Origin of the sequence: Vannielia litorea, from assembly GCF_018424695.1 — a bacterium.
In the GTDB taxonomy this organism is placed as follows: domain Bacteria; phylum Pseudomonadota; class Alphaproteobacteria; order Rhodobacterales; family Rhodobacteraceae; genus Vannielia; species Vannielia litorea_A.
This window is the reverse complement of sequence record NZ_QTNQ01000032.1, coordinates 1-41721: the sequence shown is the minus strand read 5'-3', so window position 1 is coordinate 41721 and position 41721 is coordinate 1. Positions and strand designations below refer to the sequence as shown.

The window sequence follows — 41721 nt, the reverse complement described above, 5'->3', positions numbered from 1 at the left end:
AGATGTGTATAAGAGACAGGTGTCGGAGTACCGCTTGGAAACACGCTCAGTTCATAGAAGGTCGGTAAGTTTGTCCCGAAACCTAGACCATGATCGGCGCGATTTTTTATCTAAGCCGTACTGAAGCACTTTGGCACAGTGATCTATCAGTTCTTCGATCTCATCCTTGCTTAGTTGAGACCTATCTTTCCTTTTAAGCGCAAAGAAGCGCTTGTCTCTTGGGTCGTTGTTCATCCCAATTCCAAGTCTGGCTGACTACCAAGAAATAATCCCGTCGCTTTGTGGCATCTTTAGCGCGGCCATATATCGACCGGCGCGCCTGGATACTCAACGACTGCATCGGTCCTCTTACCCAACTAAGCTCGCGATCGGCCGAACCCACGCGCCCTTTCTCAGGCGAGGCCGCTTTGCCTGAGGCGGCGCGCATAGGCCTCGGCCTCGGGCAGCCCCGCTTCCAGCGCGAAGACCCAGGCCTGGGTGAGGTAGAAGCTGGCGCCCGGCCCGCCTGCTTCTGCCGCTTCGGCATAAAGCCGGGCGAGTGCTGCGCCGTCGTGGGCCGCGTGGGCGGCCAGCAGGCGGGCTTCCAGCGTCACCTGCCCAGCCGGGTGGCGACCCATTGGTGAAACCGGTGCGTCGGCCCGTCCATCGCCGGAGAAAACCGCCCGCCATCGAAGCCCGGCCCGACGCGCCCGCGCTGCATGCCCTCGACCACGAAGACATCTTCCTCGAAGACCTCGCGCCACTGGGCGGTGTTCTTTGCCCGCAGGCCCGCGTCGGTTTCGGGCGTGGCGTAATAAAGGTGGATGTGTTCGCGGGTGGTGGCGAGGCCGGTGGGCTCGAGCACGATGGCAAAGGCGTGGTCGCGCTGGGCGCCCATTAGCACGTTGGGGTAGACGGCGATATATTCCGCCCCCTCCTGCCAGCTTTCGGGCCAGTCGGGAAAATCGGGGAAGGTCTCCCCATTCGCGCCGCGGATCTGCCGGTAGAGCGTGCTGCCCTGGCCGGAGAAGCCCGCGGCCTCGATGTTGTAGTGGTCTTCCAGCCGGGAGTAGCTGTTGAGCCCGGGGTGGACCCAGGGAAGGTGATAGCTTTCGCAGAAATTCTCGACCGCGAGCTTCCAGTTGCAGGCGACCTCCAGCGTGAAGCGGCTGCCCTCTCCACCGTGATGAAGCGGGGCCTCGACATCGGCCCAGCGGGAGAGAAGCTCGGCGTGCACCTCCTCGAAGGGCCGGGCGGTGCCGGAGACGTCGACGAAAACCACATCACGCCAGATATGGCTGGCCACCTCCACCAGCCCGAGATCGTCATTCACGATGCCCTCGGCGCGGTTCATCCCCGGCCCGCCCACGTGGGGCGTGGCCACAAGCCGCCCGTCGTGGGCGTAGCACCAGGAGTGATAGGGGCAGCGGATGGCGCCTTCCACCTTGCGGGGCGCATCGACGAGGATCATCCCGCGATGGCGGCAGGTGTTGCGGAAGACGCGCAGCACCCCGTCGCGCCCGCGCAGCATCAGGAGGGGCAGGCCGAGGAAATCCACCGGCCCGGCATCGCCCGGCTCGGGAACATCGGCCCCCACGCCGATCCCGGCCCAGCCGCCCCAGAGCAGGGCGTCACGCTCGGCGGCGTGGGTCTCTTCGCAGGTGTAATGCGCGTTGGGCAGCCCTTGTGCGGCCTCGATGGGGCGGAGGACGGCGGAGAGATCATCTGGCATGGTGGCGCGGCTCCCTTTTGCCCCGAAAGGCTAGGGGTGGGCAGGCGGCGGCGGCTTGCCTCAGGGCGACACGAGGTGGCGCTTTTGGCCCTAGTTGACCGCCCCGAGGTAGCGGATGCTTGCCCAGCCGGTCGTGCCGTCGGGCAGTTGTACCTGGGTCCAGTTCCCCTCGCGCGCGCCCTGCCAGAGCAGCATTTGCCCGGCATGGAGCCGCCGGATGATGCCGAAGCGCGTGCCCGGCCCGCGCCGCATGTTGAGGTATCCGTCGCTGGTGGCCAGCACCACGAAGGAATAGGGGCGCTGGGCGAAGTATTGCGGGGCGATGTAGCGGGCGTGGACCCAGCCGCGCATCCCGTCAGGCAGGATCACCTGCCGCCAGTTGCCCTGCGCGCCCGTGATCTGAAGGGCGGTGCCTGCGGTGAGGCGCAGGAGGATCGCATGGCCGCTGCCCGGGCCCCGCCGGAGGTTGAGGTAGCCGTCGTCGGTATCCTGGACATAGACGGCCTGGGCCGTGGCCGCCGAGGGGGGCAGGGCCGTGAGCAGGGTGGCGGCGGCGAGGCAGAGCGCGAGGAAAAGGCGGCGGGTCATCGGGAAATCTCCGGGTTGCAATGGCCCAGCATCGCCGCTTGAGCCTGCCCCGGTCAATCGCGGCGGGCGAGAATTTCGGCCCCGCCGGTGCGTAGCCAGAGCGGCCCTGCGCCGGAGACAATGCGCACCCCGCCGATCTGGGCGTCGATCCCGCCGTCCTCCACCAGGCTCGCCCCGCCGCGGGCCAGCGCCGCGCCATAGGCGGTCAGCCGGGCGGAGAAGCCGAAGCGGGCGCGCCCCTCTTCGCGGATTTCGACCACCGGCTGATCCTCGGGCCGGGCGGCGAAGCTGCGCAGGATTGTCAGCAGGTCTAGGTCGCCCACCATGTCGATCATCGCGTCTTCCCACCAGGCCAGCGCATGGGAGATGAGGTGCGCGCCGAGGCGCCATTCCTCGGAAAGCTGGGCCAGCACCCGCTCTTCCCGTGCGCCGAGGCCGGTCGCGGCGTGGGGGAAGCGCGCAAAATGGGCGTCGAGCGCGGCGCGCAGGGGCACTGGAAGGGCCGGGTCGCGGCGCAGCGCCAGAAGTGGCTCGGGCGTGGGGGCCTGAAGCGCGCGCCAGAGCGCCGGGTAGAGCGCGGCCTCGGCGCGGGTGAGCGGGCGGGCCTTCGGAGCTTCGGCAAAGTCACCCGGCTGGTGGTTGCCGATGCTCTTCAGAGGCCCCGGCAGGTGCAGTTGATGGAGGGCGAGGCTGTCGGCTTTGCCCCGATGCGTTGCGAGCGCGATTGCGAAGGCGAGGGCGAACTGCTCCTGAAGCGTCTCCCCGGCCCAGAGCGCGATACCTTCGGCGCTGTCCACGGCCATGGCAAGCGCGGCCATGTCATCTGCGGCGCGGGCGGCGAACTCGGCGTCTCCGGTTCGCGTCGCCTCGGCCCGGCCCCGGCGGATCGCCACCTCCAGCGGGTCGTCGCCCCGCGGGATGGCGCCGATGTCGAAGCAGTCGTAGAGCGCGATCACCCGGCCCGCATCGCCCGAGGCGCGCAGGTGCTGGCGCAGCGCGCCGCCAGCGGAGAGGCCGGGGATGAGGTGGAGCGTGCTCACTTCGGCACGTCGTCCACGCCCGAGCCGCCCCAGGGGTGGCAGCGCAGGATGCGGCGGAGGGCGAGCCAGCCGCCCTTGAGGCCGCCGTGCTTTTCGAGCGCTTCCAGCGCGTAGGCCGAGCAGGTGGGATGATAGCGGCAGTTGTGCCCGACCCAGGGCGAGAAGATCAGCCGATAGGCGCGGACGGGGAGGGCGAACAGGCGCGCGAGAAGCGTCATGGCCCGGCCGCCGGGCAGCTCATCGGTCCTTGCGGCCCTCTTCGCAGCTGCGATGAAAGGCCGAAGGGCCTTGAAGAGCTGCCCCCGGCGGCGCGCTCGTCCGCCCTTCGAGGCGTCCTCGCGCTAGCCATGCAGCTTTGCCAGCGCCGCGCGCAGCTCGTCCTGCATCAGGGCGAAGTCGCGCGCCGCCGTTTCCCCGGCCCGCCCGATCAGCACGTAATCCCATCCCGGGCGTCCGGCCTCGGGCAACACGGCGCGGGCGATCTCGCGCAGGCGGCGCTTGGCGCGGTTGCGGGCCACCGCGTTGCCGACCTTTTTGGAGCAGGTGAAGCCCACGCGCACAGGCCCGCCTTCGGCGCGACGGCGGCCCTGCACCACGAAGCCGGGCGTGTGCTGCCGCCGCGCGCGGGCGCACGCCAGAAAATCGGCCCGTTTCTTCAGGATCTCCGGACAAGCGAAAACCGCCGCAGGGCTCTCGCCCCCGGCGGTTTCATCAACCTTTGCCTCTACGCCGGGCATCTCTGCCCCGCGGCGCCTCAGGCGCTCAGGCTCTTCCGGCCGCGGGCGCGGCGGGCGTTGAGGATCTTGCGGCCGGCCTTGGTGGCCATGCGCGCGCGGAACCCGTGACGCCGCTTGCGGACGAGGTTGGAAGGCTGGAAAGTGCGTTTCATGGCGCTTACTCCGGTTCGGGTCAGGCCAGCCCAACGGATTCGGGCGGCTCGATGTGTTAGAAGCCCGCTCAATAGGGGGCTGCCGGTGGTCTGTCAATTCGCCCCGGCGGGATTTTTGCAACATTTCCGGCGCGGCGCGCGGCGTCCTGTAACAAACCCGCGCCCGGCGGGGCCGATCCTGCCCGATGTGCTCACCTCGCATCAACCGGGCGTGATCTGCCGCGCCCCGCATAGGGCAAGCGCCCATCTTCTGCCATGACTGACGGGCGATCAAAGGGATGACGGGATGGCAGACATGACCGAAACGGGGGCGAAGAGCCCGTGGCTCAAACGCTTGCCGCTGCTGGCCATTCTCGCCGTTGCACTCGCCGGGGCCTTCTTCCTGCGTGATTACCTGAGCTTCGAGACGCTGGCCGAGAACCGCGAGGCGCTGATTGCCTTTCGCGACGCGAATTACCTGCTCACCGTGCTCGCCTTCATCGCGATCTACGTGGTGATTGTGGCCTTTTCGCTGCCCGGGGCCACGGTGGCGACGCTGACCGGCGGCTTCCTTTTTGCCACCTTCCCCGGCGCGCTCTTCAACGTCACCGCTGCCACGCTGGGTGCGATCTGCATCTTCCAGGCGGCGCGCTGGGGCTTGGGTGACAGGCTTTCGGAGAAGCTCGAAGGTGCGGGCGGGACGGTGCAGAAGATCAAGGCCGGGATCGACGCCAACCAGTGGGAGATGCTCTTTCTGATCCGGCTCGTGCCCGCCGTGCCCTTCTTCGTGGCCAACCTCGTGCCCGCCTTCGTCGGTGTGCCGCTTTACCGCTTCGCCGTGACCACCTTCCTTGGCATCATCCCCGGCGCGGTGGTTTACACCTCGGTTGGGGCGGGGCTTGGCGAGGTGTTTGCCCGGGGCGAGACGCCGAACCTTGGCATCATCTTCGAGACGCACATCCTGCTGCCCATCCTCGGCCTTTGCGCGCTGGCGGCCCTCCCCATCGTTCTGAAAGCCCTGCGCGGCAAGAAAGGCCTCTGACATGACGGCGATCAAGGCAGATATCTGCATCATCGGGGCAGGCTCCGGCGGGCTTTCGGTGGCCTCCGGCGCGGCCCAGATGGGGGCGAAGACGGTGCTCGTCGAGGGCCACAAGATGGGCGGCGACTGCCTGAACTACGGCTGCGTGCCCTCCAAGGCGCTGCTTTCGGCGGCGCATCACGCCCATGCAATGACGACCGGCGCGCCCTTCGGGATTGGCCCGGTGGAGCCGAAGGTGGATTACGCCAGGGCCAAGGACCACGTGGCCGAGGTGATTGCCGGGATCGAGCCGCATGACAGCCAGGAGCGTTTCGAGGGGTTGGGCGTGCAGGTGATCCGTGAGTGGGGCAGCTTTATCTCGCCGACCGAGCTGCGCGCCGGGGCGCATTCTATCACCGCCCGTCGCTTCGTCATCGCCACTGGCTCCCGCCCCTTCGTGCCGCCGATCGACGGACTGGACGGGGTTGATTATTACACCAACGAAACCATTTTCGAGCTGCGTGAAAAGCCCGAGCATCTCATCGTCATCGGCGGTGGTCCGATTGGGCTGGAGATGGCCCAGGCCCATGCGCGGCTGGGCTGCAAGGTGACGGTGATCGAGGCGCAGACGGCGCTGGGCAAGGATGACCCGGAGATGGCCGGTTTCGTGCTTGAGAAGCTGCGCGCCGAGGGCATCGAGATCATGGAAGAGACCGCCGCCGAGAAGGTAACCGCAGAGGGCGGCGTGACGGTGCACACGCAGCAGGGCCCTGTGACCGGCTCACACCTGCTGGTCGCCGTGGGGCGGCAGGTGAATATCGACCGGCTGAACCTGAAGGTTGCCGATGTGGAGCATGACCGGGCGGTGAAGGTGGATGCTTCGCTGCGCTCAGTGTCGAACCGGAAGGTCTATGCCATCGGCGACGCGGCGGGCGGCCTGCAATTCACCCATGTTGCGGGCTACCACGCCGGCGTGGTCATCCGCTCGGCCATGTTCGGGCTGCCTGCCAAGGCGAAGACCAATCACATTCCGTGGGTCACCTACACCGATCCGGAACTGGCGCAGGTCGGGCTCACCGAAGTGCAGGCCCGGGAGAAGTTCGGCGGCAACCTCGACGTGATAAACCTCGCCTACAACGACAGCGACCGGGCCCGCGCCATGCGGCTCGACGGGCGGCTGAAGCTGATGGTCTCAGGCGGCAAGCCGGTGGGGGCGACGATTGCCGGGCCGCAGGCGGGCGAACTCATCGCCGCATGGGCCACGGCCATCGCCAATGGCCACAAGCTGACCGCGCTGGCGAACACGGTTCTGCCCTATCCGACGCTGCAAGAGCTTAACAAACGCGCCGCGGGTGCCTATTTCTCTCCGAAGCTCTTCGAGAGCCCGATGGTCAAGCGCGTCGTCGGACTGGTGCAACGCTTCCTGCCCTAGGGTATGTGCGCCGGTCGCAGCCGCGGCGCGGAAATGGTATAACGCGCGAGAAATGTTCCTGAATACGCTCTCCGGCCGCTTCCTGATGCTGACGATTGCCTTCGTCATGCTGGCCGAAGTGCTGATCTTCGTGCCCTCCATCGCGCGCTACCGCGAAGATTTCCTGCTGTCGCGCCTTGAGCGGGCGCAGATCGCCTCGCTGGCGCTGCTGGCGACCGACGAGGTGATCGACGCCAACCTGGAGGCCGAGCTGCTGCAAAACGCGGGCGTGAAGAACGTGGTTCTGCGGCGCGACGAGATGCGCGAACTTATCCTCTCCTCCCCCATCATCGCCCCGGTGACCGAAACCTACGACCTGCGCGACCCGGGGCCGTGGGCGCTGATGACGGATGCGATGCAGCGGCTCTGGCGGGCCGAGCCGGAGCTGATCCGGGTGATCGGCGATCCGGTGGAGCAGGCGGGGCTGCTGATCGAGGTGACGATGGACACCGGCGAGCTGCGGATGGCGATGATCGACTACGGGCTGCGCATCCTGTGGCTGTCGGCGGCGATCTCGGCGCTGACGGCGCTGCTGCTGTTCATCGCGGTGCGGGTGTTCATCGTGGGGCCGATCCACCGGGTGGTGGATGCGATGGCCAGCTATGCCCGCGCGCCGGAGGACGCCCGCCGCATCATCGCCCCCTCCGCCGGAGCGCTGGAGTTGCGCGAGGCCGAGGAGGGGCTGGCCGAGATGCAGACCCAGTTGACCACGGCGCTGAAGCAGAAGGAGCGGCTGGCCCAGCTTGGCGGTGCGGTGGCCCGCATCAGCCACGATCTGCGCAACATCCTCACCACGGCCCAGCTTTTTGCCGACCGGATGGAAACCTCGAAAGACCCGGCGGTGGCCCGCGCCGCGCCGAAGCTGGTGAACTCGATCAGCCGCGCGGTGAACCTTTGCGAGAGCACGCTGGCCTTTGGCCGGGCCGAGGAGGCGCCGCCGAAACTGTCACGCTTCGCGCTGGCGCCGGTGGTGGGCGACGTGATCGACAGCGAGCGGCTGGCGGCGGGGGAGCATGATATTTCCTACGCCGAGGACATCCCCGCCGGGCTGACCTTGCGGGCCGACCCCGAGCAGCTTTTCCGGGTGCTGACAAACCTGATCCGCAACGCACGGCAGGCGATTGTGGCCACCGGCAAACCGGGCGAGATCTGCATCGCCGGCGAAGAAGACGAGGACGGCTGGACGATTACCGTGACGGACACTGGCCCGGGCCTGCCGGTGAAGGCGCAGGAACACCTGTTTCAGCCGTTCCAGGGGGGCTATCGCAAGGGCGGCAGCGGGCTGGGGCTGGCGATTTCGGCCGAGCTGGTGCGCGGCCATGGCGGGCGGCTCGACCTGCTCCGCACCGGCCCGGATGGCACCGAGTTTGCCGTGGTGCTGCCGCGTGAACTGGCCGAGGACGACAGCTTGCTTGAGGTCACGGCGCCGGAAAGCCCTCGCGCCGCGGAGTAGGGCAAGGCAAGGGCGGAGTGGCCCGTTGCGCCAAGGCCGCAAGGCCAGAGCTGACAAGCAACAGCAATCTTGACTATTTTAGTCATGTAATTTAGGCGCAGCTATCACATGAGGCTGGCCCCGCGCGAGCCTTCCACGCATCAGCCCATGCAAGCCCTCAGGCCAGCCAGCAACCAAACCGTCTGAGGGACTTATCATGACCGCATTCAAGGGGATGCGCGCGCTGCTTCTGTGCAGCGCCGCAATCGCGGCTGGCTCGGCCACCGCACAAGAGGTTGTCGACCTCGCGCCCATCGTCGTCGACAGCAAGCGCGACGTGGCGACCGACAGCGCCAACGCCACCACCACCGTGGACAGCACCGAGATCGAAGACAGGCAGGGCGGCACGATTGCCGAGCTGGTCGATTCCGTTCCGGGCGTGAATCTGGTGAACGGCGGCACGCCGGTTGGCTCGGGTATTTCCATCCGGGGGCTGGGGGCCAATGGCACCTATGGCTCCGACCAGAAGGTGGGCATTCAGGTTGGCAACTCGTCGAAGGGGTCGGAAGAGATCTATCGCGTCGGCAATCAGCTTTTCACCGACCCTGCGCTTTACAACTCGGTGCAGGTCTTTCGTGGGCCGGGTGGCACCTTTCAGTATGGCTCGGGCTTAATCGGCGGGCTGGTGCGCGCCGAGCCGTCCTTTGCCCCGGACGTGTTCGGCGAGGAGGCCGGGTGGAAGGTGCGGCAGCTTCTGCAATTCTCGACCAACGGCGATGGCATCGCCTCCTCTTCGACGCTGGGCTATCAGGCCGACGGCTTCGAGATGCTGGCCAATTTCACATGGCGCGAAGAGGGCATCACGGTGGATGGCGCGGGCAACGACCGCACGGAAAACGGCATTGGCCTGCCGTCGTGGATGGTGACGGGGCGCTACAGCTTTGGCAGTGCCGACGAGCACCGCCTGAGCGTGATCTTGCAGGAAACCTCGACCGACGAGCAGGACGTGCCCTATGACACCTTCGCCACCTCGGCGGGGATCTTCGGCAACGTGAACCGGCAGACCACCGACCGCACCGCCGAGCTGCGCTATGAATACGACAGCCCGACCACCGACATGGTGAACCTCATGGTCAGCCTCAGCTACTCGGATCAGGAGATCATGCAGGAGGCCGTGGGCATCCCGATTTCGCCGGTGCTCGATGCCGACCATCGCTACGAGACGACCAAGCTGTTGCTGAAGAACACCGCCTTCTTCGACACAAGCTGGGCCGCGCATGAACTGACGGCGGGTGTTGAGCTTTCCAACCGGAAGCGGCTTGATGCGGCCTCCGCCCCCGGCGGGACCGACAAGCGGCTTGCCGTGTTCCTGGTGGACGAGATGGACTTCCGCAATGGCCTCACCGTCACGCCGGAACTGCGCTGGGAGAGCCAGAAGCTGACCGGCAGCGACGTGGATTTCGAGGGTGAGATGGATGCGCTCGTGGGCGGCGTCTCGGCGCGCTACGCCTTCGGCAACGGTTTCTCGGTTTTCGGCGGCGCTTACTACAACGAGTCGCTGCCGGTGCTCGACGATCTGGCGGATGCGACCTTTCGCGCGCAGAGCGAGAAGGGCCGCACCTTCGAACTGGGGCTGGGCTATGACGGGGCCAACCTGTTGCGCAGCGGCGATGCGCTGGAGGTCAAGGCCGTGGCCTATCGCACCCATCTGAGCGACATCACCACCATCTTCGGGGTGACTGACGCGCGCTATGAAGGGGTGGAGATCGAGGCAGCCTATTCGATGGAGAGCGGCTTCTACGTCGATGCCAGCGCCAACATCGCCTACGGCTACGACGAGACGCCGGGCGCTGCGAGCGACATTCTCGGCGGCATTCCGGCGAAGGAGCTGCGGGTGACCTTCGGCAAGCGCTGGGGCGAGGAGCTGGACCTGTCGTGGGAGGTGGTTGCCGCCGCCCGGCAGGATCGCGACAGCCAGCCCACGCCGGGCTATGCGGTGCACAACCTGCGCGCCACATACCGCCCGCAGCAGGGGGCGCTGGAGGGGATGGAGGTGCGCTTTGGCATCGAGAACGTGGGCGACAGGCTCTACACGCCGAACCTTGCCACCTATGCGGCACCGGGGCGCAACGTGAAGCTGACGCTGTCGAAGGTGTTCTGACCGCGCGTTTAAGAAGGGGCCGCCCCGCATTCGGGCCGGGGCGGTCAGCGACCGTGGAGGGGCGGGCGCGCCAGAGCGCGGGCCTGCTCGGCATCGCGGCCAAAGACGAAGACGCGGTAGTGCCGCGCGTCGGGGCCGCCGAAGGGGATACTGTCGGCCTTCACGGCGAGGCCCTTGCCGAGGCAGGCCGCCTCGGCGGCGCGCGCCGCCTGCCTGTCGGGCGTGATGAGCACCGGGTGGCTCCAGGCCCATTGGTCTGCGGCGACATGGGCCACGACGTGGGCCACCAGCGCGGCCTCGGTGGCGAAGCGCCCCTCTTCACGCCAGTGGCCGCGCTCTTCATAGCCCCAGAGCCAGGCCTGCCCGTCGTGGCGGACGGCGAAGCCCTCGGCAATGGCCCGGCCGTCGAGCGCGTAGCCCTGAAAGTTGGCGCCCTCCGCCACCATCCAGTCGCGCAGGGCGGCGAGGGTTTGGGGCGGCGGATCGGGCAGGGCGGGCCGGTAGCCGCTCACCCGCCGGCGACCTCCAGAACGATCTTGCCGATGTGCTCCGAGCTCTCCATCCGGGCGTGGGCCTTGGCGGCCTCGGCCAGCGGGAAGGTGGAATCCATCACCGGCGCGACGCGGCCGGAGGCGATCAGGGGCCAGACCTTGGCCTCCAGCTCCGCCGCGATCTCGGCCTTGGCGGCGACGGACTGCGGCCGCAGGGTGCTGCCCGTGATCGTCAGTCGCCGCGCCATCACCTGGGCAAAGTTCAGCTCCGCCTTGGGGCCGGTGAGGAATGCGATGTGGACCATCCGCCCCTCCATCGCCAGTGCGGACACGTTGCGCGGGATGTAGCTGCCGCCGACCATGTCGAGCACCAGGTTGGCCCCGCCCTCGGCCTTCAGCACCTCCACGAAATCCTCTTCGCGGTAGTTTATGGCGCGCTCGGCCCCGAGGCCCAGGCAGGCGTCGCATTTTTCCTTCGATCCGGCGGTGGTGAAGACCCGCGCGCCGAAAGCGGTGGCCAGCTGGATCGCCGTGGTGCCGATGCCCGAAGAGCCGCCGTGAACGAGAAAGACCTCTCCGGCCTTCAGCCCGCCGCGCATGAAGACGTTGGAGTAGACTGTGAAGAAGGTTTCGGGGAGGCAGGCGGCCTCCTTCATTCCCATCCCTTCCGGCACCGGCAAGGCGTGATCGGCGGGGCATTTGACATACTCGGCATAGCCGCCGCCCGGCAGCAGGGCGCAGACCTTGTCGCCCACCTTCCAGCGCGCGCCCTCACCCGCGGCAAAGACCTCGCCCGAGCATTCGAGGCCGGGCAGGGGGGAGGCATCGGGGGGCGGATCGTAGGCCCCGGCGCGTTGCAGCGCATCGGGGCGGTTCACCCCGGCGTAGGCCACCTTGATCACGATCTCGCCCGCGTGCGGGGCCGGCACCGTTACATCCGTTGGCTGCAACACCTCCGGCCCGCCCGGCTCTGAGATTTCCATCGCCCGCATCATCATCGCAAACACCATCCTCCTGTCAGTCCCTCGTGCCCATATGCCCCGGCATGTCGGCGGGCGGGGTGCTGCGCGGCGCGCGCACCTTGGAGGCCAGCCACTCCGGCCCGGCCATCAGCCCCTTGGTCAACGGGTTCTTGCGCAGATCGGCCTTCATCTTCTCCACCCGCATCACATCGGCAATCCGACGGTCGAGAAACGCCCAGGTCGCCTCGTGGTCCGCGCTCTCGTCGCCCAGCCAGTAGAGCAGGGTGGCAGAATAGACGGCGGAGAGCGTGGCGCGCTTGGAGTACCAGTTGAGATCTTCGGAGGTGTCGCCCATCGCCCGCCAGATCGCATCGGCGGTGCCCCAGACGGCCCCGGCCCCGGCGGCGGCGTTTTGCGGCAGGGCGAAGAGCGAGGCGGCGCGGCGCACGGCCTCCCGGTCGCCCTCGATGGCCTCGAGCCGGAGCCGCACCGCGTGGGCGATCCGCTCGGAGTAGCGCATCGGCTCAAGATCGGCCTCGCCCAGCGCCGCGCGCATCTTCGCGTCACCGCGGGCGTGGAAGGCGAGGGCCAGATCGACGGCGCCCCTGGGGAAGAGCGCGCGCGCCTCCGACTCGCTTACGCCGGCCTCTTCGGCGGCGCGCTTCAAGGCCTCGTCGGACCACCCGTCGAAGGCCACGTGGGGCAGGGCGGCGTCGAGAATGGCTGCTTTTGCGGGGGTTTCGGAGCTTTGATCGGTCATGTCACCGCAACATAGGGCAAATTTCGCCGGAGTGTAGACAGATGCCCGACCCTTTGCTATACGGCGCCTTCCTGCAAATTCTTGCAACTCTAATCAGAAAGGTGGTGACAACCACATGCAGGTGAGCGTTCGTGACAACAACGTCGATCAGGCGCTTCGTGCTCTGAAGAAGAAACTTCAGCGCGAGGGGGTGTTTCGTGAGATGAAACTCAAGCAGCACTTCGAGAAGCCGTCCGAGAAGAAAGCCCGTGAAAAGGCCGAAGCGATCCGCCGTGCGCGGAAGCTGGCTCGGAAGAAGGCCCAGCGCGAAGGGATGATGTAAGTCACCCGTCGGCACACGAACGGCGGCGGCTTCGGCCTCTGCCTACGACGACCCCCGCGGCTCCGCCCGGGGGTTTGTTGTTTTTGGAGGGTGGCGTGCGGGCCTGTCGACTGCCACGCGAAAGCGACTCGAACCAGCGGGTTGTCTGAATCTCGTCGGAAGGCCGTGCCAGGCAATCCTGACCAAAACCTGACCTTGGCTGGGGGCGCACGAAGGTCAGGTGAGCGGGACGGAGCGGACTTTCACTGAGCCGCGCGTCGACGGGCCGCGGTACGGCGATCCAACGGCGGAGCGGCGCAGTTTATCGTTCTCATTTGCCTGTAAGGCCTGAGCCTCGCGCTGCCGTCGATGTATCGCCGTGCCGGGGGGCGGCCCGGCGATGCGCGGCGGCTTCGCCTTGATTCCGCGCATGGGAAGACACTGCAGGCGCAGTGATAGGTCCAATGCTGCCCTTTCGCTGGCCCATCCGCGAAGGACAAATTCCGATCAGCGCATGTGAACTGGGTCAGTGACCTGGCCCAAAATCGGTTTTACATGGCAACTGAAAGGGCTGCGAGACCGTTGACAGCAGGGGCTTGCGGGCGGCGGAAGTATGCGCAAGTATATACCCATACATGAAGATGATGCACTTCGCCCCCATGGGTTGCTCACCCTCGGTTCCCGCTTCCGCCGCCTTGGGGAGAGGTTGCAGGCCGAGACGCAGGTGATCCTGGATGAACTGGCCCCCGGCATCCCTTCTTCGGCCCATCCGCTGCTTGCCTTTCTCGATGGTCCCGAGCCGCGCAGCATCAGCGAGATCGCCCGCGCCCTTGGGACCGCCCAGCCCGGCGTGACCCGGATGGTGACGCGGCTGAGCGCCCGAGGCTTTGTCAGCGTGGGCACCAGCCCGGAGGATGCCCGCCTGCGCCTTGTTGCCCTTACGCCAGACGGCCGCGCCCTGCTGGACCAGGCCCGCGCCACCGCGTGGCCGCGCGTTCTTGCCGCCGTGACCGACCTTTGCGCGCCCTTCGGGCCGGAGTTGCTGGAGCGGCTCGACATGCTCGAAACCCGTCTCGCGACCAAGCCCCTGAAGGACCGCGCATGACCGATCATCCGCTGGATACTCCGGCGCGTGCCGCGCTCACCGGCCCGCATGCGCATCTCGCACAGCGGCACGGGACTGCGCTGCGTTACGACCCTGGCCTGATCCCTTTCGCCTGCATCGACCCGGCGCATCCGGGCGACCTTACCGCCCTGGCCGCCCGGGGCGAGCTGGCCGTTTTCCTCCAGGCCAGCGCCGTCGCCACCCCACCCGGCTTTGCCGAAACCCTGCGCGCCGAGGCCGTGCAGCTGACCTGCAAGAGCCTGCCCCCCGCGCCGGACGATCCGCGCATCACCCCGCTCGGCCCGACAGATGCCGCAGACATGCTGGCCCTTGCCGAGGTCACCAAGCCCGGCCCCTTCACGCTGCGCGCGCTGGAGCTTGGGCCGTTCTGGGGCATTCGCCAGGGCGGCAAGCTCATCGCCATGGCAGGCACCCGCATGTCGGCGCCGGGTTTCACCGAAATCTCCGGTGTCTGCACCGCGCCCGAGGCGCGGGGGCAGGGCCTTGCCCGGCTGCTTTCAGCTCATGTCGCTCATGCCATCGCGGCCACAGGCAATACCCCCTTCTTGCACGCCTTCATCTCCAACCCGGCGGCAATCAGGCTCTATGAGAGCCTCGGCTTCGCCATACGCGCCGAGCTGGCCTGCGCGATCTTCGAGAAAACTTGAGAAAAACCTGCGACACCGCGCCTCACGCGGTTGATCTGATCCAACAGGGTTGCCATTTCGTTACCTAGGGAAACTGAACGCGCAACAGGGACAGGGAATGCTCCGCAGAACAATTGACGAATTCTTCAGCTCCGATGCCGCCGGCGGCGTGGTGTTGATGCTCTCCGCCGTGGCCGCCCTGATGGTGGCCAACTCTTCGCTCAACCCTGAATACCAGGAGTTCCTGGGCGCCTATATCGGCGTGACGGTGAGTGGCGAGGGCATAGAAAAACCCGCACTTCTGTGGATCAACGACGGCCTCATGGCCATCTTCTTCTTCCTCATCGGTCTCGAGCTGAAGCGAGAGCTGATGGAGGGCAAGCTGAAGAATCCGGCCGATGTGGTGCTGCCGGGCATGGCGGCGGTGGGCGGCATGGTGGTGCCTGCTGCCGTCTACGCGTTCTTCAACTGGGGCAATCCGGCGACGATTCATGGCTGGGCAATTCCGGCGGCGACCGACATCGCTTTCGCGCTGGGTGTACTGGCGTTGCTCGGCACGCGTGTGCCCGCAGCCCTGAAGATCTTTCTGCTGACTCTTGCGATCCTCGACGACATGGGCGCGATCCTCATAATCGCGCTGTTTTACACCGCCGAACTGAAGGTGGATTACCTCTACCTTGCCTGTATCCCGCTGGCGCTGATGATCTGGCGTAACCTGCGCGGGGCGCACCGGGTGGCGCCGATCCTCTTGCTGGGCGTGGTGATGTGGGTCTTCGTGCTCAAATCCGGTGTGCACGCCACCCTCGCCGGTGTGGTCACCGCCTTCTGCATCCCGCTGAAGGACAGGTGGAACAAGTCGCCGCTGCACTCCATCGAGCACGGCCTCGCGCCCTATGTCCTCTACATCATCGTGCCGCTCTTCGCTTTCGCGAACGCGGGCGTGGTGCTTCAGGGCATGTCCTTTGCCGCGCTGCTGGACCCGGTGCCGCTTGGCGTGGCGCTTGGCCTGATCGTGGGTAAGCAGGTGGGCGTCTTCGGCACCACGTGGCTGATGGTCAAGATGGGCCTCGCCAAACTGCCATTCGGGGTGACATGGGCGCATATCTACGGGCTCGCCTGCCTTGCGGGCATCGGCTTTACGATGTCGCTCTTCATCGGCTCGCTGTCGTTCACCGAGGCGGCGCTGATGAACGAGGTGCGGCTCGGGGTGCTGCTGGGGTCGGCCGTTTCCGCGCTGGTGGGCTACTTCGTGCTGCGCGCGGCAACACGGCCCGGCCCCGAAGACAAGGCCGAGGCGCTGAACCAGCCCGGCGCAGCCGAGCGGGCCGAGGCGGCGGCGGAATAAACCGAAGACCGCCGCACAGCGTTGCCCTGAGAGGTGGCGCTGTGCGGCGGCCCCGCCCCGCGGGGCCACTCGGCCTCATCGCCAAAACGTCTCATGGGCAGGCGTTAACAATTTCCTTGCGCGACTCCCCAATCCCGGGCTACCCCGCCCCTGCTTCGGTTCGGGCGCAAGCCCGGAGCAAAAGGGAACGCGGTGCGGGGAGAAACCCCAATGCCGCGACTGCCCCCGCAACTGTGAGCGGAGAGCGGGGCCTGTGTGCCACTGGAGGAGACCCTCCGGGAAGGCCGGCCAACTCGCGATGACCCGCAAGTCAGGAGACCTGCCGAGGCGATCACCCTGAACCCGTGCGGGGCGCACGGTGTGAGCGGTTTTCCGTAGCGGTGACGAAAGCACCGTCTGCGGAGGGCCAGAGCCATTCCAAAGACACCACGCCATACCGGCCCGCGACGGGCCGACGCAGAAGGACTTTGGACAGGATGAAACAGCTCCTCGCCACCACCGCCACCCTTGCGCTCGCGGCCTCCGCACTGCACGCGCAGGAGGTTTACGACCTCGACACCATCACCGTCACCGCGGACCTTTCGGAGGGCACCGAGACCGCCCGCACCGGCGCGACCGTCGAGGTGATCGACCGCGACAAGATCGAGGCGGACGGCGACACGGAGATTGCCAGCTACCTCGCCCGCCAGCCCGGCCTCTCGCTCGCGCAGAACGGCGGCACCGGCGGTGTGGCCTACCTGCGCATCCGTGGCCTCAGCCAGAAGTACGTTGCGGTGCGGGTTGACGGCATCGACGTGTCGGACCCGTCGGCGACCCAGCTCAACTACGATTTCGGCGGCCTCTCCAGCTATGGCGTTGGCCGGGCCGAGGTGCTGAAGGGCACGCAATCGGCGCAATATGGCTCCGAGGCCGTGGCGGGCGTGATCTCGCTGGCGCAGCGCCGGGCCAGTGAAGAGGGCACCGAGGTGACCTTCGAGGGCGAGGTGGGCAGCTATGACAGCTTCTCCACCGCGCTTACAGTGGCCACCAAGGGCGCGCGCGGCGATGTGGCTTTCACCCTTGCGCGGGTCGAAACCGGGGGCTTCTCGGCGGCGGATGAGGATGATGGCAACAGCGAGGCCGATGGCTTCTCGTCGCTGCGCCTCTCCTTTGCCGGGGAGTACGCGCTGACCGATGTGATCACCGTCGGCGCCTCGGGGTTTGCCCAGAAGAGCGAGGCCGACAGCGACGGCTACGGGCCGCCCACCTATGCCTTCGGCGATACCGATGCCGTCACCGAGGCGGAAACCTCGGGCCTGCGCGTCTTTGCCCGCGCCGAGCTGGGGGCCTGGACGCATCAGGTGGATCTTTCCAGCTTCCGGATCGAGCGGACGCGCACCGAGAGCGGCTTCGGCTCCACATTCACCGGCGAGCGGCGCGAGTTGCGCTATCTTGCGCAGGGTGAGGTTTCGCCCACGCTCACGCTCAACTTCGGGGCGGATCACACGGTGGAAAGCTACGACAGCAGCGCAAATTCCTCGGAGTCGACCACCACCGGCGTGTTTGCCGAGGCGCTCTGGGCGGCCACGCCAAACCTCGATATCGCCGCCACCCTGCGCCACGACGATCATGACGCGTTCGGCGGGTTCACCACCGGGCGGCTTGCAGCGGCCTGGCGGCCCTCGGACGATCTGATCTTCCGCGCGGCCCTGGGCACCGGCTTTCGCGCGCCCTCGCTCTACGAGCTGGGAGATCCGACCTACGGCAACCCCGGCCTCGAGCCGGAAGAGAGCCGCAGCGCGGAGATTGGCGTGGAGAAGCGCTATGGCGGCGAGGATTTCGTGAAGGCGACGCTGTTCTACACCGAGATCGACAACCTGATCGACTACGACTTCGCAACCAACGCCTATGCTCAGGTGGAGGGCACGACGATTTCGAAGGGCCTGGAGCTTTCGGGGCAGACGCAGGTGAGCGATGCGGTGCTGCTTTACGGCGCCTATACCTACACCGAGGCTGAAAACCCCGATGGCACCCGGCAGGTGCGCGTGCCCCGGCATGACCTGGTGCTGGGTGTCGAGGCCGAACTGGCGCCCCGATGGACGGGCCGTGCGGAGGTGCATCACGTGGCGGATGTGCTCGACGTGAGCCAGAGCTTTCCCTATGCGCCGGTGCAGATGGACGACTACACGCTGGTGAACACCTCTGTCAGCTACGAGATACAGCCCGGGGCCGAGGCCTATCTGCGGGTAGAGAACGCCACCGACGCCGACTATGAGGCGCTCGATGGTTACGGCACCGCGGGCCGGACCTTCCACGTGGGGCTGCGTGCGACCTTCTGAGGCCCTCCGCAGCCTCGCAAGGGCCTGTCGGGCGGGACTTTTCCCGCTTCTGCTCCTCGCCGGGGCGGCTGATGCCGCCCCACCCGAGCGGGTGGTGTCGATCAACCTCTGCACCGATCAGCTTGCACTGGCGCTTGCCGCGCCGGGACAGGTCGTCTCGGTTACCCGGATGCTTCAGAACGATGACAGCGCCATGGCCGCGCAGGCCCGGGCGCTGCCCGGAAACGCCGCACGGGCAGAGGAGGTGTATCTGTTGGCGCCCGATCTGGTGCTGGCGGGCAGCTTCACTGCGCCGGACACGTTGCGGATGCTGGAGCGGCTCGGCTTGCGGGTGGAGGTATTTGCCCCGGCAGAGACGCTGGCCGACATCCGGGCGAACATGGCGCGCATGGGCGCGCTGCTGGGACGCGAGGCTGCGGCAAGGGCACAGGTGGCGGCCTTCGATGCCCGGCTGGCCGCCATCGACGTGCCCGAGGGGCCGGCGCCACTGGCCGCGCTCTATGCCGCCAATGGCTATTCCGCCGGGCAGGCCACGTTGCCAGGGCAGATGGTAAAGGCGGCGGGCTTCGGGCTGCTGGCCGAGGAGCTTGGGCTGCCCTACGGTGGGGCAGTGCCGCTTGAAGTTCTGGCAAGTGCCGCGCCTGACCTGCTGATCGCTGCCCAGCCCGGCGCGCCAAAGAGCCGCGCCGAGGAGATCCTGGCCCATCCGGTGGTGGCCGAACTGCGGGAGCGGGTGCCGACCGATACGCTGCATGACAGTGACTGGACCTGCGGCACCCCTGCCGTGCTCGACACCGTGGAACGGCTGGCCGCGATCCGGGAGCGGATGGAATGACCGGCCCGCAGCGGCTCATCGGCCCTTGCGGTCCTCTTCGCAGCTGCGATGAGGGGGCGAAGGCCGCCGAAGAGCTGCCCGCCGCGCGGCTCGTCCGCCCTTCGAGGTGTCCTCGCCGCGGGGTCCGCACATGACCGCTGGCCGCCTCTATGCCCTCCTCGGGCTTCTCACCGCCGCTCTTTTCCTGGCTTCGCTCACCGTTGGCCCGGCCTCGCTGCCGATAGGCGAGGCGCTTTCGGCTCTCGTGGCCCAATCCGACGGTCCGGCGACCATGGTGATGCGCGAGATTCGCCTGCCGCGCGCCCTGCTTGCCGCGCTGATCGGCGGCTCCCTGGGGCTCTGCGGCGCGGCGATGCAGGGCTACCTGCGCAACCCGCTGGCCGAGCCGGGGCTCATTGGCGTGTCGTCCACCGCTGCGCTTGGCGCGGTGATCGCGATCCAGACCGGGCTGACCTACACCGCCGCGCTTGCTCTGCCGCTGATGGCACTGGCCGGGGCCGGGCTGGCGGTGCTGGCGATCCTGGCGCTGGCGGGGCCGCGGGGCACGGCGCTCACGCTGATCCTCGCCGGTGTCGCGCTGTCGGCGCTGGCGGGCGCGCTGACCAGCCTTGTGCTCAACCTCTCGCCCTCGCCCTATGCCGCCGCGGAGATCGTCTTCTGGATGATGGGCTCGGTGGCCGACCGGTCGATGACCCACGTCGCGCTCGCGGCGCCCTTCATCCTTGGCGGCATGGCGCTGATCCTGCCGCTGGGGCGGGGCCTCGATGCGCTGACGCTGGGCGAGGACGCCGCCGCCTCGATGGGCACGCGCCTGACGCGCCTGCGGCTTGCGCTGATCCTCGGGGTGGCGGCCTCGGTGGGCGCGGGCACGGCGGTGGCAGGCGCGATCGGCTTTGTCGGCCTGGTGGTGCCGCACCTGTTGCGTCCGCTCACCGGGCACCGCCCCTCCACCCTGCTCATCGCCTCGGCACTTGGCGGGGCGGCGATGCTGCTGGCGGCGGACACCGCGACCCGGCTGATCCTGCCCGCGCGCGACCTGAAGCTGGGTGTCGTCACCGCGCTCGTCGGGGCGCCCTTCTTCTTCCACCTCGTGTGGCGGCTCAGGGGGCGGCTATGACGCTTGAGCTGCACGGCCTTTCCGTCACCCGGCAGAACGGGCGCAACACGCTGCGCGACGTGAGCCTTGCGGTGGCGCCGGGCGAGTTTATCGGCCTCATCGGCCCCAACGGTGCGGGCAAGACGACGCTGCTGCGGGCCGCGCAAGGGCTGCTGCCTGCCAGCGGCACCTCCTCGCTTGCCGCCCTCACCCCCGGGCAGCGCGCCCGTGCCGCGGCCTTCCTGCCGCAATCCCGCGAGATCGCCTGGGATCTGACAGTGGAGACCCTCGTGATGCTTGGGCGCACCCCGCATCGGCCCTCGGCGGAGGATGCGGCGGCGGTGGCGAAGGCCATTGCGCAGATGAATCTCACCGCGCTTGCCCACCGCCGCGCCACCCGCCTGTCTGGCGGCGAGCAGGCGCGCGCGCTCATTGCCCGCGCCCTCGCACAGGAAACCCCGCTGCTGCTGGCCGACGAGCCCATTGCGGGCCTCGATCCGGCGGCCCAGATCGCCACCATGCAGCTTTTTGCCGAACTGGCCCGCGAGGGCCGCGCGGTGCTGGCCTCGCTCCACGACCTCTCGCTTGCCGCCCGACACTGCACCCGCCTCGTGGTGCTGCACGAGGGCCGCCTGGCCGCCGATGGCGCGCCTCAGGAGGTGCTGACGGCCGATCTGCTTGCAGAGGTCTTCCACATCACCGGCCGGTTCACCGAGACCGCCGAGGGCGCACTCTTCACCCCCACGGGCCTGACCTGACATGGCCTTCCCGCCCGAACGCATCGTCTGCCTCACCGAGGAAACCGTGGAAACGCTTTACCTGCTTGGCCAGCAGGACCGGATCGTGGGCGTTTCGGGCTATGCGGTGCGCCCGCCCGGGGTGCGGCGGGAGAAGCCGCGCGTTTCCGCCTTCACCTCTGCCGACATCCCTAAGGTCATGGCGCTGAAGCCCGATCTGGTGCTGACCTTTTCCGACCTTCAGGCCGATATCGCTGCCGCGCTGCTGCGCGAGGGGGTTGCCGTTTACGGCTTCAACCAGCGCGGGTTGGCCGGGATCTTCGACATGATCGAGACGCTGGGCGCGCTGACCGGCTGCGAGGACGCGGCGAAGGCCTTGACGCGCGGCTACCGCGCCCGGCTCGAAGGCCTGCGCAAGGCCGCCCCGGCGAAAGGCCTGACGGTTTATTTCGAGGAGTGGGACGCGCCGATGATTTCCGGCATCGGCTGGGTTTCGGAACTGATCGAGGCCACCGGCGCGCGCGATGTGTTTGCCGCGCTCGCCCCCGAGCAGGCAGCGACCAACCGCATCGTCACCCCCGCGCAGGTGATCGACGCGCGGCCCGATGTGATCCTGGCCTCGTGGTGCGGCAAGAAGGTGCGGCCCGAGCGCATTATCGCGCGTCCGGGGTGGGAGGCTATTCCGGCGGTGGCCAACCGGCGCATTCATGAGATCAAGTCGTCGCTCATCCTCCAGCCCGGCCCGGCCTGCCTGACCGATGGGCTGGATGCGATGCTGGCGAGCCTCGCGCCCGGCTGGCGCTGGCGCTAGAGCGTGTCGCGCTCATTCGCATTCGCCCGACACACTCTAACCGATTGACTTCGCATATCCGAGGAGCGCAGGAACGGTTCCCACTCTTGCGCGACATGCTCTAGGGCAGCGCGGCTGCGGCAGGGGCCGGCGGCGGCTCGTGCATGGCCTCCATCAGCCGCTCGGCGCTCATGGCGGCGGCGGTGATGATCGAGGCGGTGAGCACCACGGAGAGCACGCCCAGCACCAGCCCCGCGCCCACCACCAGCCCGTCCTGCTCCGTCAGGCCCACGCCCACGATGAAGAGCGAAATCGCCGGAAACCAGCCGCTGAGCGGCACCGGGAGAAAGAGCGCGAAGGCGATGATGAAGAGCAGCAGCCCCAGGGGCCGCTCGTAGCGGCGGGCGAAGATGCGCTGGTAACGCGGAAACAGCACCCGCTCCAGCCGCCGGGTGACCGGGCGCAGCCGCAGCAGGGTACGGCGCAGCTTCTCATGGTCGAGCCGCATGCGGGCGATGCGCCGGGGCAGGCGCACGTGGGGGTAGCCCAGCGCCATCTGTGCCGTGGCCAGCATCACCGGCAGGGCGGTGATCAGCGTCATCGGCGGCGGCAGGGGCAGAAGGGTGAGAAGCGAGAACACCACGATCGACCAGCCGAAGGAGCGCTCGCCCAGGGAGGCCAGCAACTCGCCCAGCGTGAGCGTGCCAAGGGCGTGATGGGTCCGCGAGGCCCGCAGGATGGGCAGCGAGAGCGAAGGGCGCCGCCCTTCTGGTATCCGCCGGTCTGCCATCCTGCCCTCCTTCAGCCCCTGACATATCGGGCCACGGGCGCGCAGTTGCAATGGCTGAGGCGGGATTGAAGCGCGCCGGGGCGTGCAGGCGGGACGAGATGGCCGGGATCGCGCAGGGTGCAACAGGCACGGCTAGGCAGGCATGCGCTACAGGCGTGCTGCGGTGTCAGTCGGATAATCTGGGGAAGTGGCGCGCTGGGGAGGATTCGAACCCCCGACCCCTTGATTCGTAGTCAAGTACTCTATCCAACTGAGCTACCAGCGCGTGGAGCCGTCATCTAACCGCCCGTCCCGGCCTTTGCAAGGGGGATCGCGCCGGTTTTCGCAATGAGGCAAACTCGGGCGGGGACTCGCGCGTTGACCGACCGAAAGGAGGCACCATGCCTGACGGTTTCACCATACTGCCCGACACGCCGCCGAACGTGCTGGCCGTTGCTGGCCACGGCATCATTGATGCGGCGGCCTATGAAGAGGTGCTGCGCCCCGCGCTCGAGGCGCGTTTGGAGCGGCATGACACGATCCGCCTGCTCTACATTCTGGAGGAAGACTTCGAAGGCTTCACCGCAGGAGCCGCGATCAGCGATGCGCGGCTGGGGTTCAGCCATCTGCATGACTTCGCGCGCATCGCATTAGTGACGGATGCCGATTGGGTGACCCACGCCGTGCGGCTCTTCGCGCCGCTCATCCAGGCACCGCTGCGGTGCTTTCCGCTGGCGCGGCGGCGGGAGGCGGAGGCCTGGATTGCCGAGGCCGATGACACAGCCGAGGCGCAGGCCGACCCGCCGGGGGGCGATGACTTTCCGGTGTGAGCGCGGGCGCGGCTAGCGGATCGGTTCGAACCCGGCGTCGCGCATGCGGCAGTCGCGCACAACGTCCACCCCGCAGTCGCGCGGCGTGAGATCCTTGGTGAGGCAGATTCGCACCTCCTGGATCCGGCCCGCCTTGCAGGTGACGGTGAGCATGTCGGGCCCCAGCCCGGGATTGTCCTTCAGCCAGGCCTCTTCGACCACGGAAGCGGGCAGGGTGATCGGGTCTTTCAGCTTGCGGAAGACCTCGGGGCGGACCACCGCGCCATAGGCCTCGCGGGCCAGCGCGAAATAGTCCGTGGCCGGAAGCCCGGCGCAGCGACCGTGCTTCTTCCACTGATACCAGGCGAGGCCGGAGGTGCCCATGATGTCTGCCATTTCAGCGGTTTGGGCGCGGCTCGGGTCGCGCGCGCCGGTGCGGCAGAAGCTGGGCCAGCCGCGCTCGTTCTGTGGCCAGAGCCCGTGCAGCACCCAGCCGAAGCCGCGGCCCGCATCGCATTGCGGCGAGCCTTTGGCGCGGCCTTCCAGCGCGCACCAGTTGGGCGACCAGCTCAGGCTCATCACGTAGTAGTCGAAGTCGCCCGCACGCTCGCCCTCGGCCCAGGCCGGTGGTGCCAGCGCGACAAAGAGTGCCGTGATCCAGCCCCGCATTCGCCCTTCCTTTCCTTGCCGCTTTTCCCTATATAGCCCCCCAAGTTCCCCGACAACGTGAACTCACCCCGCCGAAACCCGGGGTCGCCTTTCCGGCGTCGGGAAAGTCGTGCTCAAGGAGTTTCTACCGATGAACAAACCGCTCATGGCCAAAGCCACCGCCGTCTGGCTGGTGGATAACACCACCCTCAGCTTCCGCCAGATCGCCGAGTTCTGCGGGCTGCACGAGCTGGAAGTGCAGGGCATCGCCGATGGCGATGTTGCTGCCGGCGTCAAAGGCTTCGACCCGATCGCCAACAACCAGCTGACGCAGGAAGAGATCGACGCCGCCGAGAAGGATGCAGGCCACAAGCTGAAGCTCAAGTTCAACCAGGCTGCCGTGGGCGAGGAAAAGCGCCGCGGCCCGCGTTACACGCCGCTGTCGAAGCGGCAGGACCGCCCGGCCTCAATCCTCTGGCTGGTCAAGTTCCACCCCGAGCTGACAGACGGCCAGATCGGCAAGCTGGTGGGCACCACGAAGCCGACGATCCAGGCGATCCGTGAGCGCACCCACTGGAACATCCAGAACATCCAGCCGATCGACCCGGTGGCCCTCGGCCTGTGCAAGCAGACCGAGCTGGACGCCGCCGTGCAGAAGGCCGCCGCCAAGAAGGCCCGCGAGGGGGAGGCGATGTCGGACGATGAGCGCCGCAAGCTGCTCTCGACCGAGCAGAGCCTTGCCGCCGAGCCCGAGCCCAAGATCCCCTCGGCGATTTCCGGGCTGGAGACTTTTACCCTCTCGGGCAACGAGGATGAGGAGGAAGAGGACAAGAAGGACGAGGCCGACGTGCTGGACGCCGACAGCTTCTTCAACCTGCCCGACGACGAGAGCGGCTCGGACGACGAGCAGCCCTGACCCGGGCGGCTCCTCGGGCCCTGCCGGACCCTCCTCGCAGCTGCGATGAGGGCCGAAAGGACCGAAGAGCGGCTTGATTCGAGCCTCGCAACGCGAGACCATCCCGGCAGTGATTTCTGCCGGGATTTTCTTTGCCATGCGCCTTTCGGCCCTCGTTTTCCTCGCCGCCTCGCCTGCCTTTGCCGGGGACGGCACCTGCGATGATCTCTGGTTCACCCGCAACGCGATCTTCCATGAGGCGGGCTATTGCTTTGGCTCGCCGCTCGGGCAGGCCGTGTTCGGCAACGACGGCTGCACCACCAAGACCCCCGATCTGAGCGCCGAGCAGGCGGCCCGGCTGGACCGGGTGAAGGCGGCGGAACAGGGCTGCGTGGTGGATTCAGGCCGCACCAGCCTCGACATTCCCGATCTGGATATACGCCGCCGCCTCTCGGTGCTGCCGATCCGCGCCGAAGGCGAATCGGGCTGTATCGGCTGGAAGGGCGGGCCGGTGGGGCTGCGCGAGGGCACGAGCCTGTCCGCCGGCACGCTCTTCACGCTGGCGCCGGGGGATGTGGTGCTGTTCTCGCATGAGACCGAGCAGGCCGAGGGGCAGGTGTGGGACTATGTGCAGGTGTTCGATGACGGCGTGCTGCGCAAGGCTGGCTGGACGGTGATCGACTGGGGGCCGGATGTGTGTGAGCAGCTTGCGGGCTAGAGTGCCTTGCGCGCCCTGAGCGCGGCGCCGATGGTGCCGTCGTCGAGATAGTCCAGCTCGCCGCCCACCGGCACGCCCTGCGCCAGCGAGGTGATGCGGACACCCATATCCTCCAGCTGGTCGGCGATGTAATGGGCGGTGGTCTGGCCATCGACGGTGGCGTTCAGCGCAAGGATCACTTCGGTGATGTTCTCCTCGCGCACCCGCTCGGCGAGGCGCGGAATGCGCAGCTCTTCCGGGCCGACGGCATCAAGCGCCGAGAGCACACCGCCCAGCACGTGGTAGCGGCCCTTGAACACGCCCGCGCGCTCCATTGCCCAGAGGTCGGCGACGTCTTCGACCACGCAGAGCTCGCCGGTTGCGCGCTTCTCGCTTTGGCAGATCGAGCAGATGTCGGCCGTGCCCACGTTGCCGCAGCGCAGGCACTCGCGCGCGGTTTCGGCCACATGGCGCATGGCATCGGCCAGCGGCACCAGCAGTTGCCCGCGCTTCTTGATGAGCTGAAGCACCGCCCGGCGGGCCGAGCGCGGCCCGAGCCCGGGCAGACGGGCCATCAGGGCGATCAGCCCTTCGATCTCTTCCTGGTCCTGGGCCATGGGGTGGGCTGCCTCAGATCGGCAGATCGATCCCCTCGGGCAGGCCCATCTCGCGGGTGATCTTTTCCATCTCCTGGCGCGCCTTCACCTGGGCCTTGGCCTGGGCGTCCTTGATCGCGGCAAGGATCAGGTCTTCGACCACTTCCTTTTCGTCGGGGTTGAAGATGGATGGGTCGATATCCAGCCCGTTGAGCACGCCCTTGGCGGTGCAGCGGGCCTTCACCAGCCCGGCGCCGCTTTCGCCCTCGACGGTCATTTCGGCCAGCTCTTCCTGAAGCTTGGCCATCTTGCCCTGCATCTCCTGCACGGACTTCATCATCTTGGCCATGTCACCGAGTTGGCCCAGTCCTTTAAGCATGTCGTAACCTCTTGGTTTGCAGCGGGTCAGTCCTCTTCGAAGGGATCCCACTCGTCATCCACTTCCGGAAGCGCCTCGGCGGCGGCCTCCGCTTCGATTTCCTGCGTGGTGCGGATTTCCTTGATCCGAGCCGCCGGGAACTCTGCCAGAACGGCCTGCACCAGAGGATGTTTCTTCACCTCTTCCTCCAGCGCCAACCGTTCGGCATCGCGCACTTCGGCGATGGTTTCACCGCCGCCGGAGCCGACGACCGAAACGCCCCAGCGCACGCCGGTCCAGGTTTGCAGCCGTCCGCCAAGCCGCGCGGCGAGGTCGGGCGCGGCATCCTCGGTGGGCTCGAACTCGATCCGGCCGGGCTGGTAGCGGGCGAGGCGCAGGGTGGTTTCGACCTCCACCAGCAGCTTCACGTCGCGGTGGTGGCGGATCAGTTCCACCATGTCCTCGAAGCGCGCATAGCGGGCCAGCGCCACCTCGGGCTCAACCGCCAGCGCGGTGGCGGTGCCATGGGGCGTGCCGGCCGGGGCCGAGGCCGGCGGCGCGGCGGAGTGGCTCATGGCGGTGGCCTGCGCGGAGGGCGCGGCCACGCCATTGCCGCCGCCCCCACCCGGACCGGGCGGCGGGGGAGGCGGCATATCCTTCAGCTTGCGGATCAGCTCGTCGGGCGTGGGCAGCTCCGATACATGGGTGAGCCGGATGATCGCCATTTCGGCGGCCATCATCGCGTTGGGCGCCTGGCTCACTTCTTCCAGCGATTTCAGCAGCATCTGCCACATTCGGCTGAGCACCCGCATGGAGATGCTCTCGGCCAGCGCGCGGCCCCTGTCGCGCTCGTCGGGCGAGATCGTGGGGTCATCGCCCGCATCGGGGGTGATCTGGGTGACCGAGACCCAATGGGTGACTTCGGCCAGATCGCGCAGCACGGCCATCGGGTCGGCGCCCTCGGCATATTGCTGCGCCAACTCGCCCAAGGCGCCCGAGGCATCGCCGCGCAGGACCATCTCGAAGAGGTCCAGCACCCGGCCCCGGTCGGCGAGGCCGAGCATGGCGCGGACCGTCTCGGCGCTGGCCTCCTCGCCGCCTTGCCCGAGGGCCTGATCGAGCAGCGAGGTGGCATCGCGGGCCGAGCCTTCGGAGGCACGCGCCAGAAGCGCCAGCGCATCGTCGGTGATCTTGCCGCCCTCGGCCTCGGCGATCCGGCGCATCAGCGCGATCATGTCTTCGGGCTCGATGCGGCGCAGGTCGAACCGCTGGCAGCGCGAGAGAACCGTCACCGGCACCTTGCGGATTTCGGTGGTCGCGAAGATGAACTTGGCGTGAGCGGGCGGCTCCTCAAGCGTCTTCAGAAGCGCATTGAACGCGCTCTTGGACAGCATGTGGACCTCGTCGATGATGTAGACCTTGTAGCGCGCATTGGCGGGCGCGTAGTGCACCGTATCCAGAACCTCGGCGCGAATGTCGTCGATGCCGGTGTTGGAGGCGGCGTCCATCTCGATCACATCGACGTGGCGGCCCTCGGCGATGGCCACGCAGGCATCGCATTTGCCGCAGGGGTCGGTGGTTGGCCCGGTCTCGCAGTTCAGCCCCTTGGCGATGATCCGCGCGGTGGTGGTTTTGCCGGTGCCGCGAATGCCGGTCATGATGAAGGCCTGGGCGATACGGTCGGCGGCGAAGGCGTTCTTCAGGGTGCGCACCATCGCCTCTTGCCCGACGAGGTCGGCAAAGGTGAGCGGGCGGTATTTGCGCGCCAGAACCTGGTAGCCGGATTTCGCGGTTTCGCTCATGTCGCCTCGGTGCAGTGGACCCGCCTCAATCTAGGGGTTGGGCTGGCAGAGGTCCATGGCTCAAAGCGACCAGAGCACGAAACCCACCGCGAGCGTCGCCACGGCGAAGAGGCTGGCGATGGTGGTGAAATGGGTGTGCTTGAGCGGCTCGGCGGCGTGGTCTGACAGCCTGTCCTGCGTGCGCCGGGCATTGCGCTGGGCGAAGAAGAAGATCACCAGCGCGGAGAGAATGAAGAGGCTGGCGACGGCCTTGGCGGCCCATGTTGGATCAAAATCGCCGAAGACGGCCTTGAGGCCGATGGCCACCGCCACCGAGCCGAGGCCGGTGCGCATCCAGCCCGCAAAGGTGCGCTCGTTGGCCTGCAACGTGCGATCTTCCGCCCAGTCGGTGCGGCTTTCGGCCCATTCTGTCTTGGTGTCGGGGTCTTCGGGGCATCCATCCTGCATGGGGCGAGCCTAGCGCGGGCGAGGGGGCTTGCCTATGTCCCCTGACGCCCGTTAGCCTAAGCAGGCCGCGCAGGGCGGCACCCCCGGTCCGCGGAAAGCTGAAAGGCCCCCTGAGAAGAGCGAAACCGATACCGGTTTTTCTTGTGGCCCAGCGCTGGCGGACCATCGGGCCCTGACCAAGGGAAACCTGAGACATGACTTCCGAGATCGACCGTTTTCGCCGGGCCGCCAAGCGGCTCAAGAAGGCCCATGCCGCGGGCGAGGCCGAGGCGCTGGTGCGTGCTGCTGCCGTGCTGCCGCCCGAGCGGCTTGCGCCGCTGCACCATGTGGATGCGCTGCATGTGATTGCGCGCGAGGAGGGGGCCGAGAGCTGGCCCCGGCTGAAGCTGCGGCTCGAGCTGCGCGCGGCCACGCCTGAGCAAAGGTTGAGGCGGCTGCGGGAGGCGCTGGAGAACGGCTTTCACTGGGCCACGCGCGAGGTGCTGGCGGTGTCGCCCGAGCTGGCGCGCGCCGATCTGGGCGTGGCGGCGGCACTTTATGATGTGGCGGCCTGGCGCGCGGCGCTTGACGCCGATCCGGCCGTGGCGACCCGGGAGATCGAGGGCGCGCCGCCGCTCTGCCACCTCGCTTTTTCCAGGTGGTGCCACGGCGATGGCGATGCGGGCGACATGCTTGCACTGGCCGATCTGCTGTTGGCCCATGGCGCGGATGTGAACGCGGGCAAGCCGGAGGCGGGCGGATCGGGCCATGTGCTTTCGCCGCTCTATGGGGCCATCGGCCACGGCGACAACATGGCGCTGGGCCGCTGGCTGCTGGACCACGGGGCGGACCCGAACGACGGCGAGTCGCTCTATCATTCCACCGAGTTGGGGCATCGCGAGGGGCTGCGGATGCTGCTGGGGGCCGGCGCGCGGAACGAGGGCACCAATGCGTTGCTGCGGGCGCTGGATTTCGAGGATATCGAGCCGGTGCGCATGTTGCTCGACTCTGGCGCGGACCCGAACGAAGGGGTGGCAAACCACGCCTCGGGCCAGCCACCGATGAAAGCCTCGGCGCTGCATCAGGCGGCACGGCGGATGCGCTCGGGCGCCGTGGCGCGGCTCCTGATCGAGGCGGGTGCCTCGCTGACCGCGCCCTGGGACGGGCGCAGCCCCTATGCCACGGCGCGGATCTTCGGAAATGCCGAGGTGGCCAGCGTCATCGCCGAAGCCGGTGGTGAGACCCCGCTTGACGCGCAGGACGCGATCATTGCCGAGGCGGCGGACGGGCGTGTGCCCAAGGGGCGGCTTGAGCCCGAGAAACTGAGCCCGGAGACCCGCACGATGCTGCGCGGCATCATTCACCTGCCCGGCGCGCTGCCGCGGGTGAAGGCGCTGGTGGCCGCCGGAATGGAGTGGGACAGGCCCGATGGCATGGGCGTTCCGCCGGTTCAGATCGCGGGTTGGGAGGGGCTTTCGGAGATCATGGCCTACCTGCTCTCGCTGGGGCCGGACCTGGAGCACAAGAACGGCTACGGCGGTGACTTGCTCGGTACCACGCTGCACGGCGCGGCCAACGCGCCGGACCGGGCGACGCGCGACCACGCGGGCTGCGTCAGGCTGGCGCTGGAGGCAGGACTGCCGCTGTACCGCGGGTATCTGGTGTTCACCGGGAATGAGGAGATTGCCGGGATGCTGGCTGACTATGCCGAGGCGCATCCCGAGCGGTTGGTGGATAACCTCTAGGCGGGGCTGGTCGTGGCCTCGCTTCGCTCGATTTTTGGGGTGGAGAAGGGATGCTCTCGGCATGTTTCTGCGAAACACGCCTGCCGCATCTACGCACATTTGCTGGCGCAAATGCACTTGGGTGAGAGGCTGGACAACGACCCAAGCGGGGCTCGTTACGGCTGCTTCCTTCCGGACCTGACCGGGTTGGCGAGGCGCTCGCCCGCGCCAACCTCTCAAGGCGCTATTTAGGGCGGGCGAAGGGGATTCGCAAGGTCAGCCGTCTTTCACCGGGAGGTCGCCGTTGCAGAAAAACCGGGTGAAGGCGCCGTAGCAGCGGATCGCCTCGCCGAAGCCCGACACATCGACGGCGGCATAGAGGCGCCGGTCGTCATAGGTGACATCGAGGCCCGAGCGGATGAGCTGGTAGCAGGCGTCGTGATCGGCCTTGCACATCAATGTCAGGGCGAAGTCGCCACCGTTTTGCTGGGCACTGGGGTTGGTGTTGGCGAGGCGCTGGAGGAACTGGGCTTTCAGCTCGGTCTCCACGTCGTCCTGCGTAGGCTTCGTGAAGACCGCGGCGAGGGCCGCGATGGCGAGGATGGCGATGAGCCAGACGATCTTGCGCATGCGCGCGCCTCCGTTGATGTTGCGGCCCCTGCTTAGCCCGAGGCGCGGGCCTTGGCCAGCGGCTCAGAGCAGCAGGTGCACCCTTTGGAAGCCGTCTTCTCCCAGCGGCCCGGCCCGCACCTGCAGCGCTCCGCTTTCCGCGATGGCGCCAAGGTGGTGCAGCACGCTCGGCCCGCTCTCCATCACGGCCTCGCAAGCCCCTCCGAGGGGGCTGAAGCGCCAGCTGGGCGGCACCGGCCCGCGCAGAGGCCCTGCATCGGCAATGTAGCGCATGAGCACGTCGCGGCTGCCGGTCGGCTCGGACAGAACCACTGGGGCCTCCGCCAGCGGCGTATAGAGCCCGCCGCCGCCGATCCGGTAGCTGTTGGTGGCGACGATGAAGCGCTGCTCGTCCTCCACCGGCGCACCGTCGTGGCGCAGGTTGTGCACCCTGGCGCTTTTGGGCTGCTGTAGCGAGCCGTCATGGCCGTAGCGGGCTGGGCGGGAGAGGTCGATTTCCCATTCCAATCCGGCAATGACGTCGAAATCATAGCGCGGAAACGCGGCATTGAGCAGAGGCTGGCCGGGCGTGCCGGGGGTGAGCCGGTTGAAGGCGCCTGCCGCACGTTCCAGCCAGTCGCGCAGTTGGGCGCCGGTGACTTCGATCGCGCGGATTTCGTTAGGGAACGGGTAGATCGCCGCGATGTCGCGGAGGGAGAGCGGGCCTGGTGGCACATCGGTGAAGTTATCGGCCCCGGCAGGCCCGCCGCACTTGAAGGGCGCGGCGGCGCTGAGCACCGGCAGGCTCGCATCGGGGAGCGCGCGGCGGACATACCAGCGCTGGGCCATGTTGATGGCGTGGAGCACCGGGCAGGGCGCGGCGAGGCTGGTATAGCTGTGCAGTGCGATCTCGCTGTGGCCTACGGGGCGGCGGATATAGGCGAGGGTGGCGGCGTGATCTTTGGCCACGGCGGCCACGACGGCGGGGGCCTCCTCCACCAGTTCTTCAGGGCCGCGCGCACCGCGCCGGGCAATCGAGCGCAGCTCGGCGCGAGTCTCGGACACCCGCCAGCCCGGCGCCTGCGGTTCCAGCCAGAGGTCGATGAGCCCAAGGTGGCTTCCGGCGATGCCCGGCATGACCACGGGCTTGCCGGACACCCGGCCCGCTTCGGCGTCGACTCCCGGCAGGGCGGCATAGTCAGGCCCCGGGATCAGGCGGTGGACGTGGCCCGCCACCAGCGCGTCGATCCCGTCGATGGCGGCGAGCGGCAGCAGGGCATTTTCCATGCCCTGCGTCTCGGGCCGGTCCGAAGGGCCGCAATGGGCCAGGGCGACCACCACATCGGCCCCGGCGGCGCGGAGCGCGGGCACATGGGCGCGGGCGGCCTCGATCATGCAGCGCACCTCCATCCGCCCCCCGAGCCGCGCGCTGTTCCAGTGCAGAACCTGTGGGGGCAGGAGCGACAGCACCCCAATGCGCAGCTTTCGCGGCACGCCGGCCTCGTCTTCCAGTTCGCGGTCGAGCAGCACCCAGGGCTGCGCGAGGGGGTCATCCCGCAGCGGATCAGCGCCGCGCCGCCGCAGCACGTTGGCGGAGAGCACCGGAAACTTTGCCCCGGACAGCGCCGTTTCCAGCACGTCGAGCCCATAGTCGAACTCGTGGTTGCCGAGGCCCACCGCGTCATAGCGCAGCGTGTTCATCGCGGCGATCATCGGGTGAGCCTTGCCGTGCGGGCGGGGTGCCTCGGCGGCGTGGTCGCCCAGCGGGGTGCCTTGCAGGAAATCGCCGTTGTCGAACAGCAGCAGCCCGGGCACCTCTTCGCGCGCCCGGGCGATGAGAGTTGCCACGCGCGCCAGACCCACCCCCGGGGCGGCGCTGTCGGTGTGGTAGTCGTAGCCCAGCAGATTCATGTGCAGGTCGGAAGTTGCGGCAAGGCGCAGCCGGACCCTTGCCCTACTGAGGGCCTTTTGTGTCGTCTCGTCGGATCGTGTCATTGCAAGCTTTGGTGGTGCGCCTTGGGGCGGGCGTGCAGGAGACTCTCTGATCACGGGAATGTCAAATCGATACGCAACCTGGAATTGCGCGGGCGGCAGGTGGTTTGCGCCGCTCTGCCCCCCATGTCAGAACACATCCAGGGTAAGGGAGAATGGCGGATGCGGCATGCGGAAGAGGTGACATTCGGCGGCGGCGGCCTGGAGCGACGGGCCGAGCTGCGCGGGGATGCGGAGGGGCTGGCACGGATGGCCGGGGCCAGCCACGCGCGGCATCTGCCCGTCTGGCGCGGCAAGGTGCTGATGCAGGGCCCCGAGGAGGCACCGGTGCTGGCCCCGCAGGGCGCAGGGGCGGCGGTGCTTGGCCATGCGGGCCTTCAAGTGTTTCTCGGAGAAACCGCCGATGGCAGCGCCTGGTTTGCCCATGACATCTCGGATTGGGAGCCGGAAGACACCCCGGAGCAGCCCGACAGCTTCCTTGATCGGAGCGAGCAGCACTATCCCGGCCTTGAGGGCGCCCGCTTCATCGAGTTGCGCGCGGCCATGTCGCGCCTCACCCCGCTGGAGGCGGAACTCGCGGCGACGGCGCGGGCGATCACCGGCTGGCACGCAACTCACGGGTTTTGCGCCAAATGCGGCGCGAAGAGCGAGGTGGCCTGCGCCGGGTGGGAGCGGCGCTGCCCGGCCTGCGGGGCGCATCACTTTCCGCGCACGGACCCGGTTGTGATCATGCTCATCACCCATGGCAACTCGGTGCTCATGGGCCGTTCGCCGGGCTGGCCGGAGGGGATGTATTCTTTGCTGGCGGGCTTCATGGAGCCGGGCGAGACCATTGAGGCGGCGGTGCGCCGGGAGGTGGCGGAAGAGGCCGGGGTGCCGGTGGGGCCGGTGCGCTATCTGTCCTCGCAGCCCTGGCCGTTTCCGGCCTCGCTGATGATCGGGTGCCACGGCGAGGCGACGGCCACCGAGATCACGCTGGACCCGAAGGAGCTGGAAGATGCCTGCTGGGTCACCCGGGAAGAGATGCTGGATACCTTTGCCGGGCTGAACCCCGCGATGAAACCGGCCCGGCGCGGTGCGATCGCGCAGTTCCTGCTCGCCAACTGGCTTGCGGACAGGCTTGATTGACGCGTAAGAGATTGGCCGGGGGACAGGCACGAAAAGGGCAACGGCTGAATGAACTTCACCGGCAAGGAAGACATCGAGAAACCCATCGACGAGGTCTTCGCGGCGATCACCGACCACGAAACGTTCGAAAAGCAGGTCATGCGGCGTGGGCACGAGATTTCGCGCACAGATACGCTGGAGGCGCCGGGCGCGGGGATGGCGTGGAAGATGCGGTTTCCGATCCGGGGCCAGATGCGCGACTTGACGGCGCGGGTTTCGGCCTATGAGCCGCCGGAGCATGTGGTGCTGGATATCACCATTGGCGGGCTCGATACGGTGGTGATGATCGACCTGATCGCCCTGTCGAAGATGCGCACCCGGATGAACCTCGATATCGAGCTGAAGCCCCGCACCATCACCTCGCGTGTGCTGGTGCAGTCGCTGCGCCTGCGCCGCTCCAGCCTGACTCAGCAGCTGCGCCGCCGGATGGGCGATTTTGCCAAGCAGGTCGAGGCCCGCCCCTCGGCCACCGCCTAGGGCGCGCGCGGCCACTCAGGCGCCTTTCACCAGACGGTAACCCACCGCCTCGGCGACATGGGGTTTGGTCACCTCTTCGCTGCCGTCGAGGTCTGCGATGGTGCGGGCCACACGCATCACGCGGTGGTAGCCGCGGGCCGAGAGGCCGAAGCGCTGGGCGACCTTCTGGAGCAGCTCCATGCCCGCGTCGTCCGGACGGGCCACCTCATCGAGCAATTCGCCTTCGATATCGGCGTTGGTGCTGGCCTCCACCCCCAGCGCCTCGAACCGCGCGCGCTGCACGCCCCGCGCCTCTGCCACCCGCGCTGCCACCTCGGCAGAGCCTTCCTCGGCGGGAGGCAGATCGAGATCGGTGTAGGCGACGGGGGGCACTTCGAGGCGGATGTCGAAGCGGTCCAGCAGAGGGCCGGAAATGCGGCCGAGATAGTCTTCGCCGCAGTTGGGCGCGCGAGAGCAGGCGCGGGCGGCGTCGGTCAAGTGACCGCATTTGCACGGGTTCGCGGCGGCCACCAGCATGAAGCGGCAGGGGTAGGCGACGTGGGCATTGGCGCGGCTCACCATGATTTCGCCCGTCTCGATGGGCTGGCGCAGGGTTTCGAGCACCGCACGCGGAAACTCGGGGAACTCGTCCATGAAGAGCACGCCGTTATGGGCCAGAGACACCTCCCCCGGCTTGGCCTGTCGCCCGCCGCCCACCACGGCGGCCATGGAGGCGGTGTGATGTGGCGCGCGGTAGGGCGCTTCGCGGCTGATGCCGCCCTCCTTCAGCAGCCCGGCGAGCGAATGGACGGTGGAGGTGGCCAGCGCCTCGCGTGGGGTGAGCGGCGGCAGGATGCCCGGCAGCCGCGCCGCCAGCATCGACTTGCCGGAGCCGGGCGGGCCGACCATCAGCAGGTGGTGCCGCCCGGCGGCGGCCACCTCCAGTGCGCGCTTGGCCCGCTCCTGTCCTTTTACATCGCGCAAGTCCTTACCCGCCGCACTGCCCAGCACCTCGCCGGGCTGCGAGGGCTCGATCGGGGCTTCGCCGGTGTAGTGCCGCACCACGGCAGCGAGGCTCGGCGCGGCGATCACCTCGGCGGCCCCGACCCAGGCCGCCTCGGCCCCGCTGGCGCGCGGGCAAAGCAGCTGGCGCTCCTGTTCGGCGGCGGCCATGGCGGCGGGCAGCGCGCCGGTGACGGGCACCAGCTTGCCATCGAGCGAAAGCTCCCCCAGCGCGACCACCTGTGCGATTTCTTCGCGCGGCAGGATCTCGATTGCCGCCAGCAGCGCCAGCGCGATCGGCAGGTCGAAGTGGGAGCCCTCCTTGGGCAGGTCGGCGGGCGATAGGTTGACGGTGATCTTCTTCGACGGCAGGGCAATGGCCATCGCGCCCAGCGCCGCGCGCACCCGCTCGCGCGCCTCGCTCACCGCCTTGTCGGGCAGGCCGACGATGGCAAAGGCGGGCATGCCCGGCGACACGGCGCATTGCACCTCGACAGGGCGCGCCTCGATACCGTCGAATGCGACGGTATAGGCCGCCGCCAGCATCCCTCCGCTTCCGTCAAGCATGCGCGTTTCCCCGGTTGCAACACCGGGGTTCACGCTAGAGCGGGATGGTTAGTGAATGGTTAACGCCCCTCGTAGAGCGCCGCGAAGGCCGGCCAGGCCAGCGGGTCGGGCACGGTCTTGTCGCGGCAGAAGGCGTTGCAGAAGCCCCATGTCTTGCCGCCCGCTTCCATGAAATGGGTGACGGGCTTGCCGGAGTAGGGGCAGGCGTCGTTCTCCGCGGGGCCTTCGTCCACCGCCCGCGCTTCCAGCGGTGTCGGGCCGGGCCAGCCACGGGTGGGAAGATCCATCGCATACCAGGGCAGATCCTCGCCCCGGGCAAAGCCCATCCCGCGCCACCGGCGGAAGGCCGGGTCGGCCAGGTGGGCGGCGACGTAGCCGGTTGCGGCCTCCGACACCGGCAGGCCATAGGTTGCGATCCGCGCCGCCACCGGGGCAAAGAAGGCATCTGCTGCGGAATGGGCGCCGCAGAGCCAAGGGCCATCGCCGCCCACGGTGCGCTTGGCGTGATCCCAGATCACCTCCAGCCGGGCGAGGTCGGCTAGCACCGCGTCGGAAGGCTCAAAACCCTCGTAGGCCACCCGCAGCGCCATGGGGCAGTCTGCCCGGAGTGCGCCGAAGCCAGCGTGCATCTCGGATGCCAGCGCGCGCGCCGTGGCCCGTGCGCGGCTGTCGTCCGGCCATATGCCCGCCGAAGGGAACCGGGTGGCCAGTTCTTCGGCAATCGCCAGGCTCTCGCCCAGAATTGCGCCATCGTCGAACACGACGGCGGGTACGGTCTTGGCGGGGGCGATCTTGGCCAGTTGGTCGGCCACGTCGCGGTGTGCGAAATCGACCCAGACGGTGCTGCGTTCGAGCCCGAATCTCTCGAACAGGAGCCAGCCCCGGAGGGACCACGAAGAGTAGGCGGGATCGCCGATGTAGAGTGTATTGGTCATACCTGTGACGCTACGCACAGACTTAACCATCTGACCAACGCATATTTGCGCAGAAGTCCATCAAGATTTGTGATGGAAGGGCTTATATGCATTTTTCACACTTTCTTTTGAACCGATCGGTCTTAATCTTCGTTTAGCATAAGACAAGGTAGGTCGGTGCTCGGCCTCTCTTGCCCGCGAAAAGGAGCTCCCCCATGCCTTTGGACGGCGATATCGATACCTCCATGTCCCGGCACGCGCGTCAGGCTGAACTGCTTGACGCCGAAACCGAACAGCAGTTGGCCCGCGCCTGGCGCGACCACCGCGACGAGCAAGCGTTGCATCGCCTGATTTCGGCCTACATGCGCCTCGCGATCTCTATGGCGGCGAAATACAAGCGTTACGGCGCGCCGATGAACGACCTCATCCAGGAGGCCAGCCTTGGCCTGATGAAGGCGGCTGACAAGTTCGACCCCGAGCGCGGCGTTCGGTTTTCGACCTATGCCATGTGGTGGATCAAGGCCTCCGTGCAGGAGTTCGTGATGCGCAACTGGTCGATGGTGCGCACCGGCTCGACCTCTTCGCAGAAATCGCTGTTCTTCAATATGCGCCGGGTTCAGGCCCAGCTGGAGCGCGAGGCTGCGGCGGCGGGTGAGGAACTGGACAGCCAGCAACTGCGTCAGAAGATCGCCACGGAAGTGGGCGTGCCGCTGGCGGACGTGGAGATGATGGAGGGCCGTCTTTCGGGCTCCGATTTCTCGCTGAACGTCACCCAAAGCTCCGAGGACGATGGCCGCCAGTGGATCGACGCGCTGGAAGACGACGGCCCGCAGGCCGCCGAGCAGGTGGAGGTGGAGCATGACAAGGCCCAACTCCGTGACTGGCTGGCCGAGGCGATGGACGCGCTGAATGAGCGTGAGCAGTTCATCATCCGCGAGCGGCGGCTGGCGCGCGAGAAGCGCACGCTGGAGAGCCTTGGCGAAGAGCTGGGTCTCTCGAAAGAGCGCGTGCGCCAGCTCGAAGCGGCAGCCTTTCAGAAGATGCGGCGCTCGCTGGAGCAGCAGTCAGAGGAAGTTCTGGCGCTGATCTCGTGAAGCCTCTCTGGGCGGCGGCGCTTGCCTGCGCCGCCCTCCCTGCCTGTGCCGATGAGCTGCCCGGCTTTGCCGCTGGTGCAGATGTTGTGGTGCTGGGCGAGATTCACGACAACCCCGGCCACCACCAACGGCAGGCCGAACTGATCGTCCAGATCGGCCCGGCTGCGGTGGTCTTCGAGATGCTAACACCGGAGCAGGCGGGCACCATCAACTCCATGGGCCAGGCCGACCCGGAGGCGATTGACTGGGCGGAGAGCGGCTGGCCCGACTTTGCCCTTTATGCCCCGGTCTTCGCGGCAACGGAGGGCCTGCAGCACTACGGGGCCATGCTGCCGCGCCCGCTGGTGCGCCGGGCCTTTGCCGAGCCGCCGGAACAGCTGTTTGCCGCGATATGGCAGGGTGATGGGCCGCCGCCCGATTTCGGACTGGCCGATCACTTGCCCGAGGTCGAACAGGCGGAGCGCGAGGCGGGGCAGATGGCTTCCCATTGCGATGCGCTCCCGCCCGAGATCCTGCCGGGCTTCGTCGCTGCCCAACGGTTGCGGGACGCGGCGCTTGCAGGCGAGGCCCTGCGCGCGCTGGCCGAAACCGGCGGCCCGGTGGTGGTCATCGCCGGCAATGGCCATGCCCGGGAGGACTGGGGCGTGCCTGCCCTTCTGGCGCGGCTGCCCGATGCGCCGCAGGTGGCGAGCCTCGGCCAGTTCGAGGGGGAGGCGGCGGAGGCGGACGCGCCCTTCGATGCCACCGCCCTCTCCCCGCCCACGCCGCGCGACGACCCGTGCCGCGCCTTCCGCGACTGAACCGCTCGCGGATTGTGCGCCGCGTGCTGCGGCGGTAGGAATGCAGGAGCGGAGGGCCAAACCCATGTTGGCAGGCAAGAAAATCCTACTCGTCATCGCCGGCGGCATTGCCGCCTTCAAGTCGCTGGACCTGATCCGGCGGTTGCGCGAACAGGGGGCCCATGTGACGCCGGTGCTGACCAAGGCCGCCGAAGAGTTCGTGACGCCGCTTTCGGTTTCGGCTCTGGCCGCCGAGAAGGTGTATCGCGAGTTGTTCGACCTGACGGATGAGCGCGAAATGGGCCATATCGAACTCAGCCGCGCCGCTGACCTCGTGGTCGTCGCCCCCGCCACCGCCGATCTGCTGGCCAAGATGGCCAATGGCCACGCGAATGACCTTGCCTCCACCCTGCTGATGGCCACCGACAAGCCCGTGCTTTGCGCGCCTGCGATGAACGTGCGGATGTGGCTGCACCCGGCCAACCAGCGCAATGTGGCAACGCTGCGGGCCGATGGCGTGCGCTTCACCGGCCCCGCCGAGGGCGAGATGGCCTGCGGCGAATATGGGCCGGGGCGCATGGCCGAGGTGCCCGAGATCGTGGCGGCCGTGGGCGAGGCGCTGGCCGACGGGCCGCTCAAGGGCAAGCATATCGTGCTGACCTCCGGGCCGACCCATGAGCCGATTGACCCGGTGCGCTACATCGCCAACCGCTCCTCGGGGGCACAGGGCACGGCGCTGGCCCGCTCCCTGATGGGGCTGGGCGCATCGGTGACCTTCGTGACCGGCCCGGCCTCGGTGCCGCCGCCCGAGGGGGCGAACGTGGTCAAGGTGGAGACGGCGGCGCAGATGCATGAGGCGGTCTTTGCCGCGTTGCCCGCCGATGCGGCGGTATTCGCCGCCGCCGTGGCCGATTGGCGGGTGGTCTCGGAGAGCGCCTCGAAGATCAAGAAGGACGGCTCGGGGCGGATCGCGCCGCTGGAGTTTGCCGAGAACCCTGACATTCTGGCGGAGGTGTCGAAGTTGGACCAGAGGCCCGGCCTCGTGGTGGGCTTCGCCGCTGAGACCGACGACCTGATCGCCCATGCCGAAGCCAAGCTGAAGCGCAAGGGCTGTGATTGGATCATCGCCAATGATGTATCGCCGGAAACCGGCATCATGGGCGGCAGCGAAAACGCGGTGACGATCCTGACGGCGGAGGGCGCCGATGCGCTGCCCCGGATGAGCAAGGACCAGGTGGCCCAACAGCTCGCCGCCCGTATTGCAGAGGCGCTTACGTGACCCCCGAAATCCTGTGCATTCTCGATGACGGGGCCGACCCCGCCATTGCCCTCCCCGCTTACGAAACCTCCGGTGCCGCCGGGGCCGACGTGCGGGCGAACCTGCCCGAGGCGCAGCGCAGCGCGGGCGTCACGCTGGCCCCCGGCGCCCGTGCCATCGTGCCCTCGGGGCTGCGCGTGGAGATCCCGCAGGGATACGAGATTCAGGTGCGGCCCCGCTCCGGCCTTGCGGCAAAGCACGGGGTGACGCTGGTGAACACGCCGGGCACCATCGACAGCGATTATCGCGGGCCGCTGGGCATCCTGATGATCAACCTCGGGGCCGAGCCTTTCACCGTGCAGCATGGTGAGCGCATCGCGCAGCTGGTCGTCGCGCCGGTGGTGCAGGCGGCCTTCAGCCCCGCCGGGGCTCTTTCGGAGACGGCGCGCGGGGTTGGTGGATTCGGCTCAACCGGGACGGGCTGATGCTTCTGGTCTTTGCACTGATGGCGCTGGTCTGGTGGGGCGGCGCGGCGCTGGGCGCGCGGCTCTGGCAGCGCCAGCTCGGTGTGGGCGCCGTGGTGGGCGCGGCGCTTGCGATCAACCGTCTGCTGCCGGAGGGAAACGCGTTGCGCGAGATCACCGGCAAACAATGGGAACTCTGGTTCATCGTCCTGCTCTTCGGGTCCATCGCGGTCGGCTACGGCTACCTGCTCAAGTCCCTGCGGCGCGAGGCGGTGGATATCGAGGTGGCACAGGACAAGCGCGATGCCGAGCGCGCGGCACAGGCCGCCCGGTTCAATGCGCGCCGCGCGGTGCCCTCCGAGCCTTCAGAGCCCGAGCCTGAAACCGTGTCGAATGAGGCGCAGGCCGACCCCGGGCGCCTCACCCCCGACGAACTCACCCGCTATGCCCGCCACATCGTGCTGCGCGAGATCGGCGGGCCGGGGCAGAAGAAGCTCAAGGCCGCCCGCGTGCTGGTGATCGGAGCGGGGGGCCTCGGCTCGCCCGCGTTGCTCTACCTCGCCGCCGCCGGGGTGGGGCATGTGACCGTGCTGGATGACGACGAGGTGGATGCCTCGAACCTACAGCGGCAGGTGATTCACCGCACAGATGCCCAAGGCCGGAACAAGGCCGAGAGCGCCGCCGCCGCGATGGCGGCGCTGAACCCGCATGTCCAGGTGACGGCGCGCGCCGCGCGCCTTACGCACGAGAACGGCCCCGAACTGGTCGCCGGGGCCGACATGATCCTCGATGGCACCGACAACTCCGCCACTCGCTACCTTGCAAACGATCTTGCCGTGGCCGCGGGTGTTCCGCTGATCTCCGGCGCGCTCTCGCAGTGGGAGGGGCAGCTTTCGGTCTTCGACCCTGTGAACGGCGCGCCCTGCTACCGCTGCATCTTTCCCGAAGAGCCCGCCCCCGGCCTGGCGCCCTCCTGCGCGGAGGCGGGGGTGATGGGGCCGTTGCCGGGCGTGGGG

General features: G+C 68.0%; 44 protein-coding genes, 1 tRNA gene, 1 other RNA gene and 1 riboswitch. Of the genes, 24 read left to right on the top strand and 22 right to left on the bottom strand.

Annotated elements, in window-relative coordinates; genetic code table 11:
- Positions 1 to 392 precede the first annotated feature (392 nt).
- The 7 genes from DYI42_RS12530 to rpmH all read right to left on the bottom strand — a co-directional run bounded on the left by DYI42_RS12530 (position 393) and on the right by rpmH (position 4228).
- Positions 393 to 593: a hypothetical protein gene (locus DYI42_RS12530; protein WP_342344656.1), complete on the bottom strand. Its 201-nt coding sequence runs from the start codon at positions 591 to 593 to the stop codon at positions 393 to 395.
- A complete protein-coding gene (locus DYI42_RS12525; RefSeq protein ID WP_213546275.1) occupies positions 590 to 1711 on the bottom strand; it encodes an aromatic ring-hydroxylating oxygenase subunit alpha in 1122 nt (373 codons plus the stop codon). The genes DYI42_RS12530 and DYI42_RS12525 overlap by 4 nt, the downstream gene beginning before the upstream one ends.
- Positions 1712 to 1801: 90 nt before the next feature.
- Positions 1802 to 2299 (bottom strand): SH3 domain-containing protein, encoded by a 498-nt coding sequence (locus DYI42_RS12520; RefSeq protein WP_213546274.1) that lies wholly within the window; start codon positions 2297 to 2299, stop codon positions 1802 to 1804.
- A 53-nt stretch (positions 2300 to 2352) separates the two neighbouring features.
- Entirely contained in the window at positions 2353 to 3339 is a 987-nt protein-coding gene (locus tag DYI42_RS12515) for a DUF1835 domain-containing protein (protein WP_213546273.1), read from the bottom strand.
- The gene (gene yidD, locus DYI42_RS12510; protein WP_213546272.1) at positions 3336 to 3557 is read right to left on the bottom strand and encodes a membrane protein insertion efficiency factor YidD; all 222 of its coding nucleotides are present in this window, start codon (positions 3555 to 3557) and stop codon (positions 3336 to 3338) included. The genes DYI42_RS12515 and yidD overlap by 4 nt, the downstream gene beginning before the upstream one ends.
- 123 nt (positions 3558 to 3680) lie before the next feature.
- Positions 3681 to 4076 carry a ribonuclease P protein component gene (rnpA, locus tag DYI42_RS12505; RefSeq protein ID WP_213546271.1) on the bottom strand — a complete coding sequence of 132 codons (396 nt, stop codon included), beginning with the start codon at positions 4074 to 4076 and terminating at the stop codon, positions 3681 to 3683.
- 17 nt (positions 4077 to 4093) lie between these two features.
- Positions 4094 to 4228 (bottom strand): 50S ribosomal protein L34, encoded by a 135-nt coding sequence (rpmH, locus tag DYI42_RS12500; protein WP_012177012.1) that lies wholly within the window; start codon positions 4226 to 4228, stop codon positions 4094 to 4096.
- Between the two features lie 286 nt (positions 4229 to 4514).
- Here rpmH and DYI42_RS12495 point away from each other — a divergent pair, with 286 nt between their 5' ends.
- The 4 genes from DYI42_RS12495 to DYI42_RS12480 all read left to right on the top strand — a co-directional run bounded on the left by DYI42_RS12495 (position 4515) and on the right by DYI42_RS12480 (position 10292).
- Positions 4515 to 5249, top strand: coding sequence for a TVP38/TMEM64 family protein (locus tag DYI42_RS12495; RefSeq protein ID WP_244867882.1), 735 nt, complete (start codon positions 4515 to 4517; stop codon positions 5247 to 5249).
- A gap of 1 nt (position 5250) precedes the next feature.
- On the top strand, positions 5251 to 6660 hold the full coding sequence (locus tag DYI42_RS12490) for a dihydrolipoyl dehydrogenase family protein (protein WP_213546270.1): 1410 nt from the start codon (positions 5251 to 5253) through the stop codon (positions 6658 to 6660).
- Between the two features lie 52 nt (positions 6661 to 6712).
- A complete protein-coding gene (locus tag DYI42_RS12485; RefSeq protein WP_213546269.1) occupies positions 6713 to 8152 on the top strand; it encodes a sensor histidine kinase in 1440 nt (479 codons plus the stop codon).
- A gap of 196 nt (positions 8153 to 8348) precedes the next feature.
- Positions 8349 to 10292, top strand: coding sequence for a TonB-dependent receptor domain-containing protein (locus DYI42_RS12480; protein WP_213546268.1), 1944 nt, complete (start codon positions 8349 to 8351; stop codon positions 10290 to 10292).
- Positions 10293 to 10336: 44 nt separating this feature from the next.
- Here DYI42_RS12480 and DYI42_RS12475 read toward each other — a convergent pair whose 3' ends face one another.
- The 3 genes from DYI42_RS12475 to DYI42_RS12465 are packed head-to-tail and all read right to left on the bottom strand — an operon-like array spanning position 10337 to position 12505.
- Positions 10337 to 10804, bottom strand: coding sequence for a hypothetical protein (locus tag DYI42_RS12475; RefSeq protein WP_213546267.1), 468 nt, complete (start codon positions 10802 to 10804; stop codon positions 10337 to 10339).
- Positions 10801 to 11793, bottom strand: a complete 993-nt coding sequence (locus DYI42_RS12470; RefSeq protein ID WP_244867881.1) for an NAD(P)H-quinone oxidoreductase — start codon at positions 11791 to 11793, stop codon at positions 10801 to 10803. The genes DYI42_RS12475 and DYI42_RS12470 overlap by 4 nt, the downstream gene beginning before the upstream one ends.
- 7 nt (positions 11794 to 11800) lie before the next feature.
- Positions 11801 to 12505 (bottom strand): COQ9 family protein, encoded by a 705-nt coding sequence (locus DYI42_RS12465; RefSeq protein ID WP_213546265.1) that lies wholly within the window; start codon positions 12503 to 12505, stop codon positions 11801 to 11803.
- Positions 12506 to 12620: 115 nt separating this feature from the next.
- On the opposite strand from DYI42_RS12465, the gene rpsU reads away from it, so the two are divergent.
- The 9 genes from rpsU (at position 12621) to DYI42_RS12420 (ending at position 21700) form a co-directional block, all read left to right on the top strand.
- Positions 12621 to 12827 (top strand): 30S ribosomal protein S21, encoded by a 207-nt coding sequence (gene rpsU, locus DYI42_RS12460; protein ID WP_007118112.1) that lies wholly within the window; start codon positions 12621 to 12623, stop codon positions 12825 to 12827.
- Positions 12828 to 13470: 643 nt separating this feature from the next.
- A complete protein-coding gene (locus tag DYI42_RS12455) occupies positions 13471 to 13911 on the top strand; it encodes a MarR family winged helix-turn-helix transcriptional regulator (RefSeq protein WP_213546264.1) in 441 nt (146 codons plus the stop codon).
- Positions 13908 to 14579, top strand: coding sequence for a GNAT family N-acetyltransferase (locus DYI42_RS12450; RefSeq protein ID WP_213546263.1), 672 nt, complete (start codon positions 13908 to 13910; stop codon positions 14577 to 14579). Before DYI42_RS12455 ends, DYI42_RS12450 begins: the two co-directional genes overlap by 4 nt.
- A 97-nt stretch (positions 14580 to 14676) precedes the next feature.
- Positions 14677 to 15903, top strand: coding sequence for a Na+/H+ antiporter NhaA (nhaA, locus tag DYI42_RS12445; protein ID WP_213546262.1), 1227 nt, complete (start codon positions 14677 to 14679; stop codon positions 15901 to 15903).
- A gap of 139 nt (positions 15904 to 16042) precedes the next feature.
- Positions 16043 to 16244: riboswitch (cobalamin riboswitch) on the top strand.
- A gap of 135 nt (positions 16245 to 16379) precedes the next feature.
- A complete protein-coding gene (locus DYI42_RS12440; RefSeq protein WP_213546261.1) occupies positions 16380 to 18221 on the top strand; it encodes a TonB-dependent receptor plug domain-containing protein in 1842 nt (613 codons plus the stop codon).
- A complete protein-coding gene (locus tag DYI42_RS12435; protein WP_342344655.1) occupies positions 18208 to 19056 on the top strand; it encodes an ABC transporter substrate-binding protein in 849 nt (282 codons plus the stop codon). The genes DYI42_RS12440 and DYI42_RS12435 overlap by 14 nt, the downstream gene beginning before the upstream one ends.
- 130 nt (positions 19057 to 19186) lie before the next feature.
- A complete protein-coding gene (locus DYI42_RS12430; protein WP_213546259.1) occupies positions 19187 to 20173 on the top strand; it encodes a FecCD family ABC transporter permease in 987 nt (328 codons plus the stop codon).
- On the top strand, positions 20170 to 20910 hold the full coding sequence (locus tag DYI42_RS12425; RefSeq protein WP_213546258.1) for an ABC transporter ATP-binding protein: 741 nt from the start codon (positions 20170 to 20172) through the stop codon (positions 20908 to 20910). Before DYI42_RS12430 ends, DYI42_RS12425 begins: the two co-directional genes overlap by 4 nt.
- 1 nt (position 20911) lies before the next feature.
- Entirely contained in the window at positions 20912 to 21700 is a 789-nt protein-coding gene (locus DYI42_RS12420; RefSeq protein ID WP_213546257.1) for a cobalamin-binding protein, read from the top strand.
- A 100-nt stretch (positions 21701 to 21800) separates the two neighbouring features.
- On the opposite strand, the gene DYI42_RS12415 is transcribed toward DYI42_RS12420, so the two are convergent.
- Together DYI42_RS12415 and DYI42_RS12410 are read right to left on the bottom strand one after the other, a co-directional pair.
- Complete coding sequence (locus DYI42_RS12415; RefSeq protein WP_213546256.1) at positions 21801 to 22469, bottom strand: exopolysaccharide biosynthesis protein; 669 nt, start codon at positions 22467 to 22469, stop codon at positions 21801 to 21803.
- Between the two features lie 188 nt (positions 22470 to 22657).
- Positions 22658 to 22734: transfer RNA gene (locus DYI42_RS12410), tRNA-Arg, on the bottom strand.
- A gap of 115 nt (positions 22735 to 22849) precedes the next feature.
- Here DYI42_RS12410 and DYI42_RS12405 point away from each other — a divergent pair.
- Positions 22850 to 23278, top strand: coding sequence for an STAS/SEC14 domain-containing protein (locus DYI42_RS12405; protein ID WP_213546255.1), 429 nt, complete (start codon positions 22850 to 22852; stop codon positions 23276 to 23278).
- Positions 23279 to 23290: 12 nt separating this feature from the next.
- Here the strand turns inward: DYI42_RS12405 and DYI42_RS12400 are convergent, their stop codons facing one another.
- Positions 23291 to 23926, bottom strand: coding sequence for a ribonuclease T2 family protein (locus DYI42_RS12400; protein ID WP_213546254.1), 636 nt, complete (start codon positions 23924 to 23926; stop codon positions 23291 to 23293).
- Between the two features lie 130 nt (positions 23927 to 24056).
- Here DYI42_RS12400 and DYI42_RS12395 point away from each other — a divergent pair, with 130 nt between their 5' ends.
- Positions 24057 to 24821, top strand: a complete 765-nt coding sequence (locus DYI42_RS12395; RefSeq protein ID WP_213546253.1) for a DUF1013 domain-containing protein — start codon at positions 24057 to 24059, stop codon at positions 24819 to 24821.
- Between the two features lie 73 nt (positions 24822 to 24894).
- Positions 24895 to 25518: a DUF4453 domain-containing protein gene (locus DYI42_RS12390; protein ID WP_213546252.1), complete on the top strand. Its 624-nt coding sequence runs from the start codon at positions 24895 to 24897 to the stop codon at positions 25516 to 25518.
- Here the strand turns inward: DYI42_RS12390 and recR are convergent.
- The 4 genes from recR to DYI42_RS12370 are packed head-to-tail and all read right to left on the bottom strand — an operon-like array spanning position 25515 to position 28700.
- Positions 25515 to 26114 (bottom strand): recombination mediator RecR, encoded by a 600-nt coding sequence (gene recR / locus DYI42_RS12385; RefSeq protein ID WP_213546251.1) that lies wholly within the window; start codon positions 26112 to 26114, stop codon positions 25515 to 25517. The genes DYI42_RS12390 and recR overlap by 4 nt on opposite strands.
- A 13-nt stretch (positions 26115 to 26127) precedes the next feature.
- Positions 26128 to 26472 (bottom strand): YbaB/EbfC family nucleoid-associated protein, encoded by a 345-nt coding sequence (locus DYI42_RS12380; protein WP_213546250.1) that lies wholly within the window; start codon positions 26470 to 26472, stop codon positions 26128 to 26130.
- A gap of 26 nt (positions 26473 to 26498) precedes the next feature.
- Positions 26499 to 28253 carry a DNA polymerase III subunit gamma/tau gene (locus DYI42_RS12375; protein ID WP_213546249.1) on the bottom strand — a complete coding sequence of 585 codons (1755 nt, stop codon included), beginning with the start codon at positions 28251 to 28253 and terminating at the stop codon, positions 26499 to 26501.
- Between the two features lie 60 nt (positions 28254 to 28313).
- Positions 28314 to 28700 (bottom strand): YidH family protein, encoded by a 387-nt coding sequence (locus tag DYI42_RS12370; RefSeq protein WP_213546248.1) that lies wholly within the window; start codon positions 28698 to 28700, stop codon positions 28314 to 28316.
- A 194-nt stretch (positions 28701 to 28894) separates the two neighbouring features.
- Between DYI42_RS12370 and DYI42_RS12365 the strand changes: the two genes are divergently transcribed.
- The gene (locus tag DYI42_RS12365; protein WP_213546246.1) at positions 28895 to 30424 is read left to right on the top strand and encodes an ankyrin repeat domain-containing protein; all 1530 of its coding nucleotides are present in this window, start codon (positions 28895 to 28897) and stop codon (positions 30422 to 30424) included.
- 120 nt (positions 30425 to 30544) lie between these two features.
- Here the strand turns inward: DYI42_RS12365 and ffs are convergent.
- From ffs to DYI42_RS12350, 3 genes are all read right to left on the bottom strand, one after another.
- Positions 30545 to 30641, bottom strand: an RNA gene (ffs, locus tag DYI42_RS12360) — signal recognition particle sRNA small type.
- A 38-nt stretch (positions 30642 to 30679) separates the two neighbouring features.
- Complete coding sequence (locus DYI42_RS12355; protein WP_213546245.1) at positions 30680 to 31033, bottom strand: hypothetical protein; 354 nt, start codon at positions 31031 to 31033, stop codon at positions 30680 to 30682.
- 63 nt (positions 31034 to 31096) lie between these two features.
- On the bottom strand, positions 31097 to 33007 hold the full coding sequence (locus tag DYI42_RS12350) for a bifunctional 2',3'-cyclic-nucleotide 2'-phosphodiesterase/3'-nucleotidase (RefSeq protein WP_213546244.1): 1911 nt from the start codon (positions 33005 to 33007) through the stop codon (positions 31097 to 31099).
- Positions 33008 to 33166: 159 nt separating this feature from the next.
- On the opposite strand from DYI42_RS12350, the gene nudC reads away from it, so the two are divergent.
- Complete coding sequence (gene nudC / locus DYI42_RS12345) at positions 33167 to 34132, top strand: NAD(+) diphosphatase (RefSeq protein WP_213546243.1); 966 nt, start codon at positions 33167 to 33169, stop codon at positions 34130 to 34132.
- Between the two features lie 48 nt (positions 34133 to 34180).
- Positions 34181 to 34648: an SRPBCC family protein gene (locus DYI42_RS12340; protein WP_213546242.1), complete on the top strand. Its 468-nt coding sequence runs from the start codon at positions 34181 to 34183 to the stop codon at positions 34646 to 34648.
- Between the two features lie 15 nt (positions 34649 to 34663).
- Here the strand turns inward: DYI42_RS12340 and DYI42_RS12335 are convergent, their stop codons facing one another.
- Positions 34664 to 36175, bottom strand: coding sequence for a YifB family Mg chelatase-like AAA ATPase (locus tag DYI42_RS12335; RefSeq protein WP_213546279.1), 1512 nt, complete (start codon positions 36173 to 36175; stop codon positions 34664 to 34666).
- An 80-nt stretch (positions 36176 to 36255) separates the two neighbouring features.
- Positions 36256 to 37131 (bottom strand): glutathione S-transferase, encoded by an 876-nt coding sequence (locus tag DYI42_RS12330; protein ID WP_213546241.1) that lies wholly within the window; start codon positions 37129 to 37131, stop codon positions 36256 to 36258.
- 194 nt (positions 37132 to 37325) lie between these two features.
- Here DYI42_RS12330 and DYI42_RS12325 point away from each other — a divergent pair, with 194 nt between their 5' ends.
- From DYI42_RS12325 to DYI42_RS12305, 5 genes are all read left to right on the top strand, one after another.
- Positions 37326 to 38204 (top strand): RNA polymerase factor sigma-32, encoded by an 879-nt coding sequence (locus DYI42_RS12325; protein ID WP_213546240.1) that lies wholly within the window; start codon positions 37326 to 37328, stop codon positions 38202 to 38204.
- Positions 38201 to 39004 carry a ChaN family lipoprotein gene (locus DYI42_RS12320; RefSeq protein ID WP_342344654.1) on the top strand — a complete coding sequence of 268 codons (804 nt, stop codon included), beginning with the start codon at positions 38201 to 38203 and terminating at the stop codon, positions 39002 to 39004. The genes DYI42_RS12325 and DYI42_RS12320 overlap by 4 nt, the downstream gene beginning before the upstream one ends.
- A 64-nt stretch (positions 39005 to 39068) precedes the next feature.
- Complete coding sequence (coaBC, locus tag DYI42_RS12315) at positions 39069 to 40262, top strand: bifunctional phosphopantothenoylcysteine decarboxylase/phosphopantothenate--cysteine ligase CoaBC (protein WP_213546239.1); 1194 nt, start codon at positions 39069 to 39071, stop codon at positions 40260 to 40262.
- Positions 40259 to 40726, top strand: coding sequence for a dUTP diphosphatase (gene dut / locus DYI42_RS12310; RefSeq protein ID WP_213546238.1), 468 nt, complete (start codon positions 40259 to 40261; stop codon positions 40724 to 40726). The genes coaBC and dut overlap by 4 nt, the downstream gene beginning before the upstream one ends.
- Positions 40726 to 41721 (top strand): HesA/MoeB/ThiF family protein (locus DYI42_RS12305; protein WP_244867878.1); only part of this gene is annotated, 996 nt, incomplete at its 3' end. The genes dut and DYI42_RS12305, both read left to right, overlap by 1 nt.

What these genes read in the sequence shown, in the direction of transcription:
- DYI42_RS12450 (WP_213546263.1), top strand. Translation starts at nt 13,908, where the DNA reads ATGACCGATCATCCGCTGGATACTCCGGCGCGTGCCGCGCTCACCGGC.
- DYI42_RS12430 (WP_213546259.1), top strand. Translation starts at nt 19,187, where the DNA reads ATGACCGCTGGCCGCCTCTATGCCCTCCTCGGGCTTCTCACCGCCGCT.
- DYI42_RS12480 (WP_213546268.1), top strand. Translation starts at nt 8,349, where the DNA reads ATGACCGCATTCAAGGGGATGCGCGCGCTGCTTCTGTGCAGCGCCGCA.
- DYI42_RS12355 (WP_213546245.1), bottom strand. Translation starts at nt 31,033, where the DNA reads ATGCGCAAGATCGTCTGGCTCATCGCCATCCTCGCCATCGCGGCCCTC.
- rpsU (WP_007118112.1), top strand. Translation starts at nt 12,621, where the DNA reads ATGCAGGTGAGCGTTCGTGACAACAACGTCGATCAGGCGCTTCGTGCT.
- DYI42_RS12380 (WP_213546250.1), bottom strand. Translation starts at nt 26,472, where the DNA reads ATGCTTAAAGGACTGGGCCAACTCGGTGACATGGCCAAGATGATGAAG.
- DYI42_RS12425 (WP_213546258.1), top strand. Translation starts at nt 20,170, where the DNA reads ATGACGCTTGAGCTGCACGGCCTTTCCGTCACCCGGCAGAACGGGCGC.
- DYI42_RS12350 (WP_213546244.1), bottom strand. Translation starts at nt 33,007, where the DNA reads ATGACACGATCCGACGAGACGACACAAAAGGCCCTCAGTAGGGCAAGG.
- DYI42_RS12440 (WP_213546261.1), top strand. Translation starts at nt 16,380, where the DNA reads ATGAAACAGCTCCTCGCCACCACCGCCACCCTTGCGCTCGCGGCCTCC.
- DYI42_RS12335 (WP_213546279.1), bottom strand. Translation starts at nt 36,175, where the DNA reads ATGCTGGCGGCGGCCTATACCGTCGCATTCGACGGTATCGAGGCGCGC.
- rpmH (WP_012177012.1), bottom strand. Translation starts at nt 4,228, where the DNA reads ATGAAACGCACTTTCCAGCCTTCCAACCTCGTCCGCAAGCGGCGTCAC.
- DYI42_RS12520 (WP_213546274.1), bottom strand. Translation starts at nt 2,299, where the DNA reads ATGACCCGCCGCCTTTTCCTCGCGCTCTGCCTCGCCGCCGCCACCCTG.
- DYI42_RS12420 (WP_213546257.1), top strand. Translation starts at nt 20,912, where the DNA reads ATGGCCTTCCCGCCCGAACGCATCGTCTGCCTCACCGAGGAAACCGTG.
- recR (WP_213546251.1), bottom strand. Translation starts at nt 26,114, where the DNA reads ATGGCCCAGGACCAGGAAGAGATCGAAGGGCTGATCGCCCTGATGGCC.
- DYI42_RS12525 (WP_213546275.1), bottom strand. Translation starts at nt 1,711, where the DNA reads ATGCCAGATGATCTCTCCGCCGTCCTCCGCCCCATCGAGGCCGCACAA.
- DYI42_RS12325 (WP_213546240.1), top strand. Translation starts at nt 37,326, where the DNA reads ATGCCTTTGGACGGCGATATCGATACCTCCATGTCCCGGCACGCGCGT.
- DYI42_RS12375 (WP_213546249.1), bottom strand. Translation starts at nt 28,253, where the DNA reads ATGAGCGAAACCGCGAAATCCGGCTACCAGGTTCTGGCGCGCAAATAC.
- yidD (WP_213546272.1), bottom strand. Translation starts at nt 3,557, where the DNA reads ATGACGCTTCTCGCGCGCCTGTTCGCCCTCCCCGTCCGCGCCTATCGG.
- nhaA (WP_213546262.1), top strand. Translation starts at nt 14,677, where the DNA reads ATGCTCCGCAGAACAATTGACGAATTCTTCAGCTCCGATGCCGCCGGC.
- DYI42_RS12405 (WP_213546255.1), top strand. Translation starts at nt 22,850, where the DNA reads ATGCCTGACGGTTTCACCATACTGCCCGACACGCCGCCGAACGTGCTG.
- DYI42_RS12415 (WP_213546256.1), bottom strand. Translation starts at nt 22,469, where the DNA reads ATGGCAGACCGGCGGATACCAGAAGGGCGGCGCCCTTCGCTCTCGCTG.
- DYI42_RS12370 (WP_213546248.1), bottom strand. Translation starts at nt 28,700, where the DNA reads ATGCAGGATGGATGCCCCGAAGACCCCGACACCAAGACAGAATGGGCC.
- DYI42_RS12330 (WP_213546241.1), bottom strand. Translation starts at nt 37,131, where the DNA reads ATGACCAATACACTCTACATCGGCGATCCCGCCTACTCTTCGTGGTCC.
- DYI42_RS12340 (WP_213546242.1), top strand. Translation starts at nt 34,181, where the DNA reads ATGAACTTCACCGGCAAGGAAGACATCGAGAAACCCATCGACGAGGTC.
- DYI42_RS12490 (WP_213546270.1), top strand. Translation starts at nt 5,251, where the DNA reads ATGACGGCGATCAAGGCAGATATCTGCATCATCGGGGCAGGCTCCGGC.
- rnpA (WP_213546271.1), bottom strand. Translation starts at nt 4,076, where the DNA reads ATGCCCGGCGTAGAGGCAAAGGTTGATGAAACCGCCGGGGGCGAGAGC.
- DYI42_RS12365 (WP_213546246.1), top strand. Translation starts at nt 28,895, where the DNA reads ATGACTTCCGAGATCGACCGTTTTCGCCGGGCCGCCAAGCGGCTCAAG.
- coaBC (WP_213546239.1), top strand. Translation starts at nt 39,069, where the DNA reads ATGTTGGCAGGCAAGAAAATCCTACTCGTCATCGCCGGCGGCATTGCC.
- DYI42_RS12400 (WP_213546254.1), bottom strand. Translation starts at nt 23,926, where the DNA reads ATGCGGGGCTGGATCACGGCACTCTTTGTCGCGCTGGCACCACCGGCC.
- DYI42_RS12465 (WP_213546265.1), bottom strand. Translation starts at nt 12,505, where the DNA reads ATGACCGATCAAAGCTCCGAAACCCCCGCAAAAGCAGCCATTCTCGAC.
- DYI42_RS12395 (WP_213546253.1), top strand. Translation starts at nt 24,057, where the DNA reads ATGAACAAACCGCTCATGGCCAAAGCCACCGCCGTCTGGCTGGTGGAT.
- DYI42_RS12495 (WP_244867882.1), top strand. Translation starts at nt 4,515, where the DNA reads ATGGCAGACATGACCGAAACGGGGGCGAAGAGCCCGTGGCTCAAACGC.
- DYI42_RS12470 (WP_244867881.1), bottom strand. Translation starts at nt 11,793, where the DNA reads ATGGTGTTTGCGATGATGATGCGGGCGATGGAAATCTCAGAGCCGGGC.
- nudC (WP_213546243.1), top strand. Translation starts at nt 33,167, where the DNA reads ATGCGGCATGCGGAAGAGGTGACATTCGGCGGCGGCGGCCTGGAGCGA.
- DYI42_RS12485 (WP_213546269.1), top strand. Translation starts at nt 6,713, where the DNA reads ATGTTCCTGAATACGCTCTCCGGCCGCTTCCTGATGCTGACGATTGCC.